The following is a 57,671-nucleotide window of genomic DNA, read 5'->3' as shown; positions in this document are numbered from 1 at the left end:
CATTTTTCACTAGCCTCCAACACCGCATCCAAATACAATCCTTCAGTAGCCGACGCATGATTGTCGTAATACGTAAAAACTTTTTCCATATTGTTCATTTACATTCCTCCAAGAAGAAACCCACCTCTTGTGCAGGTGGGTTTTTTTAAATTAATTCAGTTCTTTCACTGCTTTGATTGCTGCATCATAGTCCGGGTGGTCAGTCGCTTCACTCACATACTCAACGTGTGTGACTTTACCATCACGATCGACAACAAAGATCGAACGAGTCAATAATCGTAATTCCTCAATCGCCGTACCGAACGCTTTACCAAATGAAAGATCACGATGATCGGAGTATAAGTGTAAGTTTTCCACATTCTCATTCTCTTTCCAACGTCCTTGTGCAAACGGAAGATCACAAGAAATCGTCATGACTTCCACATCCTCCCCAAGCGATGTTGCTTCTTCGTTGAAACGCTTAGTCTGAATGGAACATACACCTGTATCAACAGAAGGCACAACACTGATCAAACGCACTTTCCCTTTTGAATCATCAAGTGTAACAGGTTTCAAATCATTCGCAAGCACTGTGAAGCTTGGTGCCTGATCTCCAACTTTCACTTCTGAACCTAACAGATGAATCGGATTATCTTTGAATGTAACTTGTACCATACTTAACCACTCCTTTTAAACTAGTGTACTAAACCGTAGGGTCTTCATGCAACTGATGGTGTTCGGGATGAATAACTTTCTGTACTTCTTTTCTCTCAAATGTACGTTCATGCACCACAACCGTGTCAGCAAAGACATCATGAAGTGTTTTCTTCTGCGGTAAGAACAAGACCAGCAAATACGGAATCCATAGCATTTGTGAAATGAAACGACCGAATCCTTCTCTAAAAATAACTGAGCCCCAGCTTAATTTCTCGCCGTTTGATTTCAACACTCGAATTCCCATGATCATTTTTCCTACGGTCTGCCCCGCTATTTTTGTCATCAAAATAAAATACAGCAATAACAAAACAAGTGCCGTCACTTTATACGGACTGAATAAAAAGGCAGAGGGCTTGGTGATCGCTATATCGAGTACGCGGAACACCGGCTTGACAAAGATGCCGCTAATTGCCGAAAGAATCAGCATGTCGATTAAAAATGCCCATAGTCTGATCCAGAAGCCTGCATATTTTGGCACGAGCGCCTGTTCAAGTCGCACGGTTGGTTGCGTATCTAGCAGTTCATTCGTCATGATCGTTTCCCTCCTTGTTATTCACCGTATAAATACATCATGCGTGGTGCTGTATTTTCAGTCAGTAATTTTTTCATAATTTGTGATTCTACATCTCCATTGAATACATCATGCGCTTTCATGGACAGAATAGCTTTTAAATTAGTAGGCATTCCATATTCGAATACTTCTGCTTTCTCTAAATGATAATCTTCTTTCATGGCAGAAATAACCGCTGGTAACTTACCGTAGTCATCCGCAAGCCCCGCTTCAATCGCTTGACGGCCATTCATGACACGCCCATCCGCTACTTTACGTACAGCTGCTTCTGACATACCGCGTCCTTCTACAATAATATCAACGAAACGTTTATACGAATCATCAATCATTTCCTGTAGCATCGCACGTTCTTCAGGCTTCATATCTCGAGTCGGGCTCATCATGTCTTTATAAGGACCTGACTTGATCGTCGGGAATTCCACACCGTATTTCTCAGCCAATTTTCCGTAGTTAACCGATTGCATGATGACACCGATCGAACCAGTCAATGTTTCTGGATGCACATAAATTTTATCTGCAGGAGCTGAAATATAATAGCCGCCTGAAGCCGCCATGCCGCCCATTGCGACGTAAACCGGAATTTCTTTCGATTCCTGAATTTCTGTAATCGCGTCATAAATATCCGATGATTCCAATACACCGCCACCTGGTGAATTAACAGAAAGAACAATTCCCTTCACCGTTTCGTCATTCGACAATTCATTTAGCTGCGTCAAAAATTGTTTGTGGTTGTATTCCGCACCACTAAAAATAGTAGCTTCACCAACATCTTGTATGACACCATCTACTGTCAGTACCGCAATTCGCTCATTGACACTTCCATCTTCTACTACTGTTTCTTGTACTTGGGTTTCCATCAAATTGATTTCGTTGACGAAACTGTTCCAGTCTCTTGTGAACACCCACGACATCGCGTTAATACCAACCGACACAATTATCAATGTGGCAGTTACCGCTACAGCAATCCATCTTTTTGCATTCATAATTAAAATTCCTCCTTTGTCCACATCTACCTATACGTTCCTAATCGTCCAAATGTTTCATTCATGCTACACTTATTCTATTAACTGAAAAAGGAGACGATTCAAATGACTTCTCTACATACTATTTTTCTTTTCAGCCGTTTAGACGAAGACACGGCCCACAAGAAACATTTTATTGCCCAACGTCTTAAAAAAGAAGGCTTCAAACTAACAGAAGATCATACCGAAGCCAATGTGGTCATCAGTATCGGCAGTGACGGGACATTTCTTCAAGCTGTTCGTAAAACTGATTTCCGTCAGGATGTTCTGTATCTCGGAGCATCTGTAAAAGGAGCACACGGTGTATATTGTGATTTCCAATACGATGATATCAGCTCCCTAACAGAAACATTACGGCAAACAACGATTGAAGAACGTCATTACCCCCTTCTCGAAGTGACGATCAATCAACAGAACCCGTTCTTCTGCCTGAATGAATTCAGCATACGTTCTACAATCATCCGCACATTTGTCATGGATATTTTCATCGATGATTTATTGTTCGAAACGTTTCTTGGCGACGGTATGATCATCTCCACGCCAACAGGTAGTACAGCGTATAATAAATCCGTCAAAGGCGCTGTAATTGATCCGCGGTTACCTTCTTTCCAAGTGACAGAGCTTGCTTCGGTTAATAATAATCGATACCGTACACTCGGCACGTCGTTCATCCTAAGTAATGAACGAATGTTGACACTCAATATCCAACAAGAAGGCAATGAATTTCCTTCCATTGCAGCAGATAATGAAGCACTCGGTATCAAACAAGTAGAACAAGTAGAAGCTCGACTAAGCAACAAAATCATTCGTACCGCAAAACTTCCAGATAACTCATTTTTCGAAAAAGTTCAACGTACATTTTTCTGAATTAATACGAAAAGGACTATCAAATGTCGGTACAAAACGACTCTTGACAGTCCTTTTTATAGCCTTACTACAATGTCATTTTTGATTTTGTTCTTTTTTGCGCAATTCAACACGCATGATTTTGCCTGAAGATGTTTTAGGCAACTCTTCTAAAAACTCAATCTTCCGGGGATATTTATAAGGCGCCGTCAATTCTTTGACATGATTTTGCAACTCTTTTACGAGTTTCTCGGTCGATTCTGTCGTGTCATTACGTAAGACGACAAATGCCTTCACAACATTTCCGCGTTCAGGATCAGGGCTTGCTACTACTGCGCACTCACGAACTGCCGGATGCTTAATCAACGCATCTTCCACTTCGAATGGTCCAATCGTATAACCCGAGCTCACAATAATATCATCGCCTCGGCCTTCAAACCAGAAATACCCATCCTCATCTTTTTTAGCACGGTCACCAGTAATATAATAATCCCCTCTAAATTGCATCTTCGTGCGTTCAGGATCATTTAAATACTCATGAAATAGCGCTGGCGTTGATTTATGAACAGCAATATCGCCTACTACACCTACGCCTGCCGGTTTACCTTCATCATTAACGACTTCGACGATATTTCCTGGTGTAGGTTTACCCATTGAGCCAGGACGCGGCTCCATACCAATCATTGTACCGACAAGTAGCGTGTTCTCTGTTTGTCCATATCCATCACGAACAGAAAGCGAGAACCGTCTTTCGAAAATATCAATGATTCCACGATTTAATGGCTCTCCTGCTGAGACAGCACTTTTCAAGGAGGCTAATGAAAACTCATCTAAATCCTCAGCTTTTGCAATAAATCGGTATTCAGTCGGCGTACAACAAAGAACATTGACTTGGTATTCATCCAGAAACTGTAAGTATCTGTTCACGTCAAATTTGCCGCCGTAGACAAAACCTACCGCACCACTTCCTAGAACCGATAAGAACGGTGTCCAAATCCACTTTTGCCACCCGGGTGCCGCTGTAGCCCACACAATATCGTGTTCTTCAATACCTAACCAGTTTGGAGCGGTTGTCCGCAAGTGGGCATATCCCCAGCCATGTGTATGGACTACACCTTTAGGCTTGCCAGTCGTACCAGACGTATACGATAGAAACGCCATATCATCACTAGCCGTATCACAAGCGGTAAACTCTGAAGAAGCATTTTTTTTCTAGTGCAGTCAGGGATACTTCCCCTTCTTTTGCTTCTCCGATAATATAGACTGTTACTTTATCTAGATTTTCTACATGTTCAAGTTGATCGGTGAAAGCATCAAATGCGATGATCGCTTTTGCGTTACTGTGTTCAATGCGATACTCAGTTTCGGAGGAACGTAGCATTTCAGAACTAGGGATTACAACAAGTCCTGCCTTTAGTGCACCAATGTATGTCACATACGCTTCGATCATACGCGGCACCATCACAAGCACTACATCACCTTTTTTCAGGCCAGTCGACGTCAGAACGTTTGCTGTTCGGTTAGCTGCTTGGATAAGTTCGTCGTACGTTACTTGTTGTTCCTGATTTTGCGCATCTACATAAATTAATGCTTTTCTGCCATCACCCGTTGCATATTTTTCGAATTCCGAAACAATATTGTAGCGTGCTGGCGCAAGTAGTTCTTCTCGGTTCATTTCCATTCCCCCTTTTATGTAATACTACAAGTATACAAATAGAATGGTGAAATTTCAAAACTTTATATACTTTTTTCCATTATACTGTTCGGATATGTATAGTATGAGGTTTTTTAACATGGTGAAGGAATGAAAGATAAAGGATAGGCTGAACTGGGAAACGTGAGTGGATTTATACTTCAAAGGGGCGACTCCTACGCACGAATCCCTGCAATGTAAGAAGGAAATACTGATCATTGTACATTGAAGGTAGGATTGTGGTTACTTGAATTTGAACTTGTAATAAAAAAGTTTAAAACACAACAACCGATCACATACTAGCGCCAATAAGCGATCAATATCCATCCCCTCGTACTTACTTTAAACTTACACAGTCTGTCCCACTTTGACTTTGAGCTTGAACTTAAACCAATTAAAAAAGATGCCCCAGAAGCATTGTGGCTTCTGAGGCATCCCGTGACTTACAATTTACTTAGTATAACCGTTCATTTGTGACTGAGCCTGACGCACTAATCGCTTTGTAATTTCTCCGCCGACGGATCCGTTGGCACGCGATGAAGCATCTGGTCCAAGTTGTACTCCAAATTCAGAAGCAATTTCTTCCTTCATTTGGTTAAGAGCCTGTTGTACTCCGGGAACTAACAATTGGTTTGAGCTGTTGTTGTTTGGCATGTTGTTCACCTCCTTGTGACATTAGAATGGTCACTTTTCAAAATATCATGCAAGGAAGGTAATAGGTAATATTTTCTTTACAACAAGTCTTCGAAGTCCTCTTTCGTCTGCTTGCTCGGAATGGTCGTTACACGCTGACTAGCGACTTCTGCTACCATGTCGTCAAACTCCTGGAAGCTTTCGTAGTACGCGACTTTCTCGACTTGCGGCTTCGTTTTATTACTCGGTGGCGTGAATACGGTACAGCAATCGTCGTATGGACGGATGGAAATATCGTATGTCCCAATCTTTTCAGCGATCTGAATGATCTCTAATTTGTCCATTGCGATGAGCGGACGCAAGATCGGTGTATTCGTCACTTCGTTAATAGCCGTTATACTCTCGAGCGTCTGACTTGCTACTTGTCCAAGGCTGTCACCTGTGATCAGGCCAAGTGAATTCGTGTCTTTTCGTACTTGTTCGGCAACTTTCATCATCATTCTTCTTGTCGTGGTCATGGACAAGTTGCTTGGAACTTGTTTAACAATTGTTTGTTGCAACTCCGTAAACGGAATCACATGCAAGCGAATGACTGCCCCAAATTTTGTTAGCTGTCTCACAATGTCTTCTACTTTCTCTATAGCCAAATCGCTTGTGAACGGTGGACTAGCAAAGTGAATGGCATCAAAGGACACGCCGCGTTTCATCATCATATAGCCCGCTACCGGACTGTCTATTCCTCCTGATAACAATAGCAACGAATGGCCATTCGAGCCAACAGGCATGCCACCTGCTCCCTTATATGTGTGTGAAGAGATATAAGCCGCTTCATGCTGGATCTCTACATACAATAAAATTTCAGGTTTCTTCATTTGGACGATTAAATCAGGGAACACTCTCAATACATGACCGCCCAATTCTTGTTGCAATTCTCCTGTATTGAGCGGGAAACGTTTGTCTGCACGTTTGACGTCTACTTTAAATGTCTTGCCAGCAGTCTCCGTTTTGCCAAGAACTTTTAATGATGTTTCTTTAATGTCTTCTAATGTAGGTGCACAAATTACGATTGGGCTGAATGATTGAATGCCAAAAATCGACGGCAATATTTCAATTGCACGATCCAGTTCTTCCGGTTTTTCTGTATAAATGAACATCCGGTCACGTTCTGCACGCATCGTAACCGTTCCTAAATCGGACAAAGCCGCTTTTATATTCGCTTTCAGTTTACGGATAAATTTACTCTTATTTTTTCCCTTAAGCGACATTTCACCATATCGAATTAAAATGGTATTCCAGTTCATTTCCCCACTCCTTTTCTGATCAGCTCGACTAATTGACGAACCGCTACTTTCAATTGTTCGATTTCTTCTATTGTTTGATTTTTACCTAAGCTAATTCTAATGACGCCTTTTTCAAACTCTTGCGGAACTTGAATGGCTTCTATTACATGGCTAACATCCGAATTCTTCGAAGAACATGCACTAGAAGTCGAAACGATCAATCCTTGCTGTTGCAGGAAGTTAATCGCAATCTCCCCCGTAATCTGTGCAAATGCGACGGATAATATATACGGTGCGCTCGCGTTTGGTGCCAATACTTTGCATTCATCAATTTCTGAGAAGAACGCCACCAGATCATTCCGCCAGTGTCGGAACTGTTGCATATCCACTTCTTCTACGAGTAAACGAGCCGCTTTCGCAAGTGCCGCCGCATGTGGCACCGATACGGTTCCACTACGTAATTTATGTTCTTGTCCGCCACCAAAGACAAGTGGCTGCAGTCGTATATTTTTACGAAACGCTAAAAATCCACTATTTTTTATTCCATAAATTTTATGAGCGGATAATGAAACGAGATCAGGGCCATCCGTAAAGTCAGTAAGGGAGAACTTTCCAAAACTCTGCACACAATCAGAATGGAACATCGCACGTGACGATGAATGGATGATTTTTGCACACTCCTCTATCGGCTGAATCGTACCTATTTCATTGTTAACATGCATGATACTAACTAAAATTGTATCTTTTTGCAACTTCGCTTGTAGTTCATCCAATGAAATTCTTCCTTCTTCATCTACAGATAAATAATCCACAGTAAAGTTCTGTTTTTCTAATTCTTGAAAAACATTCAATACAGAAGGATGTTCAATACTTGTTGTAATCAAATGACGACCTTTATGCTGATTGGCGTACACATAACCTAGTATGGCAAGATTATTGGATTCTGTCCCGCCTGAAGTGAAAATTCCTTCTGTCAGTCCAAGTCCTATCGTTCCAAGCAGTTGTGTCCGCGCACGTTCTAATAACTTTTCTGCACGTTTTCCTTCCGCATGTAGCGATGCAGGATTTGCAAAATACGATGCAGAAGCATCCATAAAGGTGCGAAGAACTCTTTCATCCGGCTGAGTCGTGGCGCTATGGTCAAAATACATATGTAATCCTCTCCTTTCTATATGAATGAGCGAAACAAAGCCACCGGAAAACCGGTGGCTTTGTCGGAATATAGTTATACTTTAACTTGAATCATACCTTGAATCTTTTTCAAGGCTCCTGGTTCAACTTCTTCAACCGCAGTACCTGCTTCTTCCAATGCTCTTAAGTAGCGACATTGCATGAAGGACTCTTCAGCTTTCAACAATTTCTCGTGAACTTCCGGATGAGACGCACGGTAACGGTTACCGTATTGGATGATTCGTTCTACAAGCAATGCATTTTCAATCATGTCTGCCGCTTTCGCACAAACATCCGTGACTACTGTATCTGCTTTTTGAACATATGATTCAACCAACGCCATATTAAGTGGCACTTCTTCTAGACTTTGTTTCACGATGAATATTTGTTCGTCCGCTTCTTCAAGCTGTACTTCCATATCATCAGGAATACCCGGGATATTGGCACGGTGTAAATTACGATCCGCAATTTGCAGTTGCTGTGCAAGAGTCACAATACGTGAGCGCACAAGATTTTCATCGATTCGAAGATTTTTGATACGGTTACTGAACTTGGAATGTGCTTCAGAGATTGCATCCAATTCTTCCACTAGCTCTTGCAACTCAATTTGTTGAGCTGAGTAGGCCAAGTTTTTCGCATCTTGACGTTCAATGAATATTTCAATTCGTTTCGCCAGTGCGTTCAACTTTTGCAATGCCATTTGTGGAATAATGACTTCATTCTCATCAAGACGGTAACTTTGTTGAACGAATTTCACTTCTTCAATCGTATCTGGAATCGCATATTGAAGTTCTTCAAACAGATCCAACATTTGATCCAAATGCTCATCTACGTAATGACGGGAACTCACTTCCTCTTCCAATACGTCGTAGAACGATTCGATTTCATCATGAATTTCATTCACTTCCGCAGCTACTTCTTCAACATCCAAACGTGCTAATAATTGACGAAGATCCGCAATTTGTTGTTCGATTTTGTCAAAACGTGAAGGCATTTTCAGGTGTCCTAAGTAATACTCCTGACCTTCCATTTCAATAATCCCTTTACGCAATTCTCGCAAAGCAGCAGGTATTTTCGTTTGCAACTCATTAAGTAATGCAGGGATCTCATCAAGTAAAAACGAAAAGCGTTCTTCTTTTGCTCCTAATACAATCACAATTTCACGCGCTTGTAAGTAGTTACCATTTTCGATAAGTGCGTCGTACTCTTCAAATCTAGGATTGAAGGATTCCCACTCTTTTTCTAAAGGCTCCACTGCCGGTCCAAATGCGTACTGATGAGCTAAGATCTTTTTGCGCGCGGCACGGTGGTGTTCTTTTACCGTTTCAATTTCAAACCGATTTCTTTCTTCACTGCCAATCAGTTCGTTTAGTTCCTGCAAGATCGTTCGCATCTCTTTTTCACATTCGTTCAAGATTTCGCGGATTTGTTTTTCTGTTTCCGTTGCTTTCTTAAAGCGGAAACGATCCACTTGCCCTTCAGCATCCAGTAAAAGCAAATCTACATTATGAAGGCGATCATCTACTACTTCTGTCCAATTATTGCGCCATCTCTCGAACATTTCTTCTGTTTCGCCAGTCATATTCAACTGCTTTACTTTCGTCATTTCTTCGAATATTGGTTCGTTTTGAATTTGTAATTTTTCTTGTTCCATTTCACTGATTTCTTGTATATGCTTTCGCCTAGACAGAAATGCCATCACCGTTAAAACAATGATGATAACTAATGGAATGATGACGTATATCATCTCACTATGATCCCCCTATCCCACACTTCGCGCATAAAGTGACTACTTTAGATATTATAGTATATCGTAACATGTTTAAAGCATTTTCGTCTTCTATTCACATCTTTTTTAAAAAACAACGAACTTTTTATCACATCTTGGGATATTTCCACACGGTTATTCATATTTTCGTATTCTATTGTTACAAATTTTGCGAACTATTCATTTATACAGTATATAGTATCTTCCCACTAAACTCGGTTAGCTCCCTTCGCATTCATTATCTGGTAAACTATGTACGAGAAAGAGGTGGGACTAGTGGATAGCAAAGATCCGTATCAAGAAGACTTGGACGATGATGAACTGCAAGATCTCGTACTCGAAGCACAACGTGAAGCATTAGAAAAAGCAGCTGCTGAAAAAAATGTCCGACGCACCTATCGCCCTTTCCCTAAGTGGATGTTTTGGATCATGGCAACTACTCTAGCACTCAGCACGTTCGCCATTGTCTTTCAGATATACTCGATTCCAGCTTTGGAGTTTCTACAAGCATCGTCAGAGTTATCTTCAGATCCACAAATAGCAGAATATAAAGAAGCGGTAGTTGTCGTAGCTACAGAAAATACTAAAGGTACAGGGTTTTCCATTAATGAACAAGGTACCATTATTACGAATTATCATGTAGTAGAAGGCAATGAATCGATGATTGTCTCTTTCCCTGAAGGCGAACGATTCACCGCAGATGTCACGAAAGTGTTTCCAGACATCGATCTTGCGGTACTTGAAGTGAACGGAACCAATCTCCCTCACGTAACATTAGCGGAAGAAACGACTTTTTATGACCATGAGCCAATTACATTTATCGGTAATCCTTTGAGCTTTTCAGGAATAGCAAATAAGGGTCACACGATTGACTACAAACAGCTAGCAGACTGGGATATTCCTGTCGTCATGATAAAAGCACCTGTTTATAGAGGGAATAGTGGAAGTCCTGTAATAAATGAAGAAGGTAAGGTCATCGGCATTGTGTTTGCTACGCTAGATGACGAGACGCATGGTAAGGTCGGGTTGTTTATACCGGTGGATGCTTATTACGAGGCAATGTCTAATGAAGAAAAGTAAGTGATAGAGATACAGCTCAGGATTTACATTTCAAAGGGGACGCGTCCTACTCGTTTTGTATTCAAAAATAAAACCGGTCAAAGGAATACAATCCTCTGACCGGTTTTTTACTTTCTTATTTTTTAGCGACTAGTAATAGTCTACCTTTGTCTAGTTCGCTTTCGCCTTCTTCAGCTTCTGCTTTTGAAAGACCTATTGACTCCATCTGCGCGCGCAATGTATCGCCACGAGATGTGAACATGTTCTTCATTGTATCGAGGAAGCCCATCTCGGCCATACCTACTTGCTCTGAATCCAGTGCATCTGAAATTTTGTCTTCACGATCTTCACTATGTGCGAAAACATACACCTCATCATGTGTGTAACCTTGTGCTACCAATTCTTCAATCTTCTTTTTAGCCTGTACTGCATTCTCTAGGAAAAACTTATCCATTCTTCATTACCTCCATAAATACTTGTTTTTTTGACCTATTCATCTATACCTACTCTTAGCCTTCCTTAAACAATAATGACGAATTTCACATCCTTTGAACCATTATTATGTTTTAAACTGATAATAACTACATAATTTCCAGACAGAAAATCAAAACAATAATCAGAATATGCTATACTTTCTTTATATTACAACAAGAAAATAGGGGGTTATTTCATTGTCAACAGAACGTATTGAAGCAGGACTAGAGAAAATCAAGGAATATGTGAGTGAAGAAGAGGCCGAACGCATGATGACAGCTGATGCATTAAAAGGATTGGCACCTGATTTACGGAAGTACATAGTGGAGTTCGCGTATGGGGAAATTTATTCACGGCCAGGACTCGACAGTAAACAAAGACAATTGGTAACACTCGCTTCGCTTGTCACACAAGGGGCGACTACACAAATCCAAACGCATGTAAAGCGCGCATTGACAGTCGGTTTAACGAGAACGGAAATCGTGGAGAGCATCATGCAACTCATTCCGTATGTTGGGTTTCCACGCGTACAAACCGCGTTGACTGCAGCTAAAGAAATACTTGAACAAGAAAAATAACAGTAAAATCCGACCAAGAGATTTCTCTTGGCCGGATTTTCTTCTTACCATCTAAAAATTGCAGCTGCACCCGTTTCTACAGGCATCCGTTCTTTCGGAAGAACGACTACTTCTCCTCCGGTTTTAAAGACGATTTCTGCTAAGTCATCCAGGACGTCATCCACTGCAGATTCCTCCAGGTTATTCGTCTGTATTTCTCCTGTGCCTAGATTCATTTTACCTGGATACAGATAATCATCTTCCAATATAAGTCGTCTAATACGATCCTCACTTGCTGCTTTAGCAATTTCTTGGATGTTTCCAGAACCTTGATCATTCGCTTTAGCATTTTCAAAGTTCTCCACTAAGTCTTTTGTTTTCTGTAAGTACGTTGGCTCTACTAATTCCCAAGCCATTTTACGTAGTTGCTCCAGGCTAAGTGCCTCAAAGTCGGACTTAATTCCTTCGGCTTGTAGGTGTGGATTATGACTTAACTCTTTGAACTGCGTCTGATATTCGGAGAGCGTGACTAAATATAAAGGAAGTTCCATCGGTTTAGAGTAATGTTCCGCAACCGTTCGATCTACATATCGGAAATAACGCTCAATATCAATATCAATTTCATCTTTTTTACCACCATGTCCATGTATCATAGCAGCTCCAGCAGCTCCACCTGAATTGCCAGTACCTAAATAGGACTCCGTCACTTGATCACCAATCGCTTCGTCCTTCGTTTTCGCCAATTCCTCAGGGATCTCTACTTCCTTTATACCATAGCGATTCCCTTCAAAAAGTTTGAATTCTTGTCTATTGACGCCGAGTAGATGATAACGGTCGGCAGATTGGAATACGCGAATAAGCGGTTTAATATGGAAACTGTCTGACACAATCGCCAATTCAGGCACAGGACGTTGCAGACGATACGCTATGATACGATCCTTCGTCGCAAACAATGCCAGTCCATCTCCTGCGTGTGCCCAGAAAGGACGCTCGCCTTCTAGTTTCTCAAGTGGCGATAGTAGACTCTTCACTTCATTCGCTGCATGTTTTTTAGACAACTCTTCCTGCACTTGTTGTAATAAATTTTTAAATCTGATCGGGTCTTGTTGATTTTCAGGTCGATACCGGTGGGTCGGTTGATAAATGGAGATACATGTCTCCGCTTGCTCCTTCAAAAACTCATGAGGAAATTCGTTTACAATCTCTACGTTCATCCTAATCCCTCCAATAAAAATTTTCCTGTAGGCAACAACAGGCTCTAATTTACTAGTTCCCTTTTCAATAGTTTGTAAACTTTGCGACTCTGATAGTGTAAAGCCTTGTTGACAAACAATCTTCATTCATGTATAGTTACTGATTGGGATTGATAACAGATCTGACATAAAAAAATGGCGTTCTGCAGATGTTTATTCGGAACACTTATTCATCACTGGCGCGACTATAGGGTCGCAAGGACGCAAAAGTAGGTAGGGTTTGCGTTGCTTAAGGGAAACAACCAGTAGAACACGACCGCGGCAAAAGAGGTCCAATCAGAATCTACATGCTATATAAATCAACACATATAATCGTTGTCAAACGTAACATTAAAGATCCTATATAAAAAGCGAGCTCCCCGATATGGGACGCTCGCTTTTTTCAATTCAGATCGCTTCAAACGCTTGATCTAAGTCTGCCATGATATCATCCATATGCTCTAGACCTACAGATAAGCGTAGTAACGTATCCGACACACCCATCTTCTCACGGTCTTCTTTTGGCACAGCAGAGTGTGTCATCGTCGCTGGATGCTGCATAAGCGTCTCCGCGTCCCCTAGACTGACCGCCAATTTGACGAGCGATAAATGATTCAACAACTTCTGCGCATCTTCTTTTCCACCTTTAATCGTAAAGGAAATCAATCCTCCACCCATTTTCATCTGCTTCTTCGCAATCTCATACTGGGGATGCTGATCGTCAAACGGATAGAATACATCTTCTACTTTCGGGTGCTTCTGTAAATAGTCAAAAATAATTTTGGCATTGGCTGAATGTCGATCCATACGAATAGGTAATGTCTTAATGCCGCGTAACAACAGCCACGCATCGAAAGGTGAAATGATACCACCGAAATCTTTTAACACTGTACCACGAATCTTCGCCATCTCGTCTGCATCATTACCTACGAGCAGTCCTGCAATTACGTCACCGTGTCCATTAATGTATTTCGTCGCGCTATGAAGTACATAATCTACGCCGAACGTCAACGGTGTTTGGATATAAGGTGAGCAGAATGTATTATCCACTACCACTTTCAAATTATGACGCTTGGCTACATTGACTACCGCTTCGAGATCAGCTAGCTCCATCGTCGGATTGATTGGCGTTTCTACATATATACATGTAGTCTCAGGCTTCACCGCTTTTTCAATCTCTTGTTCTGTTTTCATGGAAATTAAATCATGCGTAATATTATACTTTTCTTCTAATATTTTTAAGAATCCGAATGTGCAACCATAAATCCCACGCGAGCAAATTATATGATCATTCGCCTTCGTCAAATGAACGAGCACCGAACTGACCGCTGCCATACCGGAAGCAAATGCGAGACCTGCTGCGCCCTCCTCCATTTTAGCAATACGGTCTTCAAGCACCGCGACCGTCGGATTTCCTAAACGAGAATAAATATTCCCCGCTTCTTCACCCACAAAACGCCGCTCGCCTTGTTCAGCCGAATCAAATACATAGGTTGAGGTCTGATACAGCGGCACCGCCAGACTTCCTTGATGATCCTCGCTGTCATATCCTTCATGAATCATCGCCGTCTCTTTGTGCCAGTTGTTATTCGTCTTCATGCTGATTCCTCCTTGTTATAGCTTATTCACGTCTTAATGAAAGCGCTTTACTACAGTGTACATCGATTGTTTGAAAAACGAAAGAGCATGAACTTCCATCTATTATAAGTTGAATAAAGAAATTTGTAACTAGTTAAAAAACGTTGATTTCTGTTCCAGGTGGAAGAGCCGTGACGAAGAACGGCTTTTGCGAGTAAAAGTGAAGTGTTAGGAGCACATCTTTGCACTCGCCACATTCCAGAACAATCCGCTAATTGTTGTAGTAATTATCGTTTTAAAAAACTGGAGTACATTCTTTTAATTCATCTTCTTAAAATGAAATGCTTGACCAATAGTCAATAAATTGGTATGCTATGCTTTGTGTAAAATATTCGCAGCAGTTATGTGTTCTATTTTGTCCAGTCTATTCCTTTTTTAAGGTGCACCACGTAACCTCGAGGCTGCAGGGGCGAAGTTGCAAGATTATAGAATGGCAGATGGATTGAACATATCTGGTCTTATTTTACAACAAAATAAAACCAACAGAGGAGGAGTCTCTCATGGCTCGATATACAGGTCCATCTTGGAAACTGTCACGCCGTTTAGGTATCTCACTAACAGGCACTGGTAAAGAAATTGAAAAGCGTCCATACGCACCAGGACAACACGGTCCAAACCAACGTAAAAAACTTTCCGAATACGGAATGCAATTACAAGAAAAACAAAAACTACGCTTTATGTACGGAGTAAACGAACGTCAATTCCGCACACTTTTCAACAAAGCTGGTAAAATGCAAGGTATTCACGGTGAAAACTTCATGATCCTTCTTGAAGCTCGCCTAGACAGCGTTGTTTACCGCATGGGTCTTGCACGCACTCGTCGTGCAGCTCGTCAGCTAGTCAACCACGGTCACATCTTGGTAGACGGCAAGCGCGTTGACATCCCTTCATTCGCAGTAAAGCCAGGTTCTGAAATCTCTCTTCGTGAGAAATCTCAAAACTTGACTGCTATCGAAGAAGCACTAGAAGTAAACAACTTCGTTCCAGACTTCGTAACTTTCGATAAAGATACGAAAAAAGGTACATTCGTACGCCTTCCAGAGCGCGGCGAATTAGCTGCTGAAATCAACGAAGCATTGATCGTTGAATTCTACTCTCGTTAATAACAAGGAAACCCCGTTGGCTGAGATTCTTCTCAGTTGGCGGGGTTTTTTATTAAGATACCAGGTCCAGATACAATTCTAAATCGTGTACCGATCCAGTACTTTCTTCAAACAAAAGGAACCCCAAATTGAGTAACGGGTTCGATTGATGGGGAGAAAACCGACAATAACAAGTCAAATAACAACCGATTTAGCATGTGTTTTATACATAAATCAACAATAGAAAAAGCAAGAAAAAACGCACAGAATATTTAACGCCTGTGCGTTTTTTACTTACCTTATTTCCTAATATAAATTTCGTATCACTTGTTCCACAATCGCCCCCTAGAAAGATCAGCTTTTGAACCCGTTGATCTGCGCTGCAGCCGGACGCGTGTCTTATGGGCGGGCGGTGAACCACACTCCCAGATTGAAAATTCATATCTCTTTTCATTTTGGGAAAAGGGAAGGATGTAGGAAAAAATTATGTTATCAAAGGTTAGTAATAAAAAATAAGACTTTCTCCATTTTCACTGGAGGCAGTCTTAAATGATTAAAAATTATTCATCGAACTTATAGAAATTATCAGCTGTATATATTGGCCAATCCCAAAAATTAGAACCTTGTGAAATAATATATCTATCTACAAAAAGTTCCAAATTTAAATTTAGAGGTATAGCTTCTAAAAAACTACAGTGGTACAAATAGTTAGGTTGATTGTTTTTAACGCACTCCATATTGATAGATAGATAATTTTCAGATAGGTATCCTATTGGTAAGTATGGATGTTGGACATTTCCTGCATTTTCTTGAATTTCATTCAAAGAAAAAAGCTCAAGTCCACCACCGATATTTATATTATCCATTACCACTTGGAATAATTTTATTCCATTACTATAATTTAAGAGCATTCGATAGTCTTCTGGCAATTTTATACCGTTTTCTTTTTCTAAGTACAATATTTCATTATCTTCTGCAGATAAATTAAATGAGCATATTCCTTCGTAATAATTACCTTTTTCTCCGTAAATTAAGATTTCTCCATTTGTACCTAATCGGTTCTTTAGTGTATCTAAAGATTTAGTAATGAAGTGCAAATTATTACCCCCATAAATATATTTTCTTCATTTTTTCTCCCCCTGTTAAAGGTTAGTCGTTAAGACAAAGAAAAAGTTGCATATATATGAAAATGGCCAGATTGCGATATAGACGAAATTGCTTATAAAGCAATCGCACCCGTTAATAATAATTTTTATTCCAAATGTCTCTCTGGAATTTTGAGGAACCAAATATATATAGCCAATGCAATTATAGCGCCATATAATAAATTTACTTCGATAAAAATCATTACAAATAAATAACTTAGAAGTAAAGTTAATATCCCACCTAACACAGAACTAATCGTTTTCGGTAACAGAAATTTATAACTTAGTTTATAAAAAATAAAGCCACCAACTGAACTTACAAAAATCGATAACACTAATATATATATAAAGCTTAAAGACATTCTATCACCGTCCTTTTTAAAATAATTTAGACCGTTTGGTGCGCAACAGTTGTACAGTTAACGCCCCCGTTTATAGCAAAGGTATATTCAACTACCTGGAGCCTTGTAGCCAGGTTTTATTTTGTCTTTAATATTCAATAAAGCATCATATCCAAAAGCAACTACTAAGCCACTCCAGAAGATTGAGCGTGAAGAGATGAGACCCTTATCCATCCTTAAATAAAAAATATAGTTTACAGTCAGTAACAGCAGAAACGTGTAAAAACCAAGTATAGCTGCCTTTTTCCAATTCAATGATTCTTTTTTATTCATAGATTTAAAAAGCTTCATTTATCTTCCTCGATTCTACGTTCTGCCACAAATATCTTATTCAAGAACCTTTGGCACGATTGCGATACAGACAAAATCGCTTATAAAGCAATCGCACCCGATTGACGAAGTCTCACATCAAACTATGAATTGCGTAAACCAAGCAATGTACTTAGCTCCTGGTATAAAGAATACTTGTGCCAATAAAGTTCCTAATAGTCTTGAAGTAACCATCATTAATGACATATTCTTAAGGGTTTGGTAATTCCCTCTTCCATTCACTACATCATCTGCAATGACAGAGACCTTTGGATCGACGAAAATAATTAACAGTATTGTGGCCACCCCGTTTATTAAACCCGATGCCATAATTGCTGTTGTTGCACGTTCTGGGGTAAGCAACGCTGCATATAAAGCAGATAACACACCGATAGTGTATATTGCTGTTATTATCATATTTATTAAGAATAACCTCACTGGAATATCTTTGATTTCGGTATCTTTTAGATATGAAAATCTCGGTAAACTGAAATGTGTTATGCCTCGTTTTATGTACTGTAAGGAAAAAAGTCTTTTAAATAAAGATGGGATGGATCCCCTCTCTTCGGATAAATGAATAATTGCTCTTGAAAATAGGGCTATAAAAGTAGGGAGTAAAAGCATCCCGAAAATCGTCCCGACTGTTGACGCACCTATTAGAAAGCGAAATTGTGTCGCTACAAACTCTTGTCCATTAGTACTTGGAGCATTGTCAATCAAACTTCCTGTAAAAGGTTGTTGCATCATATTCGCCAATCTTGAAACCATTACCATTATATTAAAAAGAGATAATGCTGTGGCAATCCTCTTTACCCTTGCCCCAGATAACCTTACTGCATAGGCAAGCGTTTCAATAGAATGAATGATAAAAATAAATAAAGCAACGTATATTAGTTTTTCGGTAATAGTCTCCAATATTCCCCCTACTTTTCAATCATTTTTCAAGCGTTATTGTTCGCAATCAAAATTATTTTTCTCTGTAATTCGGGCCGATTCTGATACGGCGTTGTCTTACAATCGCGCCCGATTGTCGAACCTATTACTGAAAAAGGTTAAATATAATATCAGCTATGTAAGTCTCCAAAAATGCAGCTACAATAATCATTGGTAATATTAATACCCCGTAAATTTTCATTGCGCCAAAAACTTTCTTAGCAAGAGGAACCTGACCTTTATCTTTCTTGAATACACTTCTAAATTTTTCTCTAATGACTCGATTTAAATTAAATAGAACTGCTGCAAATAAACAAAACGCAAAAATTTCAACAAAATAATGAGGAAGGGTAGACGTAATCATCTCAATGCCTTTTATAAAATCCAACTGCAAAACAACACCAAAAAGAATACCAGGGAGAATAGCAGTTGATATTACATTTATTAGATATAGAAACTGTATGGGAATTAAAGCCAACACAAACATTTGCAAAGGCACCATGAATCCATTATTCACAATGTATGCCCATACTTTTTTAATCCCCGTAAATTCATTCAATTGATCCGATGAACTATTTCCAAAGGACTCCATTACTCCTTTTAAATCAGGATTAACAAAGTAAGTTATTACTGTTCCCAATACTGTCATTATCGTAGCTATAACAAAGAAAACTACAGCCCTTTTAAAAGCAGTTTTATTTACTAGCTTAAAAATTATCATCACCTCATCCATTAGATAGATTCCTACAAAATGGCCCGTTTGTTTAATAAGCCACCCTCTTATAATCTATTTTAGCACAAAACACCTTTTTCCCTTCGACGTTTTCAGTTATTTCAAAATTGATTTCAAGGAAACCATTTCACCCACCTATTGACAAGCATATTAACAACTTAATTAGCTGAGGCACATAAATTTATGCGCTGTTGTTAATTTGTCCACCAATTGTAATGCGATTGACTATCTATAATCATCTTAAACGTTGATACAACAACAAAAATGGGGACGCCAATTCATGTGCGAATTGTGTCCCCATATGCCATACTTTTTAACGTTTTCTCCCCGTGAACTGAACCCGTTACAAATTGAGGTTCCTTTTTCTTCTTTATACTCATTTCCGACCTGTTTGAACAAACTCCAAAAACTCCTTAACCGTCATACCTTCCAAACCTAATGCTTTTAGCGTCCGCGCGTCTTCCATTAGACTTCGTCCTAACAATAACTGCCCCATCGTCGCTGCAGTTTGCATATGAATTGTCGGAAGACCTAACATGTTCCCAAGTTCAATGAATGGAATTAGCCCCATCGGTATATCCTCTGTTAAGTAGCGAGTCTCTAGCGTATGTTGTCCGCCGATGTCTTGATAAACCGGATTGCTGCTAACGGATTCTGCTAACGTCTCTTTAAACACGTCATACTCGATTTCTAACTGTTTCAAGCATGATAGTAAATCTAAACCTAACGCTTTACCTATGGCCAATCGCTCTTCATCCATTTTCTCTACATATTTTCCAATACTAGGCGTGAATCCATCTACATAGAAACGCCATTCTTGTTCCGATTCAATGATTCCTATATTAAATAGGGTCGTAGCTGGATGTAAAATAGGATTGGTATTATCAAAACTAGTGACTAGTATACTGTCACACGCTTCAAATTGTGGGAACGCTTCTTGCAATATAGCTACGACTCGATCCGTTTCTGTTGCAGGTAACGCCGCTGTTAAAATACGATTCTTTAATCCAAACACTTGCGTCGTACCAGGCTTTATAATACGACAACCGTAGAGTAGTGTGTTCGTTTCTCCTAGCGTAACCTCAGCGGTACATCCTGCATCATCTAGTATTTTTCTAAATATGAGAGATCCGAATGAGGCAGCAGGATTTAAAATTACGATTTGACCATCTTGCAAATAAGGTGCACATGATGTAGCAACAGAGGCATGAGCAGTTGCGGGAACTGTCACAAAAACAATGTCAGCGCCTGTCAATGCTTCTTCTATATTAGTGGTCGCACGTGACACGGTGCCAAAACCTGTTAATGCATCTTCTAGATACACACCTCCTTGTTCTTGGATCACTTCAATAGTTTCTTCAAATATATCGTAAATCGTCACGTCAAACCCCATCATACCTAAATGTCCTGCAGTCGTCTGTCCACCGTTTCCTCCACCAATAATCGTCCACTTCAATGTTTTATTCATCTACCATCACTCCAGTAATTTATTTACACAATTATGCCTACGATTAAATTATTTTTCTAATTAAAACGGACCCCAATTTGTCCAAACGCCAATAGCCAATATAATCATGACCCAAATTGTCCATTTAAACACCAATGGTCCCGCAAAACGAACCCATTTGCCAAACGGTACTGCAGCGATTCCAAGTGCAGCCATTAACACAGGATGTGTAGGTGTAATCATATTCCAGTATCCATCTCCCGACTGAAACGCTTGAACAGCAATTTGACGGTTAATCCCAATTACATCACTGATTGAAGACATAATCGGCATGACTACGGCTGCTTGTCCGGTCGAAGATGGTATAACAAAGTTAATCAATCCTTGTGAAATATACATACCCCATGCCGCAAATACACTATGGAGATTTCCAAGTGGTACAGATACCGCATAGACTAGCGTGTCAATAATTTGTCCTTCTTCCATCACAACGAGAATTGCCCTAGATAGTCCAATAATAAGTGCGGCAGCTGTCATTTCCGCTGCACCTTTCATAAATTCATCTGTAAACTGATTAAAACTACCATTAAACGCAATCATACCGATAACAATTCCCATAAGAAGCATAAGAGCAGAAATCTCCCCTAAATACCAACCATATTTCAGAACACCGAATACTAAGACAATTAAAGATAGACCGAGAATCCCCATAATCCACTTATGACGTCTAGTCATCGTCAGATTCTCTAGTAAGGTTGTGTCTGTCTCAACCTCTTTTTCGCCCACTAACAAACTAGTAGATGGATCCAGCTTGACCTTTTTGGCATAGCGCAATGTATGATGAATCGCAATGATTAGCCCGCCAACCATTAGAACGGTTCTCAACCCAATACCCGAAAACAAAGGAAGCTCGGCAATCCCTTGAGCGATCCCTACGTTAAACGGATTTAACGGTCCTGCAGAATACCCGGCATACACTCCTACTACAACGATGGATACCGCAACAATGCGGTCATACCCCATCGCAATCGTTGCTGCTAAAACAATAGCGACGAATGGTAATGTTTCTTCTGCCATTCCAAATGTAGCTCCACCCATTGCAAACGCTGTCATTGCAATGATAATGAAAACTGACTCTTTACCTTGCAATCGATGAATTAATCTAGCAAGAGCGGCATTAATAGCCCCACTTTTCACGATCACTCCAAATACTCCACCAACAATTAAAACGAACGCAATGATTTCAGCAGCACCAACGATTCCACCGAATACGGACGAGAGAATTCCACCGATTCCTACAGGTGTTTGTTCCACATAATTAAAGCTATCTGCAACAATAAGTTCTCGCTCTGTCTTTTCATCCAACACCCGATCAAATTGCCCTGCAGGTACGATATAGGTTAGCGCAGCAACAATCACGATCATAAACATGAGTAAAGCAGTTGTAGTAGGCGGTGCGATTTTCCATTTCATATTCTCCACATCCTTTATGTTGTTAATTTATTTGTTAGTTAAACGATATAGTTATTTATAAAAGTATAATGTTATAACATTATATACTGCAGAAAACTATGCTAAGCATAGTTTCTATCATTCATGTTAAGTCCAATTCCAAATAATACTTATCTTTATCTTGCTTCATGACAAACTTTGAATATTCGACTGCTTCATCTGTATGAGAAAACGTAATGCGTTCCCATACAAAAAGAGGTGTATTTTGGCGTACCCCTAACAACTCAACTTCTTTTTCGTTCGCAACCGCACCGGAAAAGTAGTTCTTTGATCGTTTTAAAGTTATACCACAGACTTTTTTTAACACATCATAAATAAAAACATTTTCATCTACGATCAGCTCTTCTTCTGGCCATACTTTTTGAGGAATGTACGTATACTCTAATGATACCTTTTCTCCGTCCTCATATCCGACACGCTCTAAATAAACAAACTCAGTATCTACTGTCATTTCTAACTTTTTAGCAATACTCGGATTTAGTTTATGATACTCCTTACTAAGTAAATCGTGGCTGTTACTTACTTGTTCATCCATCCTAATAAACTCAGACTTATGAATATTCTTTTCCGTCTGCTCTCCTGTCACAAATGTTCCACGCCCCCGCTGGCGAACAAGCATCCCTTTATCGACGAGGTTCATAATCGCTCGTTTAATAGTAATATTACTAACATCCAACAATCTAGCTAATTCCGTTTCAGTCGGTAGTTGATAGCCAACATCCCAAACGCCAGATATAATATTATCTTCTAACTTACTTTCAACCTGCGAGTATAGTGGAATCGCAGTGGATTTATCAATTTTCAAGCAAGACATTCCTTTCCAATAGAATATAATGTTATAACTATTCAGATTATATCAATTGGGTAGAAAGTTGTAAAGATAATTATGAAAACGTTTTCAGTACTATATTAAATTTAAAGTACCCGGTCCCGACACATTAAGTCGTTTTAGAGCCTGGTACTTTCATTAATGTTGAAATACATAATAATTCTCATTGTGCTACATGAACTTAACCAATCAAATTTAACATAGAATTTAAGTTCCGATTTATTAATAGATACCCTTGTGCAAAACTCTCGTATTTGTCTAAACATACATGAATGTTTATTACACAAGTAATTTTACGACGCAAGTTCCTTATCTACTTCTGTCATACCTTCCACCAAATGTAGTGTTTTTCATATTCTCTTATTCACCCAAATATAATCATCTAGGAGGTGTTTTGTTTTGGAAGAAAATAAAATTTTGGCAATTGAACTCGCAAAAGCTTTGATCTAGAATAACAATGTAAAACCGATTTTTAATAAGAGGTACGACAGCGATGCAAACATAATTGTATAAACCATTGGAGATATCGAGTGTTCTTTTAACGATATTGTACTTCACTTTGTAGAGTCTCTATAGAGATCTAAGGAAATCTAAAGAATATCACTAGAGCCTTTGGTGGCTCTTTTCTCATGAAAATACATCTTACTTTGTAGGTGCTTCTCTTGGCGTGGTATATGCAATAATAGCTTAACGAACTTTTCAGTAATGTCATCCTTTGACCAAGGTGTGATCCATTTATATAGAGTACCTGTTCCAAACTTTCATGGTTTGTTTAAACAAATATGATTGTTTCACACATTTTTTTATTTATTAAAGTCATTTTATTAGTAACCATACTCCCCCATCTCAGCCTCAAAAATCTCTTTCATCTCCTCCGAAGCCATACCACCATAATTAACATAACCAGTTTCAGGCCAATAAAGCGATCGCGTCATAGTCCCATCTACTAACTCAATTCCGAAAAACACTCGCTCGCCTTCCGTCGCACGCTTATCTGGTTCATACGGCATGATCAGCAATTCTGCAATCAGCCGCTCCGCATGCTCATCCGAAAACTCCCCGATGAACGATAAATCTTGCTCACTTTGTAAAATAACCCGCTGTACTTTCCCTTTAATATCTAAAAAATCCCCAACCGTCTCAGCAGTATCCGATTCAGTTACTTCGTATACTTTACCGTCCGCTATAATCCGAAATGCCGGATCATACCCCTTCATTGCGAATAATTTCGTCCCTTTTGACAAGTAAGTAGCATCTCCATTTTTAGACTGATGATAGGCATCCGCGTGACCATCCAACATATACTGCACTTCTCCTACTTCTCCAGCAGTTTCCCAATCTTTTTCAAGCTCATTCATTTCATATTTCGCTCCATACGTCGTATCATTCCATTTCACAAAATCTACCCAGTCAATAATCGTGTTCTGCGAAGATGGATTGAAAGAGCAAGCTGTTAGTAATAAAAAAACAGAAAGTAGCAGCATTCGTTTTCTCATAATTCTCCACTCCTTTTGAACGTAGACGTAGTTTTTGGCTTCAAGTTACAAAATACCACCAGGTTAGCTTTGCACACTATATAGAGCTGAGAAGCAAAAAGGATACTAGGTGTGCAAATTTTTTCTCGGTAAAAAATGAACTACGAAATATTAGACGTCGAGATGCTTCTCGACAATATCTTTATTCTTTAATTCTTTAATTCTTTAATTCTTTAATTCTTTAATTCTTAAGTTCTTTGGTTATAGGCCGTACCAATATGATACGGTGTGTCGTTTCACATTGGTACGCTCCTTCGGTTCTAGATGATACGTCCGTTGTACCATTTTGAAACGTGCCAAAAAACTATATTTACATGTATTTTTTATTATGTAACGTGAAGAGGCAATCCTTCTTTGTGAGGCGTTAATAGAACAAATAAAAAGAACGTCCCTCTAAAGGACGCTCCGAATTATTATTTAGCAAAAAATAATATTTCTGCTGTTTACGATCTATCTTCTGCAATTGAAACATATTTCACGTCTCTATAAAAGAAACAATATAACGTCCCTTTGCTATCAGTAAAAACAATATCATTGCTTCGGGAGTTTGTAGCTACCCCTAAAGCATCTTCTGGATCTGCCGCTTCAATGATTCTTACAATACTTTCAGCGCCTGCAAAGTGGTAATGTACTCTGTACTTTTTCAAACTTCTCACTTCCCTCTATCTACAGTATTCGACATAGAGAAGGAAAACCCTTTTATGTTGAGGATGTTAGCGCTATGTTTTCAGATTTTCTTGAACGTTCAGGATTGTCATTGCGCAAACAATTTCTTTAGAACACTATTGATTACGAATATACGTTCTGTACAAGGCGTGTGAAACATGATATGATAAAAAACAAATAAAAAGTAATTACATCTCAAGTATGCATCTTTTGTAAAAATTTAGGTATAAAACAAAAGGAGGATTTCCATGAAAGATCGTGAACTTCTTGAACTCTTGGTAGACAAAGTAAGCAATATGGAGCAAGATATTTCTTCTCTTAAGACCGATATTTCCATAATCAAAGAAGAACAAATATCTATGAAGCAAGCTATTTCCGAACAAGTTGTAAGGTCTGTTGCCAATAGCCAGAAAATCGATACGTTCTCTGAACAGATTTTATTCAACAAAGTAAAATCAGATGATATGCGTAAGACTCAGCGCTTACTAAACGACCACGACACAGATATTCGCATAATCAAAAAGTTGTTAACTAAATAAAAACGTATTATTTTACAGTGCTTATGTATCAAACTTCTCCGTTCGTTCAAGCGAATATGACTGTTTTGCATAGGCACTTTTTATGATTCCTGCTATCCATAATAGTTTTTATTTCTAACGCAAAAAAGACACCTCCGAAGAGATGCCTTTTCACCCAATATTAATTGCGTAACTTCTCATAAATTCGGTCCATAATACTGACCAAAAAACCTTCATGCTTATTTAAAGCGGCTGATGCAGCTTCAACGATATTTTCAGAACGCATGGCGGTCGCTTGCTTGTTCGCTACGTTCCACAGTGTAAAAGCTTCGACCAATTCCTGATGCTCAATCGCGAAAATGTCAGGAGGTGTTTCTTCTTTCATGGTGGTCGCTACACTAGAAAATAGCTTTGCGGCGCGTTTAACACCTTCTGGGCTTTTCACTTCCACCGCATCGATCATTTTATTAATCGCGTCGCCTATTAAACCTAATGTCATGGCGTACATCATATACTCTTTTTTCAATTCATGATCTCCTAGTTAAACAAACTTCACCATACTATACTTCTTTTTCCCACGTCTCACAATGGTGAATGCGTCTTCCAAACGTTGCTCCGCCCCTACTGTGAAGGCTGTATCTGTAATACGCTCACCGTTAAAGGAAATCGCACCGTTTGTTACATCTTCACGTGCCTGGCGTTTCGATGGAGATACACCCGCTTGCACAATGAAATCAACGATGTTTTGATCCGCTTTTTCCATTTCTACAGTCGGTACATCTTTAAACGCATCTTTCATTTCAGTAGCCGTTAATGCTTTTAAGTCACCGCTAAATAGTGCTGCAGAAATACGTAGTGCTTGATCCAGTGAGTCTTGACCGTGAACTAAGCGCGTCATTTCTTCTGCCAACGTCTTTTGTGCTTTACGTAAATGTGGCTCTTCTTGTACGGATACTTCAAGTGCTTCGATTTCTTCACGGCTTAGGAATGTGAAGATTTTCAAGTATTTCACAACGTCCGCGTCTGCTGCGTTGATCCAGAATTGGTAAAACTCATATGGAGAAGTTTTCTTTGCATCGAGCCATACCGCGCCGCCAGCAGATTTACCGAATTTCGTGCCATCTGCTTTTGTTACTAATGGAATCGTAAATCCGTATGCTTGTACTTCTTCATCATGCATTTTACGGATGACTTCTAGACCTGTCGTGATATTCCCCCACTGATCTGATCCACCGATTTGCACGCGGCAATTATGGTTATCATATAAGTGGTTGAAGTCCGCACCTTGCATCAACATGTACGAGAATTCCGTGAAGGAAATCCCTTGATCTAAACGAGACGCAACATTATCTTTTGCTAGCATGTAATTGACGCTTAGCAATTTACCGTAATCACGCAAGAATTCGATTAATGACATGGAACCGATCCAGTCGTTATTATTAACAAGTTTTGCGCCATTTTCTGTTTGGAAATCAAAGATCATTTCTAGTTGTTTTTTAATTCCACGGACATTATCGTCTACTTGATCCGTCGTTTGCAATTGGCGTTCTTCAGAGCGTCCTGATGGATCCCCAATCATCCCTGTAGCGCCACCGATCAATAGAATCGGCTGGTGTCCGTGTAACTGGAAGCGACGCAGCGTCAGCAATGGTACGATATGACCGATGTGCATACTATCTGCTGTCGGGTCTACCCCACAGTAAAGAGAAATCTTCTCGTCTGTTAGAAGCTTCTCAAGACCTTCTTCATTCGTCTGCTGGTATAGCAAACCTCTCCAACGTAAATCATCCATTAATTCATTTGACATGTTCTATTTCCTCCTATTTTCAACATAAAAAGTCCCCACACGATCAGTAATTGATCATGCAGGGACGTTAGTTGAGTAATTTATAACGCGGTACCACCCGGCTTGAGAGTGAATACTCTCCGGCTTTGAGGCGCTAATAACGTTGCGCAAAACGTACACTCCAAAACTGTAATTCATGTATAGTGCACCGAACAGCTTTCACCAACCGCTGTCTCTCTAGAACGGAACTCACTATCACTACTTCGGTTTTTTCGACATGTAATTTCGTATGAGTTCAATTTTACCCAACTTCCAATGAAAGTCAACAATTATTGCATATTTCTTCTTGAATCTGTGATATAATGAGAAAGATTTTTGGGGGGAGAAAAACTTTGAATAACGAAAAGAATAATAGAATTAAGCAACTTGAAGATAAGTTTGAACAAGCGAAAAAAGAGCCTTGGGCCAAAAAACTTCGCATCGGAACCGGCGTACTTTGGAACTTGTTTATTTTACTCATTATCTTCGCCGTCATTGGGGCCGTATTTGCAAGTTCAGTTGGTGCAGGATATTTCGCTTCTCTCGTTGCGAAAGAACCGTTACGTACTAAAGAAGAACTTCGGGATCAAGTGTTTAATTATGAAGAAACATCTGAAATGTACTTTGCAGACAGTGTTTATCTAGGCAAGATTAACTCGGACATCGAGCGCCGACAAATTACGCTAGATAAAGTTTCACAGTATGCATTGGACGCTGTTCTGGCTACTGAAGATGAGTACTTTGAAGAACACAAAGGTATCGTGCCTAAAGCGATATTCCGCGGCGTATTTCAAGACGTTACGAACTCAGACAGTCAAACAGGCGGATCGACACTCACTCAGCAATTAGTGAAAAACCAAATTTTGACGAATGAAGTTTCATATGAACGTAAAGCTAAAGAAATCTTGTTGGCTATGCGCTTAGAACACTTCATGACGAAGGACGAAATACTAGAAGCGTACTTGAACATCATTCCTTATGGTCGTGATGTTTCGGGACAAAATATTGCCGGCATTGAAACAGCCGCACGTGGAATCTTTGGCATTAAAGCCGCTGAGTTAAGCTTACCGCAAGCTGCGTATATTGCGGGTATTCCACAAGCTCCTTATACATACACGCCATTCTACAGTAAAAACCAAGGTATTAAAGAACGGGAAAAACTTATGCATGGTGTCAACCGAATGAAAACGGTATTGTTCAGGATGCGTGATGCAGGTTATATTACGGATGCAGAATGGAAGGAAGCAAAAGCTTACGATGTAACGAAAGACTTTAGACAACCTTCACGCCGTGCAACGGAACGTTATCCGTATGTCACACAGGAAATCCAAAATCGCACAATCGAAATTTTAGCTAAAGTATTAGCTGAAAAAGATGGCATAGACGCGGACCGTTTTGAAGGTGATTCCAAGATCAAGGAAAAATACGAAATCATGGCAGACCGTTCCATGCGAACAGACGGCTATCGTATCTTCTCTACGATCAACAAAGAGCTGTACGACAAAATGAATGAAGTGGCTGACAGCTTCCAGTACTACGGATATACGTATACTTCTGAAACTGTAGATGAAGAATCAGGCAAAACAATTACGAAGGAAAATCCTGTTCAAGTCGGTGCAACAATGATCGAGAATCATACAGGGAAAGTCCTTTCATTCGTGGGTGGACGTGATTACGAACTCGAAGCATTAAATCACTCTTCACAAGCTTTCCGACAAAGTGGATCTTCCATTAAACCCTTACTAGTTTACGCGCCTGCTATTGAATATGGCGTGATTGGTGCTGGAAGCCCGCTCGTCGATGTGAAGTTCAACTGGGCAGGCTGGAAACCTGGTAACTATTTCGACCGCGAGCTTGGTGTACTGTCTGCCAGAGAGTCTTTGGCTCGTTCACAAAACTTGTCAACTGGTCGACTATATAACCAAATCTTTGACCGAAAGCCAATAGAATTCCTGAAAAAAATGAATTTTTCAAAAGTTACCGATGATGATGCTCAAATCCCTGCCGCATCACTTGGCGGAACGAAACACGGAGTAACAGTTGAAGAAAATACGAATGCATTTGCTACGTTTGCCAACGGCGGTCAATTCATCGAGTCGTACATGATCGAACGAATTGAAGACATGAAAGGTAAAGTAGTATTTGAACACAAAGCTGAACCAGTGGAAGTGTTCAGCCCGGAAACTTCTTATATCATCACCGACATGATGCGTGATGTATTAAAAGGGAACGGGACAGCTGCAAGACTGCCTGGCTTGATGAATTTCCGTCCGGATTTAGCTGCTAAGACGGGAACATCTCAAAAGTACGGTGACGCTTGGCTTGTTGGCTATAATCCAAATGTATCGCTTGGTGTTTGGATGGGCTATAAAAATCAAAATACACCGCTATATCACGGCTACAACAGTGGTCAAATGCATCCATCAGAACGGACAGCAAGATTGTACGGACAATTGATGAATACAGCTAATACCGTGATACCAGAAACGATTAAAGCTAGAGATACCTTTAAGCGCCCTAACGGAGTCGTTACACGTTCATTCTGTGGCATATCGGGACTTGCTCCTTCCAAAGCTTGTTCAGCAGCCGGACTCGTCCGATCGGATTTGTTTAATTCGAAAAAGATGGTACCGACAAAAGTGGATGACAGTATTGTTTCATCTTCGGCCGTTCGAGTGAATGGTAAACTCTATCAGGCGTTAGCTTCTACTCCACGTGAATTTGTCACATCAGGAGGAATTGGCGTAACTACTGAATATGGCAAGCGCATGCTCGGACGTTTGGGCGGAGATGCTTCCAAACTACTTGCAGGTCGTGGTGCTTATTCAAACAGTGTCGCAGGATCAACCTTCCCTGCAGATAATGTGCCACCTGCAGCCGTATCAGCAGGACAAAATGGTTCAGTTCTTACATGGACTGGCTCCTCTTCAAATGATGTAATCGGTTATTACATTTATCAAAACGGTGCCAGAATCGGTACAGTTCGTGACGGAGCTTCCAGATCGTATAAAGTCGGATATGGTTCATATTACGTGCGTGCAGTGGATATTACTGGCCTACTATCAGGGCCTTCGAACACGGTAACCACTGCTGCACCAAAAGCAGAGCCGAAACCAGATACGAATTCTGGAACAAAACCAGGAACGACAACTCCAGAAACGAAGCCCGATGCAAAGCCAGATACAGAATCTGAATCAAAGCCGGAAACTAAACCGGAAGCTACACCAGAACCAAAACCAGAAACAAAGCCAGAAGTTACACCGGAGCCAAAGCCGGATGCGACTCCTGCAGCAAAAGAATAACTTACAAACCGGATTACAATTTTATAGTGTAATCCGGTTTTGTTTTGTCTATAAAGTTTTTTGCCAGTACGAATGGAAAACCGTCATCTCTTATTCGTTGCAACTCCTTCCTCTCTCCACTTATTATGTACGGCCCCAAATATAATTACCGACAATTCTGTGATCTAATGATAATAATATACTTTTCCATCCGATCAATTGTATACTTAACACAGAGCAACACGGATCGAACTTACAGCGAGTACTTGAGCGTATAACGGGTAGATATATTAGGAAGAGGTGAACTTTGTGGAACATAAAAAGACCTACTTTTCCAGAACATTTCCGCATGACGAAGGGAAACTGATCATTGAAGGGCCTGTTTCATCAGAGCGACTGGCATCGTTTGAATTTCACGAAGGATTGAAAGCATTCCGTCCATCTAAACAACAACAAGAAGCATTGGTGAAAATCGCTGCGTTTCCTGAAGGCCGGATCAATGTAGCGAGAATCGAGAATATGGTTGTTGGGTATGTTACGTTTCTATATCCCGATTCACTCGAACGCTGGTATGAAGCCGAATTGGCCAACTTAATAGAACTAGGCGCCGTCGAAGTAGTTGCTGCTTATCGCGGCGCACGTATCGGTAAATCCTTACTGGAATTATCGATGCTAGATGATGCTATGGAAGATTATATTATTATTACGACTGAATATTATTGGCACTGGGATTTAAAAGGAACTGGTTTGAACGTATGGGATTATCGCAACATGATGGAAAAAATGATGCGTGCAGGTGGCATGGAGTTTTTCTCCACTGACGATCCCGAAGTTTGCTCCCACCCTGCCAATGCATTAATGGCGAGAATCGGAAAACGAGTCGATCAAGAATCCATCGAACGCTTTGATCGTGTGCGCTTCAAACATCGTGTTAATTACTGAAAGTGAGGAATGATCATGCTAATACAGGACATTATGAAAAAAGACGTAATTACGCTTAATTCTACGCATACGATTGCAGATGCGGTACAACTGATGAAGGAGAAACGTATCCGCCACATCCCGATTGTGAAAGATGGGCGGATAGAAGGACTGGTTACAGACCGTGACGTCAAAGAAGCTTCTCCTTCAAGCATTTCAGAGAGATTGGAACCTTCACTTTATGAAACAACACTCGATAAAATTATGAAAACCGATTTATTAATTGGACATCCGCGGGACTTTGCGGAAGAAGCTGCGTTAATGTTTTATACGTATGAAATTGGTTGTTTACCCATCGTGTCTAACTATCAGCTAGTCGGAATTCTTACTAAAACAGATCTACTCTATAACTATATTGAATTAACGGGTGCCAATCAGCCAAGTTCACATATTCAAATCCGCGTTCCGAACACGCCCGGTATTTTATATGAAGCATCTAAAGTATTTCATGATCACAATACGAACGTGCTCAGTGTACTAGTTTATCCTTATCAAGATAATGAAGAGTACAAAATTCTAGCAATCCGCATCAAACGAATGAACCCTCTCCCGATCATCGAAGGATTAAAATCGCAAGGATTCGAAGTTCTTTGGCCAAGCGAACCGGAGATGGGCGTATGAAAAAACAAGCGAGTTTTATCTTTTCTCCTGACCAACTAAACTATGAATTTTCGGATACCCATCCTTTTAATCAAAAGCGAATCATTTTGACAAAGGATTTACTAGATGAAATGAATACCATTAAGCCTGATGAAATTGTCATTCCGCGCACAGCCACAGACGAAGAATTGCTTCTGGCTCATGACGCAAAATATATCGAAATTGTAAAAAAAGCTAGTAAAGGCGATGTCAGCGAAAATATCGGTAGTATCTACGGAATCGGTACGGAAGATACACCATTCTTCACCGGCATGCATGAAGCGAGTGCACTACTCGTTGGCGGTACACTTACAGCAATCGAAGAAGTAATGGAAGGTCGTTCAAGATATGCGCTGAACCTCGGCGGTGGCTTGCATCACGGCTTCCAAGGGAAAGCTTCTGGCTTTTGTATTTATAACGATAGTTCAGTAGCTATCAAATACTTACAGCAAAAATATGGAGCGCGTGTATTATACGTAGATACCGATGCTCACCATGGTGACGGCGTGCAATGGACGTTTTACGATGATCCAAATGTTTGTACATTCTCTATCCATGAAACAGGCCGCTACTTGTTTCCCGGTACAGGCAATGTGACAGAACGAGGAAATGGTGCAGGTTATGGTACGTCATTCAACTTCCCTGTAGATGCATTTACGGAAGACGAATCTTTCCTACATATTTATAAAACTGCCTTGCGGGAAGTAGCAGAACACTTCAAGCCAGACGTTATTCTAACCCAAAATGGAGCAGATGCGCACTACTTCGATCCACTCACGCATCTGTATAGCACAATGAAGATCTACGAAGAAATTCCGAAACTAGCAAAAGAACTCGCAGAAGAATTCTGTGACGGGAAATGGATCGCAATAGGCGGTGGTGGATACGATATCTGGCGCGTAGTACCACGTGCATGGTCGCACCTATGGCTCACTATGAAAGACATCCCAACACCAACCGGACGACTTCCAGAAGCCTGGTTAAACAAATGGCAACCCGAATCCCCAGTTCCCCTTATTGAGACGTGGGAAGACCCTGTGGACCTATACGAACCAGTCCCTCGTAAAAATGATATCAACGAAAAAAATGAGCAAATGCTAACGAGAGCTTTGCACGTCATTCGTAAATCCTAATAAAAAGCAACTTATCTTCGCGATAAGTTGCTTTTTGTCTTTATATTATTCAAAAATGAGGTAGTAGTGTTTTAGGTTCAGCACACAACACCAGTAAATCATCGTTACAGGCGACAACTCCTACTTTACTTCTTAACCGACTGCCGCTCTTCCAAATAATAAGGTAGCACAACCTCGGTCTCTTCCACTTCTTCCTTATTCATCAACTTCGTCAACAAACGCATCGATACGGCACCTAAGTCATACAATGGCACGACAATCGCAGTCAACTGTGGACGAACAATACGCGCAAGAATAGAGTGTTGGAAACAAATGATCTCTAAATCCTCAGGAATTCTAAGATTCTCATCCCGCACACCATTCATAATACCAATTGCAACTTCGTCACTACTCGTCATGACAGCCGTCGGTCGATCAGAAAGCTTCCCTAGCACATTCCAGCTTTCGTACGCATCGTCATACGTATTGTCAGTTTCCACGATCAATGACTCATCGATCATCATCCCCGCTTCTTCCAACGCTCGAATATACCCAACACGCTTGCACACACGATTGATGTCCCGCGTAAACGGTCCCGAAACAAACGCAATACGCTTGTGGCCATTGTCGATCAACTTCTTTGTTACTTCATATGCGGCCTGTTCATGATCAATATTGACAGAGGGTAAATTGGTTTCAAAATCCAACGTCCCTGCCAAGACGATTGGAACATTCGCTGTTTTCATTTCCTTACGTACTTCAGGTGAAATAGAATCACTCATGAAGATCAGTCCGTCTACTTGCTTACCTAAATGATCTTCAAACAACTCAACTTCTCGAGATGTACTCTTGTCCGAGTTGGAGATGATGATATTGTACTCATACATCGTGGCAACGTCTGCAATCCCTCTGGATAGCTCTGCGTAGTAACTCTTGGACATGTCAGGGACAATTACTCCGATCGTCGTAGTACGCTTGCTGGCCAGTCCACGAGCGACGGCGTTTGGCCGGTATCCCAATCGTTCAATACAGTCCAATACTTTTTTGCGAGTCGCCGGCTTCACGTTTTGATTGCCGTTCACTACACGTGAAACCGTTGCCATCGATACGTTCGCTTCTCTTGCTACATCGTAAATAGTGATCGCCATTTTTGCTCCTCCTGTCTTTATTCTTTACTAGTATACCGTGTTCTACTGGACTTTTGTGTTTTTCTGTGCAGAATTCTGTCATTCTATACAGAAAAACACCGACCTTTACGAATAAAGGATCGGTGTTGGATGTTTTAGATCGTTTGGTGTGTGTTCATGAAGCGAGTAATCTCTTCATAGAACTTGTCAAACTGCTCAATATCCATTTGCTGCGCTGAATCCGATAATGCTACGGCTGGGTCAGGATGAACCTCTGCCATAACGCCGTCTGCTCCTACTGCAATTGCTGCTTTCGCTGTCGGAAGCAATAAATCTTTACGGCCAGTGGAGTGTGTAACATCCACGAATACCGGTAAGTGCGTTTCTTGCTTCAAGATGGGAACAGCAGAGATGTCCAGCGTGTTTCGAGTTGCCGTCTCATATGTACGAATTCCTCGCTCACATAGCATAATCTCCGTATTACCTTTAGATATAATATATTCAGCTGCATTGACGAACTCAGAAATCGTTGCAGACATTCCACGCTTTAGAAGTACTGGCTTATTGACCATTCCAGCTTCTTTCAGCAATTCAAAGTTCTGCATGTTACGCGCACCGATTTGGATCACATCGATGTATTCGAGTGCTTCTTCCAAATGTGATGGTGTAATGATTTCTGTGACGATAGAAAGTCCAGTTTCATCTGCAACTCGCTTGAGAATTTTCAAACCTTCCAGGCCTAAACCTTGGAAATCATATGGAGATGTACGCGGCTTGTAAGCTCCTCCACGAATCATCGTTAATCCTTTTGCTTTGATTGACTTTGCTACTGCCAACACCTGTTCGTAAGATTCTACTGCACAAGGTCCAAATACGAAGGAAGGATGTCCATCTCCGATTTTATGGCCGTTTACGTCAACAATCGTGTCTTCAGGCTTTTTAGTACGGGATACGAGCAATGCATTCTTCTGCTCATCTTGTTGTACTTCAAGTGCTGACATGAAAATAGATTTAAATACCTGTTCAAGGATACCGTCTGGTAAAGGACCATGGTTTACCTTCTTCAAGACGTTGAGCATCTCGCGTTCGCGAACCGGATCATATCTATTAACACCTTGCTTTTCTTTTAACTTACCAATTTCTTGGATAACGCCTGTACGTTCATTGATCAATTTAAGGATATCTAAGTTCAACTGATCAATAGTACCTCTCAACTCACCTAAATCTTGCTTGCTCATAATACCTGTCTCCTCCCCGTACATATCTTCCTTTTCTAACACCGGAATCTATGGTACATTTTTATATAATAGACCTAGTATAATGAATACTCTTAGAAAAGTCACGCAATTTCATCGAATAAATAAATATTCGCTATTTTCACATAGAAAAAAACTTGAAAAGAGGTTGGAAATCCTGGTTACTAAGTTATTCGCTCTTGATATCGGGACTCGCTCGGTTGTGGGCATTATACTGGAAGAACAGAATGATTCATTCCATATTGTAGACTTGATTTCAAAAGAACATAAAGAGCGATCGATGATTGATGGGCAAATACATAATATTTTAAGCGTCGCATCCATTATTCAAGAAATTAAAGAAGAATTAGAGCAAATTCATGGTCCCCTGAAACGTGTCAGTGTTGCAGCAGCTGGTCGTTCATTGAAAACAGCAGAAGGAACGGTAACGGTGGATATTTCAGATCGTACTTTAATTTCAAAAGAAGATATTAATCGATTGGAATTATCAGCTGTCCAACATGCACAAGAAAAATTACTATCCGCTCATCAATCGCAAGAGGATGATCACTATTACTGCGTTGGTTATTCTGTCTTATATTATAAATTGCAAGATGAAAAGATTGGTAGCCTTATAGATCAAACTGGGAAATCAGCGACCGTAGAAGTCATTGCCACATTCTTACCACGAGTAGTTGTGGAATCCTTACTCGCCGCGTTAAAGCGTGCCGATTTGGAAATGGAAGCTTTAACACTCGAGCCGATCGCTGCTATTCATGTGCTCGTTCCCCCTTCCATGAGAAGATTGAATATCGCTTTGGTCGATATTGGAGCCGGCACATCAGATATTGCCATTGTCAGGGAAAATACCGTGACAGCTTATGGAATGGTACCTGTTGCAGGAGACGAAATGACCGAAGCACTAAGTACACACTATTTGCTCGACTTTCCTTTAGCAGAACAAATGAAACGACAAATTAATGATCAAGATGTATTGACAGTGCAGGATATTTTAGGATACGAACAAGAAATTCCTTCAGAAGAAGTAATCGATGTCATCAGACCTTCAGTGAAACATGTAGCGTTATCCATCGCTACTGAAATCAAACGATTGAATCATCACTCTTCTCCGCAAGCCGTGATGATTGTTGGAGGTGGAGGATTAACCCCTACTCTAACGAAAGAAGTGAGTACGCAACTAGACCTTCCAGAGAACCGCGTAGCCATCCGAAGTCTCGATGCGCTTTCAGGCGTTACACTTTCTGAACAAATCGAAGCCTCTCCTGCACTCGTAACGCCAATTGGTATTGCGATCGCAGCGCAAAGAGCTCCAATTCATTACATTTCCTTAACAGTCAACGACCAATCCATTCGATTATTCGAACTAAAAGAGCTTACAGTAGGCGACGCACTGCTAGCAGCCCGCATTACCGCTCGTCAGTTATACGGTAGACCTGGACTGGCACTAACTGTAAAAGTAAACGGGCAGTGGAGAACACTTCCTGGCGAGCACGGCTCTTCTACGACCATCTTGTTAAACGGCACTGAAGCCGGCACTAAGGATCGTGTTGGCAATCTAGATAGCATTGAGCTATTGTTCGGTAAAGACGGCACAGACGCCTCAGCGACAGTCAGAGACTTGGTAGAGGCGCCTGAATCCATTCATTATCAGCTGGACGGGGTAACTCAGAAGATTACAGGTCAAATTTTGCTGAATGGAAAGCCTGTTACAATGGATACTAAGATTGCTGATCGGGATGAACTGACAGTGAATCCAGCGAATAGAATACAAGATGTAATCACGTCTCCTGTAAGTCCGTGGACAGAGCCGTTCACAATTACATGGAACGGAACTCCCCACCGTCTGAGGAAGCGTGAGACCACGTATACCGTAAACGGACAAGAAGTCTCAGACGATTATCAGATTCACGCAAACGATATCATAGAGACGTATCAGCCTGCTTTTCTTTCATTGAAAGAAATAGCGAAGGATTTGGATATCATTCTAGAAGAACGTGCCGATGTTACATTCAATGAAGAACCTGTGGTGATTACAAAACAACGAACTGCCACTTATGTAAACGGACAACTGGCGAGTCTTGACTACCAAGTACAATCTAACGACAAGGTGGAGTTCAAGTCCTTACCTAGTTCTCCTATACTGTTCAGTGATATATTTTCATTCACTGATTTTTCATTACCCTCTCAATCTACTGCCAACTATCGATTATTGCGTAATGGCGATTCCATTCGCTTCAATGAAATAATATTCGGTGGAGATCAACTAGAGATTATATTCGAATAAAAGCTACGCTGTGCAGAAAAATCGCACAGCGTAGCTTTTTCCTATGACTCTTTTATCTAAAGGTACGCATAGAAAAAACCTTCCTGTGAAGGAAGGTTTTCGCTATTATTTAGAATGAACTTTGTTGTTGTTTGAAGATGAGTTGTTTGCTTTGGATTGATTAGTTTCCTTTTTAGCAGAAGTATCTGCTTTAGGAGTTTTGTTATCTTTGTTTTGGTTTGACGATTTGACAGCTTTAACTTGATCTTCAGTTTTGTTTGAAGCATCTTTTACTTTTGAAAGCTCTCCAGATTTTTCATTGTTTTCTTTTGCACTTTTATAATCAGTTGCTTCTTCCCCTTCAGATGATACTGTACCATCATCCATTGGAATGCTAGCTTTTGATGTAGCAGATTTCACTTTATCTACTAGCTGTCCTGATTGCTCTTGTAAGTTATGAGATAACTCAGAAGTCTTCTCTCTTGCAGCTGTAGTGAAAGCTGTAGTTTTTTCTTTTGCTGTATCCGTAAAGTCAGCTGTGTAATCTTTTGCCGCACTGGATAACTCCACCGCTTTATCTTTTGCCGTTGAGCTTAATTCAATACTCTTATCTTTTAATTGTGAAGCTTGCAAAGTTAAATCTTCTCGCATTTCACGGCCCGTCTTCGGTGCTAAGAATAATGCAGTCGCTGCTCCGATTACTCCACCAATGATTGCGCCCGCAATGAAACTACCTGTTCCGCTACTATCTTCATCATACAGATCATTTGTTGAACGATATGTGTAGTTTGCTGGGTATTGTGGCTGTCCATAAGTATTTGAATAGTTACCTTGGTTATCGTTATAGTTCGGTTTGTTTTCTGTCATTTTTTATTCCTCCTGTGAATTAACTGTTTTTTGTACATTTTAAAGGAAAATGCTTGTACTAGGAGCGCGATTTGTACACTGTCCAACCAGCAGACTTTTCGGGTTGCCGTTCCTTTACCTGATCATATAGACCAAATGCAACGTTTCCCCATTGTACTACTTGCGCGATTTTGTCACTGTGTTGTTCGGCTTTGGTAGTTACGGAGCTGGAAATTCGGTGAACGGACTGATTGAGCGTGTTCACTGAGTCACCTACTCCTTTTACCGCATCCACCACAGTGTTCAGCTTGTCCGCTTTTCCTTGTAAATCTTCGGCCAGCTGATTGGTTTTTTGAAGAAGTTGCGTACTTTCTGTAGTCACTCCTTCTAATTGCTTTGATAAGCCATCTACTGTATGCGAGACACTTTGTAAAGATGTCTTTAACGACCCAAGCGTCATCGCTAGACTTACACAAAGAATAAGAAATGCGATTGCAGCAATCACTGCTGCAACGTAAAGTAAATTGATCACTTACGTAATCCTCCTAGTGCATATTCTTACGAAAACTTTACCCTTCTTTCAGAGTTTCTAAACTTTTCGTCCTATATTCCTGTTCGACATAACTAGTTGATATCCTTTATCGAAACGAATAAATTTTAATGAAAATGAGAAACAGCCCTCTCATAAAGATTAGGCTGTTTCTTCTTTCGTTATATCAGACTTAAATTGTTTTAAGTACAACTGGATATCTCCAGCTCCCATAAATAAGATTACAGAATTTTGATGTGCTTCTAAATCTGACATATCTTCAATTTTCAAATGTTGGGAATTAGGAATTTTATCAATTAAATCATGAATCGTTAAATTTCCTGATTGCTCTCTTGCAGATCCGAATATATCACATAAATACACATGATCTGCTTCAGAAAGACTATCTGCAAATTGATTTAGCAACGCAGCTGTTCTGCTAAATGTATGCGGTTGGAATACCGCAATTATTTCACGGTTCGGATATTTTTGACGTGCTGAATCCAATGTCGCGCGGATTTCAGTAGGATGATGTGCATAGTCGTCGACGATGACACGGCCATCTAATTCCATGATCGTAAATCGTCTTTTCACGCCCGTAAACGTCGCAAAACGTTCGTTTACAATTTCAGCTGGAATATTTTCATAATGACATAGTGTAATAACACTTAAAGCATTTCGAATAGCATGGTCGCCTGTCAACATAATTGTGAAACGATAATAAAATTCATTTCGGATGAACACATCAAACGAGCAGCCATTTTGATCTTTTTCAATATTCGCTGCGTAGAAATCATTGGATGAATCCAAGCCATAATAGACAATTGGAACCTGACATTGGAGTTTCTGAAGATTATCGTCATCACCGCAAGCGATTAACGCCTTCTTCACTTGACTCGCCATCTGTCCGAAAGCGTCTAGAATATCATCCAAACTTGTGAAGTAATCCGGATGATCGAAATCAATATTCGTCATGATCGCATAGTCTGGATGGTATGCCAAAAAGTGACGTTTGTATTCACATGCTTCAAATACAAAGTTCTCCGCATTCTCGACACCTTTACCTGTACCGTCTCCAATTAAGTAAGAGGTTGGCGCAAAGCCACCCAATACATGCGCTAGCAAGCCCGTTGTAGATGTTTTACCATGCGTTCCCGTAACCCCGATGGAAGTAAATTGTTCCATATAGTCGCCAAGGAAGTCATGATAACGAATAACCTCTATCCCTAGTTCTTCTGCGCGTAGTAATTCAGGATGATCATCTTTAAATGCGTTTCCTGCAATTACTTTCATGCCCGGCTGAATATTATTTTCGTCAAATGGCAAAACTTTTATATTTCGTTCATGTAAGGGATCTTCTGTGAAAAAGTATTTTTCTACGTCTGAACCTTGAACTTTATAAGAAGAGTCATGTAGCAACTGGGCAAGGGAACTCATTCCTGATCCTTTTATGCCAGTAAAATGTAACAATGTCATATTGAAACCTCCCGGGAGTTCTTTCATCCCACTTTTTATCTTCAACCGTCTAATAACAGACGAGAAGATTATTTCTTGTTATAGAATATCATGCGCTCGATCAAATCTTTAGATCTGAACTATGAATTCATTATTTCATGAAGCTTTCAAATGCTTGTTCCGTCAAAAAGACGTCGCGCGCTTTGCTCCCTCTTTGCTCAGATATAAATTGATTCGCTTCCATTCGGTCGATTAACTTTGCCGCTCGGTTATACCCGATGCTGAAATGGCGCTGTAATGACGAGGTAGATGCACTCCCCTGCTCGATGACAAAATTGCAAGCTTGCTCAAATAACGGGTCTGATTCTTCTTCTCGGACAGCGGCCGCCAGCAAATCATCTTGGCCGAATAAATAATTCGGTTCTGCTTCATTACGAACATGTTCTATTATACGCTCGATTTCATCATCCGTGACAAATGTCCCCTGAAGACGGACAGGAGCCGATTGGCCGTTGCCTAAATACAACATATCTCCTTTACCAAGTAAACGATCTGCCCCTACCGAGTCCAAAATCGTTCTTGAATCCACTTGTGAAGACACAGCAAACGCTATACGAGTCGGAATGTTGGCTTTGATCGTTCCGGTAATGACATCAACAGAAGGCCGCTGTGTCGCAATGATTAAATGAATACCACACGCTCTAGCTTTTTGTGTGATTCGACTGATCGACACTTCGACATCTGCAGGCGCCATCATCATTAAATCCGCTAATTCATCAATCACTACTAAGATATAAGGCATCTTTAAAGAGAAACGTCGTGATTCCATGACCATTTCGTTATAGCGTTCAATATTACGTACGCCGGAATGCGCAAACAGTTCATAGCGTCTTTCCATCTCATTGACTGCCCATTTCAATGCGCCAGTCGCTGCTTTTACATCTGTAATAACCGGACTCAACAAGTGAGGAATGCCATTGTATGGTGCCAGTTCTACCATTTTCGGATCAATGAGTAATAGTTTCAGATCATGATGCGAAGCTTTATACAGCAAACTGATCAGTATAGAGTTGATACAGACGGATTTACCGGAGCCTGTTGCCCCCGCTATCATTCCGTGTGGCATCTTCCGTAGATCAATCGTTTGCGGCTCCCCTGTCAAGCTCAGTCCGAGTACTGCCTCTAGAGGTGAGTCTGAATTCATAAACGGATCACTATCAATAACCTCTGAAATTCGAACAGCACGTGTTTTACGATTCGGGATTTCAATACCAATCATACTTGTACCTGGAATTGGTGCCTGAATACGAATATCTCTAGCGGCCAAAGCCAATTTTAAGTCGTCGGTAAGATTTCGAATTTTACTTACCTTTGTCCCCTGCTTTACCGTTAACTCAAACATTGTGACTGCAGGACCTTGCACAGCTTGAACAACAGACGCTTGTACAGAGAAATGAGAAAGCGTTTCTTCTAACGTAGCAGACTGCGAAGCAAGCCACTCTTCATCCACGATTTCTTCTTCCGGTGGCGCTAAATAGTGCATCGTCGGGAATCCATAATGTGGTAGTTCTTCCTCAATTATTTCCTCTTCAGGTTCTTCTACAATTGTTTCAGAAGTCGTCGCGACCACTTCTGTAACTTCAACATCAGAATCTACTGCAATGGATACGGGTTCTTTAATGGATGCTAATTCCTCCATACTCGCTTCTACACTATTTTTCTGTTGTTCTTGCAGTACCGGTTGTATATTCTCTACCGTTTCAGATTGTTCCGCCATGCTGTGTTTGTGATCAGATTCTATTTCAATTGGCTCTTCTACCACAATTTCTTTCTTCGCTGCATTCGCTGCAATTAGCTCTTCAACTCTTGCCGCTAATTTTTCTTTATCGGATTTAAGCATCAACACATTAAATGGGACCACTTTTTCTTTCTTCACTGGTTGTGCTTGTTCTTTAATATCATCTATTTCAGATTCTACTTCATCCGATTCTATTACTTCTTCTACTTCTTCTTCTATTTCTTCTTCAACCGTAACAGTTACTGGTGCTTCTGAATCTACTACAATTTCTTCTGGTTCAGTTGCATCATCATGCTTTTCTACTTCTGTTTCTACTTCTGTTACCAATTGAGTTCGCTCTACATCTTCCGTATGCGCAAAGACTTCCTGCGATTCTTCTGGTTCCACAATTGTTACTGCAGCTTCTAACTCTACTTCTTCTACTACTTCTTCTACTACTTCTTCTATTTCTTCTTCAACCGTAACAGTTACTGGTGCTTCTGGATCTACTGCAATTTCCTCTGGTTCAGTTGGATTATCATCATGCTTTTCTACTTCTGTTTCTACTTCTGTTACCAGTTGAGTTCGCTCTACATCTTCCGTATGCGCAAAGACTTCCTGCGATTCTTCTGGTTCCACAATTGGTACTGCAGCTTCTACCTCTACAATTGCTTCTTCGGCTTCTTCTGTTCCTTCGATTTCATCATGCACATAGTCGTGTTCAGCTACTTCAACTGGCTCTTCTTCTATCACTGGTATTTCTTCAGTCTGCTCTACTAGTTGGTTAGCTTCTTCAGATACTTCTAATTTAGATTCCTCTACTTTTTGAGTGTGTTCTTTCGCCGAGGACATCTCAGACTGTCTTTTTTCTGAAGAACTAGCAAATAGTGGTGTTTCATTTGATTGTTGATTGGAAATCAAGGATAATGGCAATTCCTCGTCATGATTTTCTAATTGATCGTGCAATTCTTGGTCTTTCGTATCTTTCTTTTCTATAACCGATTCCATAGCCTCACTGATTGGAGAACTAGTGTGCAATCCATAGATAGGTGAAGGCACATGTGTAGGCGAAAACGGCTTTCTAAATTTCTTCGGTTTCTCTACCTTCACAGGTTCTTCCTTTTGGCGAGATGTTTCCTCTAATTCAGGACGCTTTGATTCATAGGGTTCAATCCGTTGCGGCTCTGTGTGCAGCGTACGTTCATGCTTTCTCCCAGAAAACGGAAGAGGTAATGGATTGGACGTAGGTGGAATGATATGAGCAAAATCCCGTTTCGCTTCTGCACGGTAGACATTTCCACTTCGCTCAAAACGACCTGGCCAACGTTCATTCTGTTCCAAAGGAAGTATTTCATATACGTCTTCTTCTGCTACATCTTTTTGCAAATAATCTTTGGTATATTCATCATGATGGATCTGTGGTTCCCATCCGTAAATTTCATAGTCAGAAACTATCGGAAATCGAAAGTTTGTTTTTTTATTTTCATCAAATTCTTCATTTTTGTTTTGGGTTTCATTATTTTTCACAATGTTATTTTCAGTAGTTGTTTGTTCTTTTAAAGGGTTATCTTTTTCAGCGCCTTCTTGCATTTGCTGAAGGCGTCTCTTCATATTCCGTAGCCAACTCAAATATATCACTCTTTTCATATCAATCATTTCATTTTAACAGGTTACCTGTGGGGAAATCAAACAGTTCTATGTACTTTTTGTATAAAATGATCATTTGTAACCCTTTGTAACAATAATACAAAAAAGCTTTTGCCACAAGCTAAATGAGCCTTGTGCAAAAGCTTTTTACTATGGATATATTTTCAACTTACGCTTTGAAAGCTTCTCCGACTTTTCGATCGTCCTCTAATACGAGGATTCCTTTTGCATCGGGTGCATCTTGCAGATCGAGTTCTTTAGCAGAACAGATCATACCTGATGAAGCAACACCGCGTAGTTCCGCATCACGAATGATCATACCTGAAGGCATTACAGCGCCTACTTTTGCTACAACCACTTTCTGTCCAGCTTCCACATTAGGAGCACCACAAACGATTTGTAGTGTTTCTTCCCCTACTTCTACTTGACAAATGTTCAATTTATCTGCATTTGGATGCTTTTCTTTTTCAGTCACATAGCCTACAACGAATTTTGGAGTGAAATCCAGCTCCAATTCCAAATCTATGTCGTTTTTCTTTAATACTTGTTGTATTTGTTCGCCAAGCTCTTCTGTCAGTTCTACTTGCCCGACTGCTGAAACAGTGAAATAACTAGATGCATCAAATAAATTGAACGCTACTACAGTGCCTGTCTCTTCATTTTTGATCAATGTAACATGGTTTTTTCTTTCAGCAGTGAGAGCTGTCGGTCTTTCTGTTGTAAGTTGAACGAACAATACGTCGCCAACACCTTCTGGATTATAAAATATATTCATTTCTTCTTTTCCCTTCTTGCCAATCTATTTTTTGCCATAATGAAAATAGGTTCAAGCTTACCATCTTCATAAATGAAAGACAATGACGTGACTGGTACAGCGCCTGTTGTGAAAAACTGCATGGCAATTTGTGCCACGACATCATACCCTGTGTCATTTCGGATATCTCCGATGATCAACACATCTTGGTGAGGGACAGAAACGACCATATGACCTTCGATTTTCTGTTCCATTTCTTTCATGAACGGCTGATTCAATATTCTGCTCGCATCATAGCCATCGTTATTGTTGATGAAGTAGAAAATATTATCCGATACGATATCCTGCTTATAAGCTGTCGGCAACGCCTTCACTTTAAACATGGCGACCTCTTGTATTTCCTGTTCTGTCATCTGCAAATCGGACAGCATACCGTGATCGATCAAGCGATACGTGTTCCCTAAGTCTAGCGCATAGAAAATACGTGTTTCGGCTGTATGATCTTTCGTTAAGAAAGCTTGTCCAGCAGAACTTTCCGTTGGGAATGAAGTCGATCGGATGACAGGATAGATCGTGTTTTCACCTGCGAACCCTTTTGCTTGCTCTTGCTCCATTGCAAGAAAAGTCTCACGGACGGTATACACCACTTCATCGATTGCGCGTTCTTTTTTCTGCTCATACTTAGATAAAATTTCAGGTAATGAAATATCCATACCTTTATGAAGAGTATGATGGACAATTCGCAATTTGTCTGCCCTTCGGTCAAATTGCCAATCAAAGTTCTCTTTAGGTAAGCGTTTCTTTAGTTCTTCTACCAAATCTTCAGCTTCCATTCGTTAACCCACTCCTTCAATACTCAATAATACTTACTGATCGTCATGCTGAACCGAACGAGCAATTTCCATCATTTTTTCTAAGTAGGCGTCGGTATTTGCTTCATTCGTCACCGTTTCTACTTTCGCTCCGCCTACGTTTGCAATTAGTTCTACTTGCTTCTCACCTTTTTGAATGACAGCAACAAAGCCAAATGCATCATCTTTTGAGAATGTTTGTGCACCTATTAAATGATCCGGTTCATCCGTCAATAGTACGTCATAATACACTTGACTGTTTTTCTGTTCATTCGGATTAACTGTTAGATAAAATGAATCATTTCGTTTAGTTAAAACAATCTTTTGTGAAATAGATTCTTTATCTATTCGTAGAGTTGGCGGTTTATAGAAATCAATCTCGCCTACTGTTTGGTTCGTTTTTTTGCTATTTAATTCAAATGCTTTTTTCGCTGAAACAAATGCATCATCAGTACGGACTTCCACTTTCTGATTACATCCTACCAATACGACAGCTAGTAGCAACAGCAAGAAAACCTTTCCACTTCGCAACATTCAGGTTCCCCCCTTCTCTACTTTCGTTCAATTTTCTATCAGTCCTATTCTAATCGCACCCCGCCGCTATTGCAATCGTCAGCTCTGCGGCGACTTGCTATACAACAGCTGGCCGATCAATAATTGCATGATATGCTCAAATAACGCGTCTCTCGGTACGAGTTGCGCAGTCAACATCCCCATAGCGCCTTCAGACATGCGAACATTTTGCTTTTTAAAATAGGCATCTACCGCATCACCTAGTTCAATCCCCTGGCGAATTTCATCAGCTAACTCTTTGGGTAAAGGGATTTGTGCCCCCGCAGCAGTAAACGTTTTGCCTTCCGTCGTGGTAAGGGCGCCCCAATTGCATAGATACATCGTGTCCCCGATCATATGGACACCCCCTTCTAACCCAATACCAATAGCATCTTTTGCTGCAGCGATGGAACGATTGATTGCACCTTGCCGAGTTTCCTCTACACTCATGGGCTGGGCGCTGACGCCTGACGGAACAGACGTTGAAGTAACAGTGCTGTTCTCTAGAAAGCGGTCGACGATCCGAAGTACTGCACGTTTTTTCGCCTGATTTTCAGAACCAAGAACAAATTTCATTCAACCGCCTCATTTCTAGTTGTTTAGCAGTTTTGTTTAATAGTTTCTACTGTGGTTTTATCGCACGTTTTTACTAACTTTGTAATTAATTCTTTCGCCGCTGCATAATCATCTGTGTGGATAATTGAAGCCGCTGTATGGATGTAGCGAGAACAAATACCGATAACTGCACTTGGTACGCCGTTATTCGCGACATGTACTTGCCCTGCATCCGTACCGCCTTGGGATACAAAGTATTGATACGGAATATTGTGAGTTTCAGCAGTGTCCAATATGAATTCGCGCATACCACGGTGTGTTATCATCGAACGATCCATAATTCGCAATAATGCCCCTTGGCCCAACTGACCGAATTCTTTTTTATTGCCGCTTGCATCATTCGCGGGACTTGCATCAAGTGCGAAGAATAAGTCTGGATCTATCATACGCGCTGCTGTTTGTGCGCCACGTAATCCGACTTCTTCCATGACTGTTGCACCTGAATACAATGTGTTTGGCAACGTTTCATTTTTCACTTCTTGCAACAGTTCTATGGCGAGACCGCAACCATAGCGGTTATCCCATGCTTTGGCCATAATCTTTTTTGGATTAGCCATCGGTGTGAACGGACAAATCGGCAAGATCTGCTGACCTGGACGAATACCGAAACTCTCAGCATCTGCTTTGTCATCTGCACCGACATCAATCAGCATGTTTTTAATATCCATTGGTTTTCTACGCTCTGCGTCACTCAGTAAGTGCGGTGGAATAGAGCCAATCACACCCGGAATTTCCGCATTTTCTGTAATGATCTGGACTCGTTGTGCCAGTAATACTTGGTTCCACCAGCCACCTAACGGCTGAAAACGAAGCATTCCGTTATCCGTAATACCTGTTACCATGAAGCCGACTTCATCCATATGTCCAGCAACCATAATTTTCGGCTGATCTTCTTGTCCATGTCGAACACCAAACACGCCACCCAAACCATCCTGAATTATCTCATCCGAGTTCTGTGCTAATTGCTCACGCATAAAAGCCCGGACACGGTATTCATTACCTGGTGCGCCCGGAAGTTCAGTCAATGTACGAAATAAATCCAATGTTTCTTTTTTCATCGAAATCCCTCACTTTTTTATTGTCTATGTGTAGTATATCCACATACCAAACAGATGAATACTAATTAGATTAAGAATTCGCTTTACACAAAAGTGCCATATTCTACCGATTAATGAAGTGGGAGACACTTTAGAATCGCCATGCACTTTTAAACTATGTTACACTATAAGAAAAGATTTGCGAAGGAGGCTGCAATTAGCCATGAGAGTAAAAGACTTTTTAGCTGGAATTTTAACTGGAGTTGCTGCAGGCGTAGTAGTGAATGAGGCATTTAACCGTTACAATGAGGAAGTACCTGCTGACAACGTATTGAAAAAAGTAAAAGACGCATTTAAAGAAGAGGGACCAATCGACGGTTCTTGGATCGTTATGAAACCAGAACCTTACACAAATCACGTAATCTCTATGGACGTTTACCGTGGTGGCGTCTCCCGCATGAAAGACGGCAAGCTAGAGCAATTCGAATTCGCAGCAGATGCAAAAACAGGCACTGTCGTAGAGTTAGTTCGTCAGTAATCCATAATCAAATATACGTAAAGAGGCTATCCGAGAAGTATCTACTTCTTGCGATGGCCTCTTTTTTTGCGCAAGAAATTTTAGAGTATTACCAAGTTACCGGTCTTCTCTATTTTAAAAGATACTTACCCATACAGAAAAAGACAAACCACTCGTAAAAGGGATCTGTCTTTAACACTTAATTTTTAACATTGCATAAACGTTCCAAAATTGAATGATAAAACCAGTTGATCGTAAGTGGAAGGCGGCGACTCCTAGTGGATCAGCTTGAGCCAAGCCCACAGGAAGCGTCCGCCTGGAACGTCGATCAACGGCGCTCCCCCCCCCACATTCAATCACTTGAACTTGCAATGGATCTTAATCTTAACCCTCACCGAGTACGAGGCAAGCTATCCACAATCGTCTTTCCATCTTCACTAAACTTCGCCATGCGATACACCGCATCATGATAGAAAATAAACCCATACTCATTTGGAAGCGCTTCCTTCATTAAGCGCTCTTTTGCGAAAATCGAGTCCATCGGATAATCATCATAGGCAAGTACCCATAAAGGATTTGTGTGCGCATGCGTCGGCATAATATCCGCCATATGAATCAACGTCTCGCCATTCTGCTCCAGCTTAATCACACAATGACCATCACTATGACCGCCCGTATGAATCATCTTAATACCTGGCACCACTTCAATCTCTTCTTCAAATGTCGTAACCTGACCTTGAATCGGCTCCCAGTTTTCTTTCCAATACGTATTACGTGAGCGAATATTTGGCTCTCTCATTTCATCCCACTCGACTTGCGATGTATAGATCTTGGCATTCTTAAATACGGACACAAGTTCATCGTTTTCCCACTGCGTCAAACCAGCCGCGTGATCGTTATGTAGATGGGACATTAATACAACATCGATATCATCCGGTGTCATACCAAGTTCTTCCAGGCTTTCTTCTACGCGCGTTTCAGCACGTACACCTAGGTTACGCTTTTTCTTGTCGTCCAACTTGCCTTTACCGATACCGGAATCAATCAAGTAATTTTTATTTTGATATTGAATAAGGATTGGGTCTGTTCGTAGTTCAATTAAATTGTTTTCATCCGCTTCATAGCGTCTTGACCATAGAGCCTTCGGAACGACACCGAACATCGCACCACCGTCTAGAAAATTCACGCCACCGTCAAGCCACGTTAGTTTCATATCGTGAAAAGTTAATTGATCCAAAATAATTCCTCCCTACATTCCTTTAGTAACTGTTGTATGGACATTGTACTTTTCCACGGAATCCTTAGAAATCCAGCAGAAAAGTACAACGTCCAACAGCTTTCCATTTCTAGCACATCAGAATTAGCTCTGATATTGCGCTTCCAGACGATAAATTGGATGACCTTTACTTGAAAATTTTTCTTCGTATTCGGTTAACACATTATCTTCTGGCATACTTGCATGTAAATCGAGTGAAACGGATCGTAATTTCATACCATAGTCCGTCATGGAGACAAGAGAATATTCAAATAGCGAACGATTATCTGTCTTAAAATGAATTTCTCCATTCGCCTTCAAAACACCTTCATATTTTGCTAAAAAGTTTGGATGTGTTAAACGACGCTTTTCATGGCGGTCTTTTGGCCACGGATCAGAAAAGTTTAAATAGACGCGACTAATTTCTGATCCTACGAAGAGGGATTCTAGTTCTTCTCCATTGACACGCATCAAACGAAGATTAGAAGGCTTTTTCGCTTCAATCGCTTTCTCTAACGCGGATACGATCACATTATCGAAGTGTTCGATGCCAATATAGTTAATCTCTGGATTAGCAAGCGCCATGCCAATGATAAATTGACCTTTACCTGTACCTACTTCAATATGAATTGGCGCATCGTTTCCGAACTCTTCAGTCCAACGACCTTTTTTGCCTTCCGGATCCAAAATCAATACATCCGGATGCTCTGCCATGAAATCTTTAGCCCAAGGCTTATTTCGTAAACGCATAATTAGTACACTCTCTCTTTTCAATAATTTCTATTCTATTGCTCTTCCACAACTTCTTCTGCATCAAACAACCGACTCATTGCTGTAGTCTGTGCGTGATCTAAAATCGATTGTGCAGCTTTAAATTGCGTATGCTTCATGGGACTCGGATTACTGCATAACTTAGACAGCCATTGTTCATACGTTTTGCGGTCAACTGTTGTCACTTCAAACGGAGTGCCAGGATAATCAATATAGCCATTCCTAGAAACAATTAGCTTCCTGATCGGCATCTCCACTTTTGCCGCTCTAAAAAATGATGAAACCACTTTCTCCATCCTACTGAGCGCGATCGTAGGATTCAGCACTTTCACTTCTTCCTCACCGAACCTCTTTGACCAAAACCTTTCGCCACTACCTATGTACGCAGCCATTCTTTCGTCTTCGAGCACTGTGATGCAATAGCATGTAGTAGGTGCCAACAAGATGATATCCAACTCGACAGGTGCTTTATTGACTTTGACGATTGGATAATAAAATAACAAGAAGCTATCAGGTAAACGAAGTGTTAGTTGCTTCAATAATGGGTCAGTGAAATATTTTGGGTCTACACGTGACCGGTCATATAATGTAGAACTCGCCCACTTTAATTGGAATTGAAATAATTGATCGCGATAGGCTTTCTTTAACTGTTCGATCGTTGTAGGTTGACTAGCTATCGAAGCCTGAAAACCCATATCATCCTCTTGGTCTTCTACCTCTTCTTCAGAAATAGCGGACTCATGTGTCCATTCCACATCTGTTTTTTTACGCCATTTCCTGAATAACCCCGTATACCATTTCGAAGGTACTTGCACATTTTCAGAAAAAGCAGTCGCTGTCTCCGCATGTAAATCAACACCGTGCTCCCATTGATTTTTAATGCGTTTCCATTGATAGCGTTTCAGACGGATGAATTGTGTCGGATAACGAGTTAAGTCATTCTCATATCGAGAAACATAATCCGCGAGTTTAACTAGCTGGGCCATTTGCTTCTCTTTCCTTAGTATCACCAGCTACCACTAACTTCGGAATTTGCGCCTCAAATGCCGTTTGTAACTTTCTCGTCAACGGTCCAGGAACTCCTTGTCCAATAGGTTGCTGATCTATTGTCACAACCGGTGTGATTTCAGCATTCGTAGACGTATAGAAAAACTCATCCATTTGTAAAGCTTGAGACAGTGTGAATTCTTCTTCTTTAACAGGAATAGCTAAATTCTCTGCTATCTGCAAAACGACACGACGGGTAATTCCATTAAGAATGAAGTTATTGGCAGGATGTGTATAAAGAATACCGTCCTTCATACCGAATACATTGGAAGAAGATCCTTCACGTACCAACCCATCTCGTACAAATAATGCTTCTTGACATCCATGATCAAATGCCTCCTGTTTTGCCATGACATTGCCAAGTAGATTCAAACTTTTTATATCACAACGAAGCCAACGCACATCTTCAACAGACTTCATAGCAGCACCTTGTTGAAGGATTTCTAACGGACGTGCATTTTCCACAGCATAGCCAATCATGACAGGGACACTATCTTCTGGGAATTGATGTGCACGTGGCGCCACACCACGTGTGACTTGTATGTAAATATGTCCAACAGATATTTGATTATCAGCCTGAAGCTTTTGCGCGATTTCAAGTAACTCATCGATTGTATACGACATGCTCACACGAATTTTTTCAGCACTCTCAAGTAATCTCTCCAAATGTTCTCTCGCCGTGTACAATGCGCCATCATATACTTTAATGACTTCATAGACTCCATCGCCAAATACATAACCACGATCATTCACGGATACATTCAGTTTATCTTCTGTTAGGAATTCCCCGTCTTTGAAATAAATCACACAATCGCCACCCCTTCTTTTATGAAACTTCAAGCCAAACTACCGCTAGTTTCCTCTTTTTCTATTTTCACATGTTTGTTGAATAAAATCAATTAGACCTTAATAGAGGAAGGAGCATTTTTCTAGTTATCATGAATTAATCGCTAGCTTGATAACTTATAATCTATTTATTCTAATTTATTCAAAAGTATAAGCGGAAATATGTGCGCTATCACATAAAATACGTTATACTACTAATGTCAGAATCATTCACTTACTATTCTGGCATAGCTAAGTAAAAGGAGCGGATCAAGAAAGGTAATGTCAAAGAATACCCCAACAGTCTTCTTTTGCAATGTTGGCGTGAAAATATGAAGATGAAGGAGTGGTTTCTTAGATGAACCCAGCTACCGATCGCATGTTAATTCGTATCAAAGATGTCTATCTGTTCATTCGAGATAACGGAAAAGTAACAACGGAGGACGTGGCGGATGAATTCAATATTTCACCCCGCACCGCTCAACGTGACTTAAACGTTCTGGAGTACAATGAATTGATTAAGAGCTCAGTCCGCGGCGAATGGACCACGACGTCCAAGAAAGTGAAATTATCTTCTTGATCTAGCTTCCTATATACAAGTGCACAACGCAAAAAAGGCTGACGCTTTTGCATCAGCCTTTTTGCTTGGAACGATCTAGCTCTTTTAGTTGCAGCAATTCTTCTTCGGTTAACTCACGGTATTCCCCTAGTTCCAAATCCGGATCCAATTCGAGTGGCCCCATCGTTAACCGCTTCAGGTACACCACTTTTTTCCCTACCGCTTCAAACATTCGCTTCACTTGGTGAAACTTTCCTTCTGTAATTGTTAGTTCAATCTCTGACTCTTCAGCAGAATGTAAAATGTGTAAAATGCCCGGCTTCGTTTCATAGGCATCGTCTAAAATTACACCGCGCGCAAAAGCCTCGGCATCTTCTTCCGTTACCACTCCCGCCACTTTTGCATAATACGTTTTCGGCACTTCTTTCTTTGGTGACAATAGATTATGTGCAAGCTTCCCATCATTCGTCAGCAACAGTAATCCTTCTGTGTCTTTATCCAAACGTCCTACCGGAAACGGTTCAAAATGCCGCTCTTCACTTCCAAGCAAATCCACAACGGTTTGATCTCGGTTGTCTTCCGTCGCCGATAACACACCAGGCGGTTTATGCATCATCAAGTAGATAAATTCTCTATAAAAGACTTCTTCACCTAGCAATGAAATCGCATCTGCCTCCGGATCCACGTGCTGGGCAGGATCTTTTACCACTGCCCCATTCACCCGGATCATTCCTTTTTTCAATAGTTGTCTTACTTCTTTACGTGAACCATAACCTGTATTTGATAATAATTTATCTAACCTCATTCATTACCCTCCAAACCCGATGCGTTTCATAATACGTGTTAAACGATCTCCAAATAATTGTTGTGCGAGTCCTGATTTGAAAGCCAGGAATCCGTATATTACCATACCGACAACCGAACCGATCATCACATACAATAAGGCTTGCCAACGACCTACTGGAATGTGCGCCATGTTTAATCCTTTATTCGTCAGCCAAACGCCCGCAAACATCACTGCGTTGAAAGCCAGGATCAAGAATAAGCGTCTGATGACCATTTCAGATTTATAATTTAATGCTTTTTTAATAACGAATAAGTTAATACATACCGCTACTGAGTAGCCAATTGCGGTAGCTATAATCGCACCGTTCACTTCGAACAGTTTAATCAGCGGAATGTTGATCAGCATTTTCACAAGCAACCCGAGCAATGAAGTGAAGACGATCCATTTATGATGATCGATTCCTTGTAAGATCGCGGCCGTTACAGTGAACATCGCAAATAAAATCGCTACCGGTGCGTAGGCAGCTAAGACGCTCGCTCCTGCCACATCATACTCATATAAGAATTGATAGACTTCATTGTTTAAGACAATTAATCCAATTACCATTGGAATCGTCAAGAACAGCATGATCTGATACGTCTGATCGAGTGAACGTGTGACACCCTTTTGATTGTTTGACGTATAATCCTTCGTGATAATGGAGATCAGCGCCATAGAAAATCCTGTCGCGACCATCACGGGAATCATCACAATCTTATGTGTTAAAAAGTTTAGTTTTGTTAAATATAAATCGGAAACACTTGAAAGTCCGATTGACTTCATAGCACCGTTGAATGTAATCATGTCGACGAATTGATAGATTGGATTAATCGTTCCGACCAATACAAACGGCAATACGTACGCAAGGACCTCGGTATAAATTTGTTTCAATGACACTGAACTTGCAGGTGGACTATTCGATAATAAATAATTGAATTCATCCTGATATTTTTTCCAGTAATAGTAGAGACTCCATAAACCAGCGAGCGCTCCGATAAATGCAGCAAACACTGCAAACTGTACAGCGATTCTTGGCGATAGATCCAGTACATTGACGACCACGAATGCACCAACAAGCACCACAATGATCCGTACGATCTGTTCTATTAATTGAGATACAGAAGTAGGTTCAAACTTTTGATAACCTTGCAAAAACCCACGGGCGATACTAAGTAATGGCACTGCTAGCAAAGCAAAGCTAACCCAGCGAATAACTGTCGCAATATCTTGAACTGTAAAAATCTGTTCTTCATCCTTGATAACGAGTTCCGCAATCGGAGTTGCTAGGAAGAACAAAGCAAGAAATGACAGCAAGCCTGTTAGAGACATGATGACCATACCCGATTTCATCAATTTCCGACCGGTCGCATAATCCCCTAACGCATTGTATTTAGAGACAAACTTCGATATGGCGAGTGGAGCTCCGGATACCGCGACCGCCAGCGCTAGATTATACGGTATGTATGCATATTGATAGAGACCGACACTCTTTTCTCCAACGATTGCATAAAACGGAATGACATAGAGTAAACCGAGAGCCTTCGATAAAAATAAGCCAATCGTTAAAATGGCCGTGCCTTTCAATAAATTTGATGCCATAATTGATTCCTTCCATTCCTAAAGAGATTCTTGTATAGTTTACCCCTCGACACGCTTTTGCACAATCTTTAACTGAAGTCCAAATCAAAAAGCAACCATGCCCATATGGTGTATAATGAAAGATAAAATGAAACGAAAGAGTGGTTCTACAATGTATGATGTAATCGTAATTGGTGGCGGACCTTCAGGATTAATGGCCTCCATTGCAGCAGCCGAACAAAAAAAGCGAGTTCTACTGATTGAAAAAGGAAAGAAGCTCGGCAATAAACTAGCCATTTCTGGCGGTGGTCGCTGCAACGTCACAAATCGACTGTCACAAGAAGAAATCATTAAACATATTCCAGGCAACGGAAAATTTTTATATGGACCGTTCTCTGTCTTTAACACCCAAGATATCATCGCCTACTTTGAAGGCCTTGGCGTCCCCTTAAAAGAAGAAGATCATGGACGGATGTTTCCTGTTTCAAATAAATCAAAAGATGTCGTAAACGCCCTATTGAACCAGATGGATGAACTAGGTGTGGAAATACGATTGGAAAGCCGAGTACAGAAATTATTAATGGATGATGAAAAGATCCTCGGTGTTCGATTAGAAGATGGTGAAGAAGTACGTGCTCATGCAGTGGTCGTTGCAGTGGGTGGCAAAGCCGTTCCACAAACTGGCAGTACAGGAGACGGATACCCTTGGGCCGAACGAGCGGGTCATACCGTAACGACGCTGTACCCGACAGAAGTTCCGTTGCTGTCACGCGAGCCATTTATCGTCTCAAAAGATTTACAAGGCCTTGCGTTACGTGACGTGAAAGTATCAGTTCTGAATAAAAAAGGAAAAACACTTGTGACACATCAAATGGACATGCTCTTCACCCATTTCGGATTAAGCGGTCCTGCGATATTACGCTGTAGTCAATATGTCGTCAAAGAGCAAATGAAGAACGGCAAGCAGCCCGTCCTACTGCAAATTGATTCAATACCTGATCAACATGAAGAACAATTGATCCAGACCATTGCAAAAATTTTAAAAGATGAACCGAAAAAACAAGTGAAAACCTCATTGAAAGGTCTCGTACCCGAACGGTGGTTGCTGTTTTTATTAAAGAAAGCAGAAATCGAAGAAACTGAAATCGGCATAGATATTAAACGTGAGGCGATTCGTACATTCGCAAAACTTCTAAAAACATTCCCTGTACATATTACAGGGACGCAACCGATTGAGAAGGCTTTCGTTACGGGCGGCGGTGTTTCAGTAAAAGAAGTCGAGCCTAAGACGATGGCTTCACGTAAGAAAGTAGGTCTGTTTTTCTGTGGAGAGATTTTGGATATCCATGGATATACGGGCGGCTATAATATTACTGCCGCTCTTGTGACAGGTCGTCTGGCGGGGATGAATGCCGGATTATTGGGTTGACCTTGAGTTTTCGTATGAGCGGTTGAACGGTTGTATAGAGCGGCTAGCGCGACACATTGAGCGCTTAGCCCGTCCGATAGAGCGGCTAGCGTGACACATAGAGCGCTTTCCCCGTCTGATAGAGCGGTTAGCGTGACACATTGAGCGCTTAGCCCGTCTGATAGAGCGGCTGGCGCGACACATAGAGCGCCTCACCAGTCCGATAGAGCGGTTAGCGTAACACATTGAGCGCTTAGCCTGTCTGATAGAGCGGTTAGCGCGGCACATTGAGCGCTTTCCCCGTCTGATAGAGCGGCTAGCGCGACACATTGAGCGCTTCCCCCGTCTGATAGAGCGGTTGCCATGTCACATAGAGCGCTCGCCCCAGCCAATAGAGCACTCAACCAACATAACAAAGCACATACCCCATAAATACGATCACAACCAAAAAAAGCCGGTCGGAGAAATAAATCTCCAACCGGCTTTCTACATTTCATTAACCCGCTACAATATTAACAAGGCGTCCAGGAATCGCAATGATCTTCTTCAATTCCTTACCTTCCATCCACTGCTTCACGTCTTCGTTTGC

General features: G+C 40.7%; 53 protein-coding genes and 1 pseudogene (2 of these 54 running past the window's edge). 13 read left to right on the top strand and 41 right to left on the bottom strand.

Annotation, left to right across the window (positions count from 1 at the left end; genetic code table 11):
* The 4 genes in view from H605_RS0103235 to sppA are tightly spaced (at most 52 nt apart) and all read right to left on the bottom strand, a layout consistent with a single transcriptional unit that may run on beyond the window.
* On the bottom strand, nucleotides 1–98 hold the start of the coding sequence (locus H605_RS0103235; RefSeq protein WP_029052877.1) for a class I SAM-dependent methyltransferase. The gene continues 817 nt to the left of window position 1, outside the view; 98 of the gene's 915 nt are visible here — the first part of the coding sequence; its start codon is at nucleotides 96–98; its stop codon lies off the left edge, out of view.
* A 52-nt stretch (nucleotides 99–150) separates the two neighbouring features.
* Nucleotides 151–654, bottom strand: coding sequence for a thiol peroxidase (gene tpx, locus H605_RS0103230; protein WP_029052876.1), 504 nt, complete (start codon nucleotides 652–654; stop codon nucleotides 151–153).
* A gap of 28 nt (nucleotides 655–682) precedes the next feature.
* Complete coding sequence (locus H605_RS0103225) at nucleotides 683–1,228, bottom strand: RDD family protein (protein ID WP_232321240.1); 546 nt, start codon at nucleotides 1,226–1,228, stop codon at nucleotides 683–685.
* A gap of 17 nt (nucleotides 1,229–1,245) precedes the next feature.
* Nucleotides 1,246–2,250 (bottom strand): signal peptide peptidase SppA, encoded by a 1,005-nt coding sequence (gene sppA, locus H605_RS0103220; protein WP_029052874.1) that lies wholly within the window; start codon nucleotides 2,248–2,250, stop codon nucleotides 1,246–1,248.
* Between the two features lie 105 nt (nucleotides 2,251–2,355).
* Here sppA and H605_RS0103215 point away from each other — a divergent pair, with 105 nt between their 5' ends.
* Nucleotides 2,356–3,156, top strand: a complete 801-nt coding sequence (locus H605_RS0103215; RefSeq protein ID WP_029052873.1) for an NAD kinase — start codon at nucleotides 2,356–2,358, stop codon at nucleotides 3,154–3,156.
* Between the two features lie 75 nt (nucleotides 3,157–3,231).
* Here H605_RS0103215 and mbcS read toward each other — a convergent pair.
* The 5 genes and pseudogenes from mbcS to ezrA all read right to left on the bottom strand — a co-directional run bounded on the left by mbcS (nucleotide 3,232) and on the right by ezrA (nucleotide 9,658).
* Nucleotides 3,232–4,810: pseudogene (gene mbcS, locus H605_RS17325) on the bottom strand (acyl-CoA synthetase MbcS).
* 468 nt (nucleotides 4,811–5,278) lie between these two features.
* A complete protein-coding gene (locus H605_RS0103205; RefSeq protein ID WP_029052872.1) occupies nucleotides 5,279–5,482 on the bottom strand; it encodes an alpha/beta-type small acid-soluble spore protein in 204 nt (67 codons plus the stop codon).
* Nucleotides 5,483–5,559: 77 nt separating this feature from the next.
* Nucleotides 5,560–6,762, bottom strand: coding sequence for a tRNA uracil 4-sulfurtransferase ThiI (gene thiI / locus H605_RS0103200; protein WP_029052871.1), 1,203 nt, complete (start codon nucleotides 6,760–6,762; stop codon nucleotides 5,560–5,562).
* Entirely contained in the window at nucleotides 6,759–7,892 is a 1,134-nt protein-coding gene (locus H605_RS0103195) for a cysteine desulfurase family protein (protein ID WP_029052870.1), read from the bottom strand. Before H605_RS0103195 ends, thiI begins: the two co-directional genes overlap by 4 nt.
* Nucleotides 7,893–7,966: 74 nt before the next feature.
* Nucleotides 7,967–9,658 (bottom strand): septation ring formation regulator EzrA, encoded by a 1,692-nt coding sequence (gene ezrA, locus H605_RS0103190; protein WP_029052869.1) that lies wholly within the window; start codon nucleotides 9,656–9,658, stop codon nucleotides 7,967–7,969.
* A 297-nt stretch (nucleotides 9,659–9,955) separates the two neighbouring features.
* On the opposite strand from ezrA, the gene H605_RS0103185 reads away from it, so the two are divergent.
* Nucleotides 9,956–10,759 carry a S1C family serine protease gene (locus H605_RS0103185; RefSeq protein ID WP_081657836.1) on the top strand — a complete coding sequence of 268 codons (804 nt, stop codon included), beginning with the start codon at nucleotides 9,956–9,958 and terminating at the stop codon, nucleotides 10,757–10,759.
* Between the two features lie 115 nt (nucleotides 10,760–10,874).
* On the opposite strand, the gene H605_RS0103180 is transcribed toward H605_RS0103185, so the two are convergent.
* Entirely contained in the window at nucleotides 10,875–11,192 is a 318-nt protein-coding gene (locus tag H605_RS0103180) for a YflT domain-containing protein (RefSeq protein WP_029052867.1), read from the bottom strand.
* 217 nt (nucleotides 11,193–11,409) lie between these two features.
* Here H605_RS0103180 and H605_RS0103175 point away from each other — a divergent pair, with 217 nt between their 5' ends.
* Nucleotides 11,410–11,790, top strand: coding sequence for a carboxymuconolactone decarboxylase family protein (locus H605_RS0103175; RefSeq protein WP_029052866.1), 381 nt, complete (start codon nucleotides 11,410–11,412; stop codon nucleotides 11,788–11,790).
* Between the two features lie 44 nt (nucleotides 11,791–11,834).
* Here the strand turns inward: H605_RS0103175 and H605_RS0103170 are convergent, their stop codons facing one another.
* Nucleotides 11,835–12,983: a baeRF3 domain-containing protein gene (locus H605_RS0103170; RefSeq protein WP_029052865.1), complete on the bottom strand. Its 1,149-nt coding sequence runs from the start codon at nucleotides 12,981–12,983 to the stop codon at nucleotides 11,835–11,837.
* Nucleotides 12,984–13,409: 426 nt separating this feature from the next.
* The gene (megL, locus tag H605_RS0103165) at nucleotides 13,410–14,600 is read right to left on the bottom strand and encodes a methionine gamma-lyase (protein ID WP_029052864.1); all 1,191 of its coding nucleotides are present in this window, start codon (nucleotides 14,598–14,600) and stop codon (nucleotides 13,410–13,412) included.
* A 539-nt stretch (nucleotides 14,601–15,139) separates the two neighbouring features.
* Between megL and rpsD the strand changes: the two genes are divergently transcribed.
* Nucleotides 15,140–15,742: a 30S ribosomal protein S4 gene (gene rpsD, locus H605_RS0103160; RefSeq protein ID WP_029052863.1), complete on the top strand. Its 603-nt coding sequence runs from the start codon at nucleotides 15,140–15,142 to the stop codon at nucleotides 15,740–15,742.
* A gap of 539 nt (nucleotides 15,743–16,281) precedes the next feature.
* Here the strand turns inward: rpsD and H605_RS0103155 are convergent.
* The 9 genes from H605_RS0103155 to H605_RS0103105 all read right to left on the bottom strand — a co-directional run bounded on the left by H605_RS0103155 (nucleotide 16,282) and on the right by H605_RS0103105 (nucleotide 25,212).
* Nucleotides 16,282–16,818 carry an SMI1/KNR4 family protein gene (locus H605_RS0103155; RefSeq protein ID WP_037561515.1) on the bottom strand — a complete coding sequence of 179 codons (537 nt, stop codon included), beginning with the start codon at nucleotides 16,816–16,818 and terminating at the stop codon, nucleotides 16,282–16,284.
* Between the two features lie 497 nt (nucleotides 16,819–17,315).
* Nucleotides 17,316–17,540: a hypothetical protein gene (locus H605_RS0103145; protein ID WP_232321241.1), complete on the bottom strand. Its 225-nt coding sequence runs from the start codon at nucleotides 17,538–17,540 to the stop codon at nucleotides 17,316–17,318.
* Nucleotides 17,541–17,675: 135 nt separating this feature from the next.
* Nucleotides 17,676–18,491: a lipid II flippase Amj family protein gene (locus H605_RS0103140; RefSeq protein WP_029052859.1), complete on the bottom strand. Its 816-nt coding sequence runs from the start codon at nucleotides 18,489–18,491 to the stop codon at nucleotides 17,676–17,678.
* A 124-nt stretch (nucleotides 18,492–18,615) separates the two neighbouring features.
* Entirely contained in the window at nucleotides 18,616–19,242 is a 627-nt protein-coding gene (locus H605_RS0103135) for a stage II sporulation protein M (protein ID WP_081657835.1), read from the bottom strand.
* A 376-nt stretch (nucleotides 19,243–19,618) separates the two neighbouring features.
* Complete coding sequence (locus tag H605_RS0103125) at nucleotides 19,619–20,710, bottom strand: NAD/NADP-dependent octopine/nopaline dehydrogenase family protein (RefSeq protein ID WP_029052857.1); 1,092 nt, start codon at nucleotides 20,708–20,710, stop codon at nucleotides 19,619–19,621.
* Nucleotides 20,711–20,770: 60 nt separating this feature from the next.
* A complete protein-coding gene (locus H605_RS0103120) occupies nucleotides 20,771–22,162 on the bottom strand; it encodes a YfcC family protein (RefSeq protein ID WP_037561513.1) in 1,392 nt (463 codons plus the stop codon).
* Between the two features lie 121 nt (nucleotides 22,163–22,283).
* The gene (locus tag H605_RS0103115) at nucleotides 22,284–23,006 is read right to left on the bottom strand and encodes a GntR family transcriptional regulator (RefSeq protein ID WP_029052855.1); all 723 of its coding nucleotides are present in this window, start codon (nucleotides 23,004–23,006) and stop codon (nucleotides 22,284–22,286) included.
* Nucleotides 23,007–23,854: 848 nt separating this feature from the next.
* Nucleotides 23,855–24,526, bottom strand: coding sequence for a hypothetical protein (locus H605_RS0103110; RefSeq protein WP_029052854.1), 672 nt, complete (start codon nucleotides 24,524–24,526; stop codon nucleotides 23,855–23,857).
* A gap of 482 nt (nucleotides 24,527–25,008) precedes the next feature.
* A complete protein-coding gene (locus tag H605_RS0103105) occupies nucleotides 25,009–25,212 on the bottom strand; it encodes a hypothetical protein (protein ID WP_029052853.1) in 204 nt (67 codons plus the stop codon).
* Nucleotides 25,213–25,479: 267 nt separating this feature from the next.
* Between H605_RS0103105 and H605_RS0103100 the strand changes: the two genes are divergently transcribed.
* Nucleotides 25,480–25,770 carry a hypothetical protein gene (locus H605_RS0103100; RefSeq protein ID WP_029052852.1) on the top strand — a complete coding sequence of 97 codons (291 nt, stop codon included), beginning with the start codon at nucleotides 25,480–25,482 and terminating at the stop codon, nucleotides 25,768–25,770.
* 160 nt (nucleotides 25,771–25,930) lie between these two features.
* On the opposite strand, the gene H605_RS0103095 is transcribed toward H605_RS0103100, so the two are convergent.
* A complete protein-coding gene (locus H605_RS0103095; protein WP_029052851.1) occupies nucleotides 25,931–26,275 on the bottom strand; it encodes a hypothetical protein in 345 nt (114 codons plus the stop codon).
* 15 nt (nucleotides 26,276–26,290) lie between these two features.
* The gene (tyrS, locus tag H605_RS0103090) at nucleotides 26,291–27,556 is read right to left on the bottom strand and encodes a tyrosine--tRNA ligase (RefSeq protein WP_029052850.1); all 1,266 of its coding nucleotides are present in this window, start codon (nucleotides 27,554–27,556) and stop codon (nucleotides 26,291–26,293) included.
* A gap of 371 nt (nucleotides 27,557–27,927) precedes the next feature.
* Between tyrS and H605_RS0103085 the strand changes: the two genes are divergently transcribed.
* The 4 genes from H605_RS0103085 to H605_RS0103070 all read left to right on the top strand — a co-directional run bounded on the left by H605_RS0103085 (nucleotide 27,928) and on the right by H605_RS0103070 (nucleotide 33,608).
* Nucleotides 27,928–30,876 carry a transglycosylase domain-containing protein gene (locus H605_RS0103085; RefSeq protein WP_029052849.1) on the top strand — a complete coding sequence of 983 codons (2,949 nt, stop codon included), beginning with the start codon at nucleotides 27,928–27,930 and terminating at the stop codon, nucleotides 30,874–30,876.
* Nucleotides 30,877–31,164: 288 nt separating this feature from the next.
* Nucleotides 31,165–31,797, top strand: a complete 633-nt coding sequence (locus H605_RS0103080) for a hypothetical protein (RefSeq protein WP_029052848.1) — start codon at nucleotides 31,165–31,167, stop codon at nucleotides 31,795–31,797.
* A gap of 15 nt (nucleotides 31,798–31,812) precedes the next feature.
* Entirely contained in the window at nucleotides 31,813–32,457 is a 645-nt protein-coding gene (locus H605_RS0103075) for an acetoin utilization AcuB family protein (protein ID WP_029052847.1), read from the top strand.
* The gene (locus H605_RS0103070; protein ID WP_037561509.1) at nucleotides 32,454–33,608 is read left to right on the top strand and encodes an acetoin utilization protein AcuC; all 1,155 of its coding nucleotides are present in this window, start codon (nucleotides 32,454–32,456) and stop codon (nucleotides 33,606–33,608) included. The genes H605_RS0103075 and H605_RS0103070 overlap by 4 nt, the downstream gene beginning before the upstream one ends.
* Nucleotides 33,609–33,733: 125 nt before the next feature.
* Here H605_RS0103070 and ccpA read toward each other — a convergent pair whose 3' ends face one another.
* Together ccpA and H605_RS0103060 are read right to left on the bottom strand one after the other, a co-directional pair.
* The gene (gene ccpA / locus H605_RS0103065) at nucleotides 33,734–34,735 is read right to left on the bottom strand and encodes a catabolite control protein A (protein ID WP_029052845.1); all 1,002 of its coding nucleotides are present in this window, start codon (nucleotides 34,733–34,735) and stop codon (nucleotides 33,734–33,736) included.
* A 134-nt stretch (nucleotides 34,736–34,869) separates the two neighbouring features.
* Nucleotides 34,870–35,952: a bifunctional 3-deoxy-7-phosphoheptulonate synthase/chorismate mutase gene (locus H605_RS0103060; RefSeq protein ID WP_029052844.1), complete on the bottom strand. Its 1,083-nt coding sequence runs from the start codon at nucleotides 35,950–35,952 to the stop codon at nucleotides 34,870–34,872.
* A gap of 166 nt (nucleotides 35,953–36,118) precedes the next feature.
* Here H605_RS0103060 and H605_RS0103055 point away from each other — a divergent pair, with 166 nt between their 5' ends.
* A complete protein-coding gene (locus H605_RS0103055; protein WP_335695476.1) occupies nucleotides 36,119–38,254 on the top strand; it encodes a cell division protein FtsA in 2,136 nt (711 codons plus the stop codon).
* 105 nt (nucleotides 38,255–38,359) lie between these two features.
* Here the strand turns inward: H605_RS0103055 and H605_RS17320 are convergent, their stop codons facing one another.
* The 9 genes from H605_RS17320 to H605_RS0103010 all read right to left on the bottom strand — a co-directional run bounded on the left by H605_RS17320 (nucleotide 38,360) and on the right by H605_RS0103010 (nucleotide 48,317).
* Entirely contained in the window at nucleotides 38,360–39,100 is a 741-nt protein-coding gene (locus tag H605_RS17320; RefSeq protein ID WP_051210450.1) for a YtxH domain-containing protein, read from the bottom strand.
* A 58-nt stretch (nucleotides 39,101–39,158) separates the two neighbouring features.
* Nucleotides 39,159–39,611 (bottom strand): DUF948 domain-containing protein, encoded by a 453-nt coding sequence (locus tag H605_RS0103045; RefSeq protein ID WP_029052842.1) that lies wholly within the window; start codon nucleotides 39,609–39,611, stop codon nucleotides 39,159–39,161.
* Between the two features lie 159 nt (nucleotides 39,612–39,770).
* Nucleotides 39,771–41,084 (bottom strand): UDP-N-acetylmuramate--L-alanine ligase, encoded by a 1,314-nt coding sequence (gene murC / locus H605_RS0103040; RefSeq protein ID WP_029052841.1) that lies wholly within the window; start codon nucleotides 41,082–41,084, stop codon nucleotides 39,771–39,773.
* A 130-nt stretch (nucleotides 41,085–41,214) separates the two neighbouring features.
* Nucleotides 41,215–44,451 (bottom strand): DNA translocase FtsK, encoded by a 3,237-nt coding sequence (locus H605_RS17315; protein WP_232321242.1) that lies wholly within the window; start codon nucleotides 44,449–44,451, stop codon nucleotides 41,215–41,217.
* Nucleotides 44,452–44,656: 205 nt separating this feature from the next.
* Nucleotides 44,657–45,262, bottom strand: coding sequence for a YtpR family tRNA-binding protein (ytpR, locus tag H605_RS0103030; protein ID WP_029052840.1), 606 nt, complete (start codon nucleotides 45,260–45,262; stop codon nucleotides 44,657–44,659).
* Entirely contained in the window at nucleotides 45,259–46,074 is an 816-nt protein-coding gene (locus H605_RS0103025; RefSeq protein ID WP_029052839.1) for a DUF1444 family protein, read from the bottom strand. The genes ytpR and H605_RS0103025 overlap by 4 nt, the downstream gene beginning before the upstream one ends.
* A gap of 33 nt (nucleotides 46,075–46,107) precedes the next feature.
* On the bottom strand, nucleotides 46,108–46,626 hold the full coding sequence (locus H605_RS0103020) for a hypothetical protein (RefSeq protein ID WP_029052838.1): 519 nt from the start codon (nucleotides 46,624–46,626) through the stop codon (nucleotides 46,108–46,110).
* A gap of 78 nt (nucleotides 46,627–46,704) precedes the next feature.
* Nucleotides 46,705–47,220 (bottom strand): DUF84 family protein, encoded by a 516-nt coding sequence (locus H605_RS0103015; RefSeq protein ID WP_029052837.1) that lies wholly within the window; start codon nucleotides 47,218–47,220, stop codon nucleotides 46,705–46,707.
* 23 nt (nucleotides 47,221–47,243) lie between these two features.
* Entirely contained in the window at nucleotides 47,244–48,317 is a 1,074-nt protein-coding gene (locus tag H605_RS0103010; RefSeq protein WP_029052836.1) for a M42 family metallopeptidase, read from the bottom strand.
* Between the two features lie 202 nt (nucleotides 48,318–48,519).
* Between H605_RS0103010 and H605_RS0103005 the strand changes: the two genes are divergently transcribed.
* Nucleotides 48,520–48,834: a peptidase M4 gene (locus tag H605_RS0103005; RefSeq protein WP_029052835.1), complete on the top strand. Its 315-nt coding sequence runs from the start codon at nucleotides 48,520–48,522 to the stop codon at nucleotides 48,832–48,834.
* Between the two features lie 370 nt (nucleotides 48,835–49,204).
* On the opposite strand, the gene H605_RS0103000 is transcribed toward H605_RS0103005, so the two are convergent.
* The 4 genes from H605_RS0103000 to dat form a co-directional block, all read right to left on the bottom strand.
* Nucleotides 49,205–50,050, bottom strand: a complete 846-nt coding sequence (locus tag H605_RS0103000) for a YtnP family quorum-quenching lactonase (protein WP_029052834.1) — start codon at nucleotides 50,048–50,050, stop codon at nucleotides 49,205–49,207.
* A gap of 123 nt (nucleotides 50,051–50,173) precedes the next feature.
* Nucleotides 50,174–50,818 carry a tRNA (guanosine(46)-N7)-methyltransferase TrmB gene (gene trmB / locus H605_RS0102995; RefSeq protein WP_029052833.1) on the bottom strand — a complete coding sequence of 215 codons (645 nt, stop codon included), beginning with the start codon at nucleotides 50,816–50,818 and terminating at the stop codon, nucleotides 50,174–50,176.
* A 35-nt stretch (nucleotides 50,819–50,853) separates the two neighbouring features.
* On the bottom strand, nucleotides 50,854–51,825 hold the full coding sequence (locus H605_RS0102990) for a nuclease-related domain-containing protein (RefSeq protein ID WP_029052832.1): 972 nt from the start codon (nucleotides 51,823–51,825) through the stop codon (nucleotides 50,854–50,856).
* Complete coding sequence (gene dat / locus H605_RS0102985; RefSeq protein WP_029052831.1) at nucleotides 51,809–52,693, bottom strand: D-amino-acid transaminase; 885 nt, start codon at nucleotides 52,691–52,693, stop codon at nucleotides 51,809–51,811. The genes H605_RS0102990 and dat overlap by 17 nt, the downstream gene beginning before the upstream one ends.
* Nucleotides 52,694–53,069: 376 nt before the next feature.
* On the opposite strand from dat, the gene H605_RS0102980 reads away from it, so the two are divergent.
* Nucleotides 53,070–53,291: a DeoR family transcriptional regulator gene (locus tag H605_RS0102980; RefSeq protein ID WP_029052830.1), complete on the top strand. Its 222-nt coding sequence runs from the start codon at nucleotides 53,070–53,072 to the stop codon at nucleotides 53,289–53,291.
* 52 nt (nucleotides 53,292–53,343) lie between these two features.
* On the opposite strand, the gene H605_RS0102975 is transcribed toward H605_RS0102980, so the two are convergent.
* Both H605_RS0102975 and H605_RS0102970 read right to left on the bottom strand, forming a co-directional pair.
* The gene (locus tag H605_RS0102975) at nucleotides 53,344–54,075 is read right to left on the bottom strand and encodes a pseudouridine synthase (RefSeq protein WP_029052829.1); all 732 of its coding nucleotides are present in this window, start codon (nucleotides 54,073–54,075) and stop codon (nucleotides 53,344–53,346) included.
* Between the two features lie 3 nt (nucleotides 54,076–54,078).
* The gene (locus H605_RS0102970; RefSeq protein ID WP_029052828.1) at nucleotides 54,079–55,695 is read right to left on the bottom strand and encodes a putative polysaccharide biosynthesis protein; all 1,617 of its coding nucleotides are present in this window, start codon (nucleotides 55,693–55,695) and stop codon (nucleotides 54,079–54,081) included.
* Between the two features lie 151 nt (nucleotides 55,696–55,846).
* Here H605_RS0102970 and H605_RS0102965 point away from each other — a divergent pair, with 151 nt between their 5' ends.
* On the top strand, nucleotides 55,847–57,103 hold the full coding sequence (locus H605_RS0102965; RefSeq protein WP_029052827.1) for a BaiN/RdsA family NAD(P)/FAD-dependent oxidoreductase: 1,257 nt from the start codon (nucleotides 55,847–55,849) through the stop codon (nucleotides 57,101–57,103).
* A gap of 475 nt (nucleotides 57,104–57,578) precedes the next feature.
* Here H605_RS0102965 and leuS read toward each other — a convergent pair whose 3' ends face one another.
* Nucleotides 57,579–57,671 carry the end of a leucine--tRNA ligase gene (gene leuS, locus H605_RS0102955; protein ID WP_029052825.1) on the bottom strand. Its footprint extends 2,322 nt past the window's final position, so only the last 93 of its 2,415 coding nucleotides appear in the window; the start codon falls outside the window, past its right edge; it ends in the stop codon at nucleotides 57,579–57,581.

This window comes from Sporosarcina ureae DSM 2281 (assembly GCF_000425545.1).
Classification (GTDB): Bacteria; Bacillota; Bacilli; order Bacillales_A; family Planococcaceae; genus Sporosarcina; species Sporosarcina ureae.
The sequence above is the reverse complement of the archived record's forward strand: the minus strand, read 5'-3'. Positions and strand labels throughout refer to the sequence as shown.

Coding starts and splice junctions, on each gene's coding strand:
- H605_RS0103015 (WP_029052837.1), bottom strand. CDS start 47,220: ATGAAATTTGTTCTTGGTTCTGAAAATCAGGCGAAAAAACGTGCAGTA.
- megL (WP_029052864.1), bottom strand. CDS start 14,600: ATGAAGACGAATAACAACTGGCACAAAGAGACGGCGATGATTCATGAA.
- H605_RS17315 (WP_232321242.1), bottom strand. CDS start 44,451: ATGAAGAGACGCCTTCAGCAAATGCAAGAAGGCGCTGAAAAAGATAAC.
- H605_RS0102965 (WP_029052827.1), top strand. CDS start 55,847: ATGTATGATGTAATCGTAATTGGTGGCGGACCTTCAGGATTAATGGCC.
- H605_RS0103010 (WP_029052836.1), bottom strand. CDS start 48,317: ATGAAAAAAGAAACATTGGATTTATTTCGTACATTGACTGAACTTCCG.
- H605_RS0103070 (WP_037561509.1), top strand. CDS start 32,454: ATGAAAAAACAAGCGAGTTTTATCTTTTCTCCTGACCAACTAAACTAT.
- trmB (WP_029052833.1), bottom strand. CDS start 50,818: ATGCGTTTACGAAATAAGCCTTGGGCTAAAGATTTCATGGCAGAGCAT.
- H605_RS0102990 (WP_029052832.1), bottom strand. CDS start 51,825: ATGGCCCAGCTAGTTAAACTCGCGGATTATGTTTCTCGATATGAGAAT.
- tyrS (WP_029052850.1), bottom strand. CDS start 27,556: ATGTCAAATGAATTAATGGATGATTTACGTTGGAGAGGTTTGCTATAC.
- sppA (WP_029052874.1), bottom strand. CDS start 2,250: ATGAATGCAAAAAGATGGATTGCTGTAGCGGTAACTGCCACATTGATA.
- H605_RS0103225 (WP_232321240.1), bottom strand. CDS start 1,228: ATGACGAATGAACTGCTAGATACGCAACCAACCGTGCGACTTGAACAG.
- H605_RS0103060 (WP_029052844.1), bottom strand. CDS start 35,952: ATGAGCAAGCAAGATTTAGGTGAGTTGAGAGGTACTATTGATCAGTTG.
- H605_RS0102970 (WP_029052828.1), bottom strand. CDS start 55,695: ATGGCATCAAATTTATTGAAAGGCACGGCCATTTTAACGATTGGCTTA.
- H605_RS0103170 (WP_029052865.1), bottom strand. CDS start 12,983: ATGAACGTAGAGATTGTAAACGAATTTCCTCATGAGTTTTTGAAGGAG.
- ccpA (WP_029052845.1), bottom strand. CDS start 34,735: ATGGCGATCACTATTTACGATGTAGCAAGAGAAGCGAACGTATCGATG.
- H605_RS0102975 (WP_029052829.1), bottom strand. CDS start 54,075: ATGAGGTTAGATAAATTATTATCAAATACAGGTTATGGTTCACGTAAA.
- ytpR (WP_029052840.1), bottom strand. CDS start 45,262: ATGAATATATTTTATAATCCAGAAGGTGTTGGCGACGTATTGTTCGTT.
- rpsD (WP_029052863.1), top strand. CDS start 15,140: ATGGCTCGATATACAGGTCCATCTTGGAAACTGTCACGCCGTTTAGGT.
- H605_RS0103110 (WP_029052854.1), bottom strand. CDS start 24,526: ATGAGAAAACGAATGCTGCTACTTTCTGTTTTTTTATTACTAACAGCT.
- ezrA (WP_029052869.1), bottom strand. CDS start 9,658: ATGATATACGTCATCATTCCATTAGTTATCATCATTGTTTTAACGGTG.
- H605_RS0103205 (WP_029052872.1), bottom strand. CDS start 5,482: ATGCCAAACAACAACAGCTCAAACCAATTGTTAGTTCCCGGAGTACAA.
- H605_RS0102980 (WP_029052830.1), top strand. CDS start 53,070: ATGAACCCAGCTACCGATCGCATGTTAATTCGTATCAAAGATGTCTAT.
- H605_RS0103120 (WP_037561513.1), bottom strand. CDS start 22,162: ATGAAATGGAAAATCGCACCGCCTACTACAACTGCTTTACTCATGTTT.
- H605_RS0103020 (WP_029052838.1), bottom strand. CDS start 46,626: ATGTTGCGAAGTGGAAAGGTTTTCTTGCTGTTGCTACTAGCTGTCGTA.
- H605_RS0103025 (WP_029052839.1), bottom strand. CDS start 46,074: ATGGAAGCTGAAGATTTGGTAGAAGAACTAAAGAAACGCTTACCTAAA.
- thiI (WP_029052871.1), bottom strand. CDS start 6,762: ATGAACTGGAATACCATTTTAATTCGATATGGTGAAATGTCGCTTAAG.
- H605_RS0103005 (WP_029052835.1), top strand. CDS start 48,520: ATGAGAGTAAAAGACTTTTTAGCTGGAATTTTAACTGGAGTTGCTGCA.
- murC (WP_029052841.1), bottom strand. CDS start 41,084: ATGACATTGTTACATTTTACTGGCATAAAAGGATCAGGAATGAGTTCC.
- H605_RS0103145 (WP_232321241.1), bottom strand. CDS start 17,540: ATGAATAAAAAAGAATCATTGAATTGGAAAAAGGCAGCTATACTTGGT.
- H605_RS17320 (WP_051210450.1), bottom strand. CDS start 39,100: ATGACAGAAAACAAACCGAACTATAACGATAACCAAGGTAACTATTCA.
- H605_RS0103100 (WP_029052852.1), top strand. CDS start 25,480: ATGAAAGATCGTGAACTTCTTGAACTCTTGGTAGACAAAGTAAGCAAT.
- H605_RS0103215 (WP_029052873.1), top strand. CDS start 2,356: ATGACTTCTCTACATACTATTTTTCTTTTCAGCCGTTTAGACGAAGAC.
- tpx (WP_029052876.1), bottom strand. CDS start 654: ATGGTACAAGTTACATTCAAAGATAATCCGATTCATCTGTTAGGTTCA.
- H605_RS0103180 (WP_029052867.1), bottom strand. CDS start 11,192: ATGGATAAGTTTTTCCTAGAGAATGCAGTACAGGCTAAAAAGAAGATT.
- H605_RS0103075 (WP_029052847.1), top strand. CDS start 31,813: ATGCTAATACAGGACATTATGAAAAAAGACGTAATTACGCTTAATTCT.
- H605_RS0103135 (WP_081657835.1), bottom strand. CDS start 19,242: ATGGATGAGGTGATGATAATTTTTAAGCTAGTAAATAAAACTGCTTTT.
- H605_RS0103195 (WP_029052870.1), bottom strand. CDS start 7,892: ATGTATTTTGACCATAGCGCCACGACTCAGCCGGATGAAAGAGTTCTT.
- H605_RS0103125 (WP_029052857.1), bottom strand. CDS start 20,710: ATGAATAAAACATTGAAGTGGACGATTATTGGTGGAGGAAACGGTGGA.